The following is a 56605-nucleotide window of genomic DNA, read 5'->3' as shown; positions in this document are numbered from 1 at the left end:
GGAGCCGACGTGGGCCTGAAAGCCGTGGGCCTGCACCGCGCTTTTGCCGTTGTAGCTGATGGCGATGGGCAGAAAGTGATACTGCAGGTTGGGCCAGGCTTCGTCCTCGCTCGAGCGGATGAAGGCGCAGGCCTCGAACTGGTTGCTCGCGCCGATGCCGGTGCCGCCAAACAGCCACTGAGCGCCGATCTTGGGCTGGTTGTACCACTTGAGCGCGGGGTAGAGCGAAATCGGCTCCTTGCACTCGTACTGCAGGTACATTTCCAGATGGTCCTGGAGGTTTTCGCCTACGCCGGGCAGCGCCTTAACCGGCGTAATGCCGAAGCGCTCGAGCAGGGCCGGGTCGCCGACGCCCGAGCGCTGGAGAATCTGCGGCGAGGCAATCGCTCCGGCGCACAGCAGCACCTCGCGCCGGGCGTGAACCCGCTGCGGCTTGCCCTTGCGCGCGTAGCGCACGCCCAGGGCGCGCTTGCCGTCGAATTCGATGACGTCGGTCAGCGCGTGGGTTTCCACGGTCAGGTTATCGCGCTTTTTGGCGGTGTCGAGATACCCCCGGGCGGTGGAAGCGCGCCGGCCGTTGGGCGTGACGAAGCGGTCCATGGGGCCAAAGCCTTCCTGGCGATAGCCGTTGACGTCGTCGGTTTCGGCGTAGCCGGCCTGCACCCCGGCGTCGATAAAGGTGCGGTACAGCGGGTTGTTGCCCGGTTTGGGCGTGGCCACATCGATGGGCCCGTCGCCGCCGTGGTAGTCGTTGGCGCCGATGTCCCGGCGCTCGGACTTTCTGAAGTAGGGCAGGCAGCTGAGGTAATCCCAGTCCTCGAGCCCCGGGCGCTGCGCCCAGCTGTCATAGTCCAGGGCGTTGCCGCGGATGTAGCACATGCCGTTGATCAGTGAAGAGCCACCGAGGCCCTTGCCGCGCCCGCACTCCATGCGCCGGCCGCCCATGTGCGGCTCGGGCTCGGTATGAAAGGCCCAGTTGTTGCGCGTGCCCTGGAGCGGGTAGGCAAGCGCGGCGGGCATCTGGGTGCGGAAGTCCAGGCGGTAGTCGGGGCCGCCGGCCTCAAGCAGCAGCACGGTGGTGTCGCTGTCTTCGGTCAAGCGCGCGGCGAGCGCGTTGCCCGCCGAGCCGGCGCCGATGATGACGTAGTCGAATTCGCGTGTCCGGGACATGGCATTCTCCTTGAAGCGTATTAAAACGCCGACTCGAAGGGGCCCATTTCGACCTGGACCGACTTGGTCTGGGTGTAGTGGCCGAGGGTTTCGAGACCGTTCTCCCGGCCGATGCCGGACCGCTTGTAGCCGCCCACGGGCATTTCGGCGGGGGAGTCGCCCCAGGTGTTGATCCAGCAGATGCCGGCTTCGAGCTGGTGGATGACGCGGTGGGCGCGGTTGAGGCTCTCGCTGAACACGCCGGCGGCCAGCCCGTAGTCGGTGTCGTTGGCCCGACGAACGGCTTCGGCCTCGTCGTCAAAGGCGAGCAGCGACATCACCGGGCCGAAGATCTCCTCGCGCACGATGCGCATGTCGTCGCGGCAGTCGGTAAAGATAGTGGGCGCCGCCCAGGCGCCGCTGGCGAACGTGCCCTGAGTAAAGGCCGCGTCGTCGCCGGTCAGCACCCGCGCGCCTTCTGCGCGGCCCAGGGCGAGATAGGAAAGCACTTTTTCCTGATGCTCAAAGCTCACCAGCGGGCCGAAGTTGACCTCGGGGTCCAGCGGGTCGCCGGCGCGGATGCGCGCCACGCGCTCCAGCAGCTTTTCCTCGAAGGCGTCCTTGATCCCGCGCTCGACGAAGACCCGGGTGCCGTTGGTGCACACCTGGCCGCTGGAGTAGAAGTTGGCCATCATCGCGGCGTCGGCGGCGCGGTCCAGGTCGGCATCGGCAAACACCAGCAGCGGCGACTTGCCGCCAAGCTCCATGGTGACGTCCTTCAGCGTGGAGCCGCCGGCGTCGGCCATGACCTGACGGCCGGTGCCGGCTTCGCCGGTGAAGGTGATCTTGGCGATGTCCGGATGGCCGGTGAGCATTTTGCCCACGCGGCCGTCGCCCTGCACCACGTTGAACACGCCGTCGGGCAGGCCGGCGGCGGTGAGCGTCTCGGCCAGCTGCATTGCGGTGAGCGGGGTCACTTCGCTTGGCTTGAACACCACGGCGTTACCCGCGGCCAGCGCCGGGGCGGCCTTCCAGCAGGCGATCTGCAGCGGATAGTTCCACGCGCCGATGGCGCCGATCACGCCCAGCGGCTCCCGGCGGGTATAGACAAAGGAGCTTTCGCGCAGCGGAATCTGGCTGCCTTCCAGGGCAGGGGCCAGGCCGGCGTAGTACTCCAGGGCGTCGGCGCCGGTCTGAACGTCCACTTCGATGGTTTCGCTCAGCGGCTTGCCGGTGTTGCGGGTTTCAAGCTCGGCCAGGGCGTCGTTTTGCTCGCGCAGCATGGCAGCGGCGCGGTTGAGCACCCGGCCGCGCTCCATGCCGGTCATGGCGGCCCAGGTTTTCTGGCCCCGGACGGCGCTGGCGACTGCGGTATCGACGTCTTCCTCGCTTGCCTGGCCGACGCTTGCCAGCCGGGTGGCATCAAAGGGATTGGTCACGTCGAAGGTGTCGCCCGAGGTAGCGGCGACGGTGCGGCCGTCGATATAGAGCGGCTGGATGTCATTCATCATGGGTCTCTCCTATGGCGGCGGACGGCGATGCCGGCGCGCCGCCGTGTTGGGCCAAAAGCTGGTCAAGGCAAGCGAAGGCGAGGCGTCGGGCGCCTTCGGCGCCGAGCCCTTCGGGAGTGAGCGCGCCGCGCAGCCAGAGGCCGTCGATCATTGCCGCCAGGCCCCGGGCGGCGTCCTGCGCTTCGGCGCGGGGCATCACCCGGGAAAAATGGAAGCACAGATTGGCGTACAGCCGGCGATCGTTGACGTTTTGCAGCCGCGCCAGGTCGGGCTTATGCATGCTGCTCGTCCAGAACGCCAGCCAGGTCTTGGCGGCGGGCCCGGTGACCTGGGAGTCATCGAAGTTGCCCTCGATCACCGCGCCGAGGCAGGCCCGGGGCGAATCATCGTCAAGCGCGCGGCGGCGCTCGCCGACGGCGTTGCCAAGGTCGGTGAGGATCTGGCGCATGGTGGCTTCCAGAAGGCCGTCCTTGCCGCCGAAATAGTGGCTGATGATGCCTGCCGAGACGCCCGCCCGGCGGGCGATGCGCAAAATGGTCGCGTCGGCGAGCCCCGCCTCGTCAATGGCGTTCATGGTGGCGCTGATCAGCTGCCGGCGGCGCAGCGGCTCGTTTCCTACCTTGGGCACGGCGTACTCTCCCGAAACTCGTTGAACAAGACACGCTAAAACGGCCGATTATGCCATTGTCCGGCGGCGCTATGCGCCATGGCGTTGATGCCTTGCCCTTGAAACCAGCATGAAGGCGTGATTACCTGTGCAGGGTGACATTTTTTTATTGAACGTTCAATTAATAACGTATTCGGAGGAATCCCATGAGCTTCTCTGCTCCCTCACCCTTGCGCTGGGTGGCCGCGCTGACGCTCGCCGCCGGCGTGCCGGCGACCGCGATGGCCCAGCAGTGCGACACCGTGCGCTTCGCCGAAGTCGGCTGGACCGACATCACCGCCACCACCGCGCTCACCGCCGAAGTGCTGGAAGGCCTGGGCTATGACACTCGGGTGGACACCGTTTCCGTGCCGATTGCCTACTCGGGCATGAAGAACAACGACTTTGACGTCTTTCTCGGCAACTGGATGCCGACTATGGCCACCATCAGCGACAGGTACGTCGACGGCGGCAGCGTCGAGCGTCTGGAGGCCAACCTCGAAGGCGCCAAGTACACCCTGGCCGTTCCCCAGTACGTCCACGACGCCGGGGTGACCTCGGTGACCGATCTTGCCGACCACGCGGACAAGTTCGATTCGCGCATCCACGGCATCGAGGCCGGCAACGACGGCAACCAGATGATCCAGGACATGATCGACGACGGCGCCTACGGCCTGGACGGCTGGCAGCTGGTGGACTCAAGCGAAGCGGGCATGCTCTCAGAGCTCAAGGCCCGCACGCCCAAGGAGAAGTGGATGGTGTTTCTGGGCTGGGAGCCGCACCCGATGAACTCCAACTTCGACATGGCCTATCTGTCCGGCGCCGACGACTATTTCGGCCCTGACTTCGGCGGCGCCACGGTGTACACCAACGCCCGCGAAGGCTACGTGGACGAGTGCCCCAACGTCGGCGCGCTGCTGGACAACCTGACGTTTACCCTGGAAATGGAAAACCAGCTGATGGCAAGCATCATGGACGAGGGCGAAGATCCTCGGGATGCCGCCCGCGCCTACCTGACGGCCAACGACGAGCTGCTCGACGAATGGCTTGACGGCGTCACCACCGTTGACGGCGAGCCGGGCGCGCCTGCGGTGCGCTCCGCGCTTAACTGATTCGGATCGAATGACGTCATCGGCGGCAAGGGCAGGAAAAAAGGGCTTGCCTTTGCCGCTATCCGCGGGCATAATGCTGCCCCGCTGATGGCGAAAAGGCTACGTAGCTCAGTTGGTTAGAGCACATCACTCATAATGATGGGGTCCCCTGTTCGAATCAGGGCGTAGCCACCACAGCGAACAAGCGCAGGCCCAGCCTGCGGCGATGGTGGCCCCTCAGGTCCTCCCGCAACGCTAAACTGCAAACCCCGCCAGGCCCGGAAGGGAGCAACGGTAGTGGTGGACGCGTGTGCCGGGATGCGGCTTTTGGGGCCGCCTCCATTTTAGCTTCTCTATTATATCCTTTCTTATTCGTTCTCCGTCTCAGGCGCTTCCCTGCGCGCTATCCGAACGTTGTCCTCTGGCGTTGCCCATTGGCTTATTCCAGCGCGTCCTTTGCCACCGACTCGAAGTCGGCCTCGAGCGCTTCGGCAGCCTCGGCCAGGGCGTCGCCGCCTTCTTCCATATAGGGCTCATAAACGGACGTCGGAAGCTTATAGGATAGCGTGGCGGTGCCGTCGGGGGCTTCGGTGACGTACATGCGGATCGGCGCTTCGATCATCGCGGCGGTGGAGGCGTGCAGAACGGTCACGGCGTAGTCGTTATTGAACAGGCCAATGACGCGATTGCCGGGAATGTCGACGCCGCGATCGGCGGCCGCCTGGGTCGGGCCGGCTTCGGTGACGACGCCGAGGTCGCTCGCCTCGGCAGCGGCCTTGACGCTATCGACCAGCGATGGGTACGACATCTCGCTTTGGTGCACGGCCCAGCCGTCACGGTCTTCGACGGTGGGCAGGGTGTCCTGCGCCCAGGCAGAGGTGGTGGCGAGAAGGGCGCAGCCGAGAAGGCTGGAGTAGATCAGTTTATACATAGAATGCTCCGGGGTCGGGGTTGAAAACCGGGTTTGAAAGGAGGGTTTGAAAGGAGGGTTTGAAAACATGGAGAGAAGGCGCCGGGACTCAACGGCTTAGAGAATCTCTACACCTTCACATTTATAATGGCCGATCAGGGTGTCTTCCTGCAGGACGTTGCCCTCAAGGTCAAAGCAGAACAGGTAGGTTTCCGTGCGGTCATTGATTTCCACACTTTTCAGGCCAATACACTCGTCGGTACGGCCGGGAACCAGCTTGAAGGAAGACACGCCGCGCTCGGGTATTCGCTCACCGACCTCCAGCGTTTTGATGTCGCTGAAGTCGGCGCTGGCGATGATCAGCGTATTGCCGCCGCGCTCTCGCTCGTCTACGGCTTCCTCGAACGGCGTCGTGGAAATTTTCCGTGGGAAGAAAATCCAGCACTGGCGGTAGGGGTGCCATTCCGCTGCCTCATGGGTCACGTAGCCTTGTTCGCCCACCCCCAGGGCATCGCGGATGCGCTGGTAGTGACGATGCCAGTTTGCGCTTTCCAGACTGTAGTGGCGGTCCAAAATCTTGATCCATTCTTCCTGGGCGTTCTTGCCGTGGCTGCCGACGATCATCCGGTCGTCTTTCAGGGTGGCCCATTCGCTCTTGAAGCCCTTGAACTGTTCGTCGCCGCTGCCGGTCATGAGGATGTGGCGGGGCACCAGCTGGTGGTTGTGGCGGATTTCGCACACCAGGCCGGTACGATCATCGAAGGTGATCAGCCGCTCGCCGAACAGCACCAGCTCGGAGAATTCGGCGCCGCGGCCGCTCTCCGCGATCAGGCTGATCAGCCGATGTTCTCCGCCTTCCTTATGTGGACTTGCTGCCATGCGGTAGCGGGCGCTGCCGGTGGCCGGATCCAGGTGACGATAGAGCTTGTCGTAGCGCAGCGTGGACTGCCAGGCCGTTTGCCCGTCCTCAAGCTCTACCTGGGAGGCGTGATCTTCATCCGTGATGATGGCGAGGGTGTATTCGTCCGTCGTCTCGTCATAGCGCTCAAGACGCTGTCGATCCGGGTGCTGGGCGGGCATAAGGCGCCTCCTGTGATGGGTACAGCCAGGGCGGATCCTGGATGACTCGGCTTTAGTGGCCGCAAAGCCTGCCGGATCGACGCTAATCCAGCAGGCTTTGTCATTCAAGGCCGGGAGGCGCGAGGCCTCAGGCCGTGCCGTCGGCGAGGGCGGCGTACTCGTCCAGGCAGTCGGGGTTGCGCAGCGAGCCGCGGTTTTTCACCGGCTTGCCGGTGACCAGCTGCAGCACGGCTTTTTCCACCTTCTTGCCGTTGAAGGTGTAGGGGACCGCAGCTACCGGGAAAATGCGCTTGGGGACGTGGCGCGGCGACGCCTCGGCGCGTAGGCGCTTGCGGATGGTGTCGCGCAGGGCGTCGTCGAGCGAGCGGCCGCCCGCGGGCACGACGAACAGCCACAGGTCCATGTTGCCGTCGCCGGTGGGATAGCCGACCACCACCGAATCGTCGACCTCATCCAGCGCTTCGACGACGCGATAGATTTCCGACGGCCCCATGCGTACCCCGCCGGGCTTGAGCATGGTGTCGCTGCGCCCGGTGATCACTACGCCGCCGGTGGGCCGCATTTCGGCGACGTCGCCGTGGGTCCAGACGTCGTCGCGGTCGCTGAAGTAGGTGTCCAGGTACCGCTGGCGACCGTCTTCTCCCCAGAACGCCAGCGGCATGGAGGGGAAGGGCTCGGTGCAGACGACATCCCCCTCGCGGCCGAAGATGGGGATATCCCGCTCGTCGACCACGGCCATGGCCATGCCCATCCCGGGGCCCTGGATTTCGCCCCGGTACACGGGCTCCGCCGGGTTGCCCATAACAAAGCAGCCGAGAATCTCGGTACCGCCGGAGATGGAGGCCAGGCAAAGGTCGGACGCCACGGCGTCGTAGACCCAGTCGAAGAGGTTGGCCGTCAGCGGCGCGCCCGAGGTGAGGATCATGCGCAGCGCGGCCAGGTCGTGGGTATCCCCCGGGCGGTAGTCGCCGTCCATCATCAGCTTGAGATACTGCGGGCTGGTGCCGAAGTGGGTGGCGCCGGTCTCGGCGACCAGGCGCCAGAGCAGGTCGGTATCGGTGTTCCCTTCGGCGTCGATCTTGGGCACCGCGGCGCCGTCGTAAAGCACCAGCGTCGCCCCGCTGGCCAGGGTAGTGACCATCCAGTTGTACATCATCCAGGCGGTCGAGGTGTAATAGAGCACGCGATCGCCGGGGCCGATGTCGCAGTGCAGCATGTGCTCCTTGCGGTGCTCGATGAGCGTGCCGCCGGTGCTGTGGACGATGCACTTGGGAAGCCCGGTGGTGCCCGAGGTATAGATGATGTAGAGCGGGTGGTTGAAGTCGAAGCGCGGATAGTCCGGCACCTCGGCGCTGCCGGCGGCAAGCTCGCCCAGCCGGGAAACCCCTATCGGCGCGGCGTCGATCTCATCGTCATTGGTCAGCAGCACTTGCTCGACGCCAAGCGTTTTGGCTACGGTGCCGATGCGCTCGCCCAGCTCGTGGATCTTGCCGTTGTAGCGGTAGCGAGACACTGCCACGAGGACCTTTGGCTCGATCTGGCCGAAGCGGTCGAGTACGCCCGAGACGCCGAACTCCGGCGCGCATACCGACCAGATGGCGCCGATCGAGGCGGTGGCCAGCACCATGACCAAAGTGTCCAGGCTGTTGGGCATGAGTCCCGCGACTCGGTCGTTTTCTTCGACGCCGAGGCGTCGCAGCGCCTGCTGGGCGCCGGCGACCCGGGCGCGCAGCTCGGCCAGGGTGACTTCGTTGCCCAGGCCGCGCTCGTCGCTTTCGATGACGGCCACGCTTGCGGGGTCGCCGGCCAGCATGTTCTCGGCAAAGTTGATCGTCGCGCCGTCAAAAAAGCGCGCTTCCATCATGCGTTTGCCGCTTGGCGTGGTCAGCACTTGGTCGTAAGGGCTCGCCTTGAGCTGCGCAAAGTCCCAGAATTCGGCCCAGAAGTCTTCCAGGCAGGCCACCGAGTAGCGGTGCAGGTCCGCGTAGCCGGCATTTTCCAGGCCCACTTGCCTGGCAAAGCGCATCATCTGTGTTGCCTGGCGCTGGCGCTCGGAGGGCGCCCAGCAGCGGGTTGGGGCAATGTCTGTGTAGCTCATGGTTGTCCGTCGTGCAGGTGAATGGAGAAATTTGGCAGCGCCGGCAGCGACCGCGCGTTGCGCTGGTTACCGGGCTAAACGGGTGTGTTCCGGCAGGCCCGCGGCCAGCGGGACGCTGATCATCCCGCCGACCAGAGCGACCCACAGCGGCGCCTCCGGCCCCCAGTGAGCGGCCACCGGCCCCAGGATCATAATGCCCAGCGCCGCCAGGCCGTTGGAAAGGCCCAGCGCCAGCCCGGACCCCAGCGAACGGTTTTCGGGGAGGATATCCTGGGCGATGAGCACGCTCAGCGGCAGCGTGGCAAAGAGGCTGATCCCCAAAACGCCGAGCACCAGCCACAGCCAGCCGCCGCTTGCCAGCAGAAAAGCGGCGAGCATCAAAGTGGCCAGGCACATGGCGGCGATCAGCAGCGGCCGGCGGCCGATTTTATCGGACAGGTGGCCGCCGCCTACGTTGCCGATCACGCCGACCACCAGCATCACCGTGATAAAGCTGGCGCCGGTGGTCAGCGAGCCGCCGGTCTGCGCCCAGGCGACCGGGACAAAGGTGATGATCGAAAAAATCATCAGCGAACGCAGGGTGGAAAAGGCGGTGAGCCGGGTAATGGGGCCGGCGTGCTGGCGCCAGGCGATCGGCGTGGCTTGGGTCGTGCGCGCCGACAGCCGCGGGGCAAACCGCAAGAGCAGCGGCAGGGTAAAAAGCGCCGGCAGCGCGAGAATCCACAGGTAGCCAAGCCCCCACTGCACCACCACCCAGCTGGCGATGGCCGGCCATACCCCGCGGCCCACTTCGCCGCCGACCATGAAGATCGACATGGACATGCCCGGCCGGTTGCCGCCCAGCTGGCGGATGCCGGCCAGCGCCTGGGGGTGGAAAAACGAGTTGGCGATGCCGATCAGCGCCAGCACCCCAAGCAATGACCAAAAGTGGGTGACAAAGCCGACCAGCGCCCCGCCCAGAGACGAGCCGGCCAGCCCCAAAACGACCATGATGCGCCCGCCCACGCGGTCGGCCAGCAGGCCCACCAGCGGCTGCAGCGCCTGGCCCATCAGCAGCGCGGCCATGATGGTGCCCGCAAGCGCCACCGACAGATTCAGCGAAACAAGAATCGCCGGCAGTACGCCGGGCAAATAGTTGGCCGCACCGTCGTTGAGAAAGTGCGCCCAGCTCATGCCCGCCAGGCGACGGGGCTGGGGGGTAGCCGATTCAGGGGAGGGGGCAGGTGCCATGGGCTATCTCCAGAGGTTGCCGCCTAAGCGACTACAGCAGCTGTTCGCGCACCGCTTCCATGGCGGGGTCGCCGTCACGGGTGGTGACGCTGTCAAGCCACTCGGCCACGGTATCCTCGTGCGCGGTGATCCATTCGCCGGCGACGTCTTCGGCGTCGCGCTCTTCACGCGAGTAGGCGTTGACCCATTCGCTCTGGACATCGCTGCCCACCACGAACTGCTCAAAGAAACGCGCGACGTTGGGATCCAAGTCTTCAAGGTCGGAGCGCACCACCGTTGCCACATGGCCTTCCAGCTCGGCGGCGCCGGAGTTGTCGGCATCCTCGAGGTAGTGCATGTCGTAGGCGACGTTCATCCAGTGCGGCTGCCAGCCGATGAAGGCGACCCATTCGTCCTTCTCGACCTTCTGGCCTACCTGGGCGAGCATGGCCGAGGCGCTGGATTCCTGCAGCTGCCAGTCGCCGAGCCCGAAGCGCTCTTCGTCGATGACCTTGAGGACGGCGTCGTTGATGCCCGAGCCGGCTTCAATGCCGTAGATGCGGCTGCCGAAGCGATCCGCGTGCTCGTCAAGGTCGGTGATGCTGCGCACGCCCGCCTGCCAGGCGTTGTCGGTGACGGCGATACCGGTGATCGCCGACGGGATGTTGTCGACAATTTCGATGACCGAGCCGTCCTCGAGCAGCGGCGCGAGCATGTCCCGCTCCTGGGGGTACCAGCCGGCCAGGTAGGCTTCGAGATCGCCCTGGGAGAGCGCGTTGAGAATCACGCTGACGGCCAGCTGACGCTGCTGGGTATCATAGCCAAGCGCTTCCAGAAGCTGGCTGGCGACTTCGCTCTTGACCGTAATGCCCGGCCACGGAGGGACGCCGAAACGCACTTCATCCAGGGTGTGCTGCGCGGACGCTGCCTGGGCGACGGGCATCGCCAGCAGAGCGAGCAGGCCCGTCGAGAGTACGCCGTTCATCAAAGGGCGCCGTGGGGTGGGGGGTAGGGTCATAGCGATGCCTCGCGTCGTGAAAATGGACCCCCTAGCCTGCATGAAGCCGGCAAAAAATGCCATTGCCCCGCCGTATCGGCTGCGTTTCACCGCCGGGTGATGACGCCGGGCGGGGCGGTAAGCCGGGAGGCTTACAGGCTGGCCTCGACCGCCGGCCAGGCCGGATCGCCGTCGCGGGTCGTCACGCCTTCCAGCATGGCCTGAACGCGCTCGGGGTGGTCTTCCAGCCACTCCCGGGCGACGACGTCCGGAGCGCGCTCCTTTTGCCCGAACTCGTTGATCATCCAGCTCTGCTCTTCGGCGGAGAAGGTAAAGTTTTTAAAGAAGCCGACCAGGTTGGCGTGGCCGTCGGCATAGGGGGTGCGCATCAGCGTCAGCACCTGGCTTTCGCCGTTGTTCTCGCCGAACAGGTCCTTGGGGTCGTCGAGGTAGCGCATGTCGAACTCAAGGTTCATCCAGTGGGGGCGCCAGCCGACCCAGACAATGGGCTCTTCGCGCTCGATGGCGTTGCGCGCCGCGCCGAGCATGGCGACCACGCTGGTATCTGCCAGCTGCCAGTCGCCGAGCCCCCAGGCGTCGCTATCGATGGCCTTGTCGAGCACCTGGCTTGCCGCCGAGCCGGCGCCGAAGCTGTGGATCTTGCCGTCGAAGAGATCGCGGTTTTCGTCCAGATCGGCAAAGCTTTGGATGCCCTGCTCGTAGAGGTAGTCGGGGACGACCAGGGTCATTTGCGCGCCGTCGACGTTATTGACCACCGTGGTGATCGCGCCGCTTTCATCGAGCGGCGTATAAAGCGGCTCCTGGGCGGGAAGCCAGCCGCCCAGAAAGACGTCGAGGTCGCCGGTGTCGAGCCCCTGGTAGATGATCTGGATACCCACTTCCTGGGTATTGGCGGTGTAGCCCATCGGCGCGAGAAGCTGGCTGGCTATCTCCGTCTTGACGGTGATGCCGGGCCAGGCGGGTACGCCGATATTGACGGTGCCGTCATCGCTTTGGGCCGGGCCTGCCAGGCCAAGCGTCAGGGGGAGGGGTATTAGTGCAGCGGTCAGGGGAATACGCATTCACATACCTTTGTTGAATAGTGGCAGTTAAACATTAGCGGCTAAACGTTGGCGATAAAACAACGTTGGCAGTTAAACGCTGCCACGCTATAGATGGCGGCGTATGGGCGGGGCGAGCGCTGGCCTTACGCCCGGCGGGCCAGCACCCGCAAGCGCGACTCCAGCAGGTCAAGGTCCAGATAGGTGCCTTGCAGGTGCCGCCGGCCGCTTTCGGGGTTGAAGGCCTTGCGCCCGTGGAGCATGCGGCGGTTGTCGAAGGCGACCATTTGCCCGGGTGCCAGGGAAAACTCGAGCTGCTGGTTGGGCTCGTGCACCAGATGCCAGAACTCGCGGTAGGCCCGGTACCAGGCGTCGGCCTGCTCCGGGGGCAGGTGCAGGGTGTCGCGTATCCAGTTGTTGAAGCGCACTTCTAAAAGCTCGCCGTCGGCGCCCAGGGTGAGGATGGGCGCGCGCCAGGCAATGTCGTGGTGATCGTCCTGGAAGCGAAAGTCGATGGGCGTTTCGCTGAGCAGCCGGAACGCCTCCGGCGAGCGTTCGCGGAGCGCTGTGGCGGCGGCAAAGCCGTCGCTGAAGGTGGACTCGCCGCCGTCGGCGCCGTTTTCCAGGCAGTAGAGCAGCTGGATATCCGGCGGCTGGCGCCAGTTGGGCAGATCGGTATGCGGCGCCAGGCCGATCGCCGTGTAGGCGGCATTGTTGGGGTTGGGCTTGGAGCGCACGTCGAACCGCGCGCCGAAGTTGGTCGGGCGCAGCGGGCCGATGCGCTCGGCCAGGCGGCTAACCTCTTCGTCGGCCAACGGGCCGTTGTCCAACAGCACCAGACCGTCGCGCAGCAGGGCGTCAAGCCAGGCGCGCTCGCCCTCGGCGCTGCCGGTAAAGTCGGCGTGGTCGACGCTGACCGGCTGAAAGCCCTCGGCCCAGGGGCGGCGCGCGGGGATAGTGTCGCCTGGCGTTTGGCCGGGACGGCGCTGATGTAGCCAGCCGGCGTCGAAGCGGCTCTGGTGGTCGTCGGCCCAGACAAGCTCAAGGTTGCCTTCCATCAGCTGCGCCCCGGGGGCGCGCTCGGGAGGCTCGAGGGGAATCGTCAGGCGCTCCCGGGTTTTGGCGTGCCGGCACTCGGGGCAGGGGCAGTGATCGCGCAGCCAGGTCAGGGAAAAGGCCGACTGTTCGCCGCTTTCCCAGGTCAGGGTGAGGCGGTCGCTGGCGGTCTCGGCGCGCATCAGAGCGGGGCCTCCGGCGTAATCGCTTAGCTCGCCCATGGGCAAAACGGGGCGCTGTTCGGCGGCTGTGGTCATATTGACTCCTTGGTGACGTCTTGGCTGCGTGGCAAGGATGGAGCTTGCCCGGCACCGTCACAAACGATTAATCTGGCCGCTATGACCCGATATAACTTATGCCAGACTTTTTCATGAGCGCGCTGCCGCCGCTAATCTGGCTGCAGGCCTTCGAATCTGCCGCCCGAACATTGAGCTTTACCGCCGCCGGCCAGGAGCTGGGCGTGACCCAGGCGGCCATCAGCCAGCGCGTACGCCTGCTCGAAGACCGCCTGGGCCAGCGGCTTTTTGTCCGCCATCCGCGCAGCCTGAGCCTTACGCCGGCGGGGCAGGCGTGGCTGCCGAGCCTTCAGGACGGCTTCACCCGGCTGACCGAAGGCACTCGGGAAGTGTTCGGCGACGCCAGCGACGCGCCGGTCACCCTGCGCACCACGCCGGTGGTGCAGCAGAACTGGCTGGCACCGCGGCTACCCGCCTTCCGGCGGCAGCATTCCGGAGTGGCGCTGCGGCTCGTCAGCGCCATCTGGCCGGACGATTTCGGCCCCGAAGGCGCCGATCTGGAAATACGCTATGGTGAGGGTGCCTGGCCCGGCATGGAGGCGCTGCCGCTTGGCGGAGAGACTATGCTGCCGGTGTGCTCCCCGGCGCTGGCCGAAGCGATTGCCCGGCCGGAAGACCTGGCAGCGCATACCCTGCTGCACGCGGCGGGGTTTGCCGTCGGCTGGCCTACCTGGCTGGATGCCGTGGGAGTGCCGGCGCTTTCTTCGCGCTGCGCGCCGCTAATCTGCGATACCCAGACCATGACGCTCGCGCTTGCCGCCCAGGGCGAAGGCGTTGCCTTGACCCACCGCCGGCTGGTAGAGCACCGCCACGACCTCGTGGTCGCGCTTAACCGACCGGTAGAAAGCCACGAAGGGTTCTGGCTAGTGCGCCCGGCGCGGCCCCGGCCGCGGCCAGAGGCCGCACTGCTTTGGGATTGGCTGAAGGATCGGCTAGATTCAGCAAGCCTTGAGGAATAACCGCCCAGCAACCCGGGGGAAATAATGGCAGAGAAGCAACAACAGACGCAGCAGGGCGGTGCCGTACGGCCGGTGCCGGCCGTTATCTCGGTGGTGGTCAAGGGCGACTCCGCGCTGCTGGTGCAGCGTTCCAAATCGCCGAACAAGGGTTTCTGGGGCTTTCCCGGCGGCAGGATCGAGCCGGGGGAGACGGTACACGAGGCCGCCGTGCGCGAGCTTCGCGAAGAAACCGGGCTAAACGCCGCCGCCGAACGCGTGCTCACCGCCATTGACGTGCTCGACCGCGATGCCGGGGCCGCGCTTAAGCACCATTTCGTGCTCATCGCCGTGCTCTGCTGCGAGCCGAGCGGTACTCTCGCCGCCGCCAGCGATGCCCTTGACGCCCGCTGGTTCCGGCTCGACGAGATCGAAAACCCCGCCCTTGCCACCAGCGCCAGAGTGATCGACCTGGCCCGGGAGGCGATGGGGAGCTAGCGCAGCTGGCTGTCTTTACTGGCCCGCCGGTTGATGCCGCTTGAGGCGGCCTGATGCTTTTCCGCTTCGGCCTGGCAGTGAATACACAGCTGCACGCCGGGGATGGCTTCGCGACGCGCCTGAGGAATCGGCGCATCGCACTCTTCGCAAAACTCCGCCGAGTCGCCGGCGTGCAGACCGCTTCTGGCACGCTCTACGGCGTCTTCAACGCTTGCGTCAATCTGATCTTGTACGGCGCCGTCGCGCGCCCAGCCGCCTGCCATTGTGAGCACCTGAACGTTGTGAGCTTTACGTCGATGATACCCGTTACCGCACGGTTTGTGCACAACCCCAGTCGATGCCGACCGCCAAGAGCGCGGTGACCTGGATGCCCATGCCGTACTCGTTCATATAATAGCGGATGAGCCACAGTGACATGCTGGCAGAGCCATGACTACACTGAGGGGAGTCTTGTTTTCAGGAGCGCTGCCCGTGGATCATCACGCCTACCGCTATGCCTTGGCCGAGCGCCTGGCCGAGAGTGAGCTGCCCTTTGCCCCCGCCGAGCTCGCGGCGCGTCGCCGGCGAGTGCACGAAGCCATGCAGACTGCCGGGCTCGAGGCGCTGTTGCTCACCGATCCCGCCGATATTTTTTACCTAACGGGGTATCACACCTTTGAAGTCTCGGTGCACGTGTGCCTGGTGGTGTCGGCCGAGCGGCTGGTGCTACAGGTGCCCTCCATCGAGGTCGGCCCCGCCGTGGTCACCGCCGCGGTAGACGAGATACTGGACTACCGCTGGGAAGGCATCGGTGAAGTCATCGAGCCACTGATCGATATCCTGGCTCCGTACCAGTCCATCGGCCTGGACGCCTTCGGCGCTGGCCTGCGCTTTGGGGTCATTCGCGAACTGCAGGCGCGTCTCGGGGCCGGGCGTTTCCGTGATGATGGGGGCGAGCTGCTCGACCGCATCCGTATCGTCAAGACACCCGCGGAGCTCGACTGCCTGCGAGAGAGTGCACGAATTACCGCGGCGGGATTGCGCGCGGCCGAGGCGATTATTGTGCCGGGCGTCACCGACAACGCGGTGGCGGCGGAGGGCAGCCGGGCCATGCTGGCGGCGGGCAGCGAGTTCATGAGCCTGCAGCCCATCGTTACTGTCGGCCGACGTATCGGCACCATTCACGTCAACCATAAGCGTCAGGTCATTGAGCGCGACGACCCGGTGTTTCTGGAGTTCGGCTCCGCTTTCCAGCGCTATACCGCGCCGATGATGCGCACCGCCGTGGCGGGCCTGGCCAGCGCCGAAATGCAGGCGTTGCGCGATGTCTGCCGTGGGATGTTTGAGGCGCTGTGCGACGCCATGCGACCGGGTGCCTCCTTCGACGATGCGGCGCAGGCCGCCGAGGCGGTGTTGGCGCCCCACATCGAGCGCGTGTTCTTTTCGGGAGTGTTTGGCTATGCGGTGGGGGCCCAGTTTCCGCCCAGCTGGGTTGAGGGGACGGGCTATATCGCTCGCGGTCAGTACGCCGAATTTGCCACCGATATGGTCTTCCATCTGCCGCTTTGCCTGCGGCTGCCGGGCCAGTGGGGGGTTGGCATGAGCGACACCGTGCGGGTCACCCCCGAGGGTGGAGCGCCGCTCACCAATAATACTTATCAGCTGTGAAGACCCTTAAACAAGGAGTAGGCTATGTCAGCGAAATACAAGATTGGCGATCATGTAACCTGGAACTCGGAAGCGGGGTGGGTTAGCGGCCACATCATCAAGGTTCATACTCGGGATTTTACCTACAAAGGCCATCCGCGTCGCGCTTCGAAGGAAGAGCCGCAGTATGAGATTGAAAGCGACAAAACAGTTCATATTGCAGCGCATAAGGAAGGTACGCTGAAAAAGATAGACTAAGGCGTCAGGTTTATAGCCAGCAAGTGCCTATCACTCCTCCTGCCAGTAATCGTTGGCGGCGGCGACGGTCTGGAAGTGGGTAGCGATTACCTGGGAAGCAGCGATCAGACTATCGGGGTCGTTGGCATAGGTTTCCCGCAGCCCCTTGCGTACGCTGGTGTCCGGCTGAGTGGTCCCTACGCCTTTCTGGGAGAGCGTGACCGCTAGCGCAAAGCCTTCCTGGGGTGTCTCAGTGATCAGGCTTGGAAGCCATTGCTCAGAGGTGGTGGATTCCTGTTGGTCTTCGGCCAATGCCGTCCCCGTCAACCCGAAAGTCAGCATTCCACCCAATACCAGCGATGGCAGTGTTCTGAATGTCCTTGCCATGGTGCGTTTTGCGTTGCTCATTCTCTCATCTCCCGGCCGAACGTTTGCGGCTGTTGTTATTCTATAAATTCAGGATTTAATAGGAAAGCTATTACTGATGCAGGCGCCTCTGCTTTATTGAATGTGATCTTTTTACAACATTCAGCATAGCAGTAGATATCGTTCGCACAAGATCAGAGCTATCGCCGTTGAATATGCCCCGAGGAGCCGGGAACAGGTCGAAGGGGGCATAGCGGTCGGATAGCCAGCCGCCAGAAGCAGGAATGCCACCCGAAGGTGGCATTCGATGCTGTCGTCCTGCTGTCGTCAGGTGACGGTATCAGGCGCCGGGCTGGTTGCTCTGTTGCCGCTGGGCGTGAGCCTGCGCCGGCTCCTGGATCTCCGGCAGGTAGCGGTAGCGTTCCTCGCCCAGTTCCGGAACGCGCTGGCGCTCCATGCGGCGAATCGCCCCGTGCATCCAGATCAGCGATATTGCCACCAGCAGGAATAGCACCATGTAAGAGCTGGTCCAGATCCCGGTAAGGTCGAGCACTGCGCCGAACAGGATCGGCAGGAAAAAGCCGCCAAGCCCGCCAATCATGCCAACCAATCCGCCTACCGAGCCGACGTTGTGCGGGTAGTAGACCGGGATGTGCTTGTAGACCGCCGCCTTGCCCAGCGACATGAAAAAGCCCAGCAGCATGGTCAATATCACCACGCCCCACAGCGGCATCGCCAGGGAGAAGGCTAACTCGCCTTCCTTGCCCTGGACCACATAGCGAGTCTCGGGGTAGGCGAGCAGGAACAGGCAGATCAGCGAGGTAATGAAAGTCAGATACATGATGGCGCGCGCTCCGTAGCGGTCCGACAGCCAGCCGCCGAGAGCGCGAAAGACGCTCGCCGGCAGGGAGTAGAGGGCCGTTAGGGTACCCGCCACGGCGATACTCACGTCGTAGGCCCCGACGTAATAGCGCGGCAGGTAGGAAGCCAGCGCCACGAAGGCGCCAAAGACAAAGAAGTAGTACAGGGAAAAGCGCCACACCTGGATATCTTTGAGAGGCGCCAGCTGCTCCCGGGCGGAGGTTGCCTTGCCGCCCTGGCCGCGCCTTGTGCGAGTCAGCGGGTCTTCCTGGGTGAATACCCAGAAGACAACGGCCATCACCGCCAGGACGATGGCATAGACCACCGCGGTACGCTCCCAGCCCACTGCCAGCAGTAAGAAGGGGGCGGCGAAATTGGTCACCGCCGCGCCGGCATTGCCGGCACCGAAGATACCCAGCGCCGTGCCCTGCGCCTCCTTCTCGAACCAGTAGGAAGTGTAGGCAATACCGACGATGAAGGAGCCCCCGGCCAGGCCTACGCCGAGGGCGGCGACCAGGAACATGGCGTAGGATTCGACGTAGGAGAGTAAAAAGACGCAGGCCGCCGTGACCAGCATCAGCAGGCTGAATACGCGCCGTCCGCCCAGCTGTTCGGTCCAGATACCCAGGAAGATACGGCTCACGGAGCCGGTCAATACCGGCGTGGCCACCAGAATCCCGAACTGGGTCTCGCTGAGGCCCAGGTCCTGCTGGATCTTGACGCCGATGATGGAAAAGATGGTCCATACCGCAAAGCAGACCGTAAACGCCAGAGTACTGAACGACAGGGCTCGATACTGTTGGGGGCGGGTGACCCCCTCGAGATGTTTCATGATGTCTCTCCATGGGTGGCGACTGAGGTTGCCTGTTTCAGTCTGGCGCCCCGCCGTCGAACGTTCTTGATACACATCAAGCGTTTGCTGTGTCTACCTCTGAAAGACCGGCGAGCTATTACCTATGGGGTAGCGCTGCCTACCCCTTGTGGCCGGGCTCTCGGAAGGCGCCCGGCGCGGCAGGGTTATGGGTTTTTGACGTAGGCATTTTTGCGCAGGTAGAACCACCAGTTGATCACAAGGCAGGCGGCGTAGAAGGCGGCGAAGCCGTACATGGCGAGCTCCGGCGTGCCGGCCTTGATCTGGTCGCCGATGACCCGTGGGGCGATGAAGGCGCCGTAGGCGGCGATGGCCGAGGTCCAGCCGAGCACCGGGCCTTTCTGGGTGGCGTCAAAGATCACCCCGATACTGCGGAAGGTGGAGCCGTTGCCGATGCCGCTGGCGGCAAACAGCACGATGAACAGCGCAAGGAAGGCCCAGAAATACTGGTTGGGGTCGGTGGCGTTGTAGGCCAGCATCATCACGTAGCCGGTGGCAACGGATGCCAGCACCATCACTATCGAAATGATCTGGGTAACGATGGCGCCGCCAAACTTGTCGGCGATCCAGCCGCCCACCGGGCGGATCAATGCGCCGACGAAGGCGCCAATCCACGACCAGGTCAGGGCGCTGGGGGCGTCGGGGTTGGTAATGCGCGTGACGCTGCCGTCGGCGGCCACGTCCATCATGTTGCCGAAGATAATGTTGATCGACAGCGGCAGCGCGGCGGAAAAGCCGATAAAGGAGCCGAAGGTGGCGGTGTAGATAATCGTCATCGCCCAGGTGTGGGAGTTGCCGAATATCCGGTACTGGTTGCGGATGGCCGGCTTGAGGCTACCCGGCAGCAGCAGTAAAAGCCCCAGGGTGAGCAGAATGGTCAAGGGCAGCGCCAGCCACATGTTGATCCAGCCAAGCGCCAGCACGCCGGCAAGCGTGGCGACCATCCCCAGCGCGTAGAGACCCAGTATCTTGCCGAACGCCGTCGCGGGACTGCCGGTCTGGGGCGAGAGCGTCTTGAGGTTGTTCATGCCGAACCAGCCGGCAAAGGCCAGCGGAATCAAAAACAGCATCCAGACGAAGCCGGCGTTCTGGATCCAGGTGTCGGTGCCGGCGTCGATGCGGCCGATCAGCGTGCCGCTGGCGCTTTCCAGGGCCATGGGGCCGCCGGCCAGGGAGCCGAATAGCCCCACGGTCATCACCAGCGGCACCAGAATCTGCATGGTGGTAACGCCAAAGTTGCCCAGGCCCGCGTTCATGCCCAGCGCATAGCCCTGCTGTTTTTTGGGGAAGAAGCCGGAGATATTGCTCATGGAGCAGGCGAAGTTGCCGCCGCCTATTCCTGACAGCAGCGCCAATGCCTGAAATATCCAGAACGGCGTGGCCGGATTCATTAGCGCAATACCGGTCCCCAGTGCCGGTATCATCAGCAGCGCAGTGGTCAGAAAAATGGTGTTGCGCCCGCCGGCGACGCGGATCATGAAGGAGGCGGGAATGCGCAGCGTGGCGCCGGCAAGCCCGGCAATGGCGGTGAGCGAGAACAGCTGATCGACGCTGAAGTCAAACCCCAGGTTTTGCATCTGGGTGGTGATCATGCCCCACATCATCCATACCGCAAACCCGAGCAGCAGGCTGGGGATGGAAACCCAGAGATTGCGGGTGGCGACGGCTTTGCCTTCCTTTTCCCAGAAGTCGGAGTTTTCGATATCCCAGCGGTCAATATCGGCGTTTTTTCTGGTCATGGCGTATCCCCTTGGACGCAGTTACCGCAAAAAGCAGCGCTACGGGGAAGATACGCATTGCCGGGACGGGAATAAACGGGGGCATGGCGGGCGGCGTTCCCGTTGGCTACTCCTTTTGGGGTAGCTTTGTTTTTGGCTAATCATCTGTTTTTGCTGTTGTTTTCACGATACGTCGGCGCCGGATGCGCTTTTCCGGCTACCACCCGGTTCTTTGGAGGTAGCCGCCGGGAACGAGCGCTTTAATGATCTGGCGCAAGACCCTGCTGCACGGCCCAGACCGCGGCCTCGACCCGGGAGCGCAGGCGGAGCTTTTTCAGCAGGTGCTTGACGTGGACCTTGACCGTGCCTTCGGTGATCTCCAGCTTGCGGGCGATCAGCTTGTTGGACATGCCGGCGGCGAGCTCGTGGAGAATTTCGCGCTCGCGCCGGGTAAGCACGTCCAGCGTGGGGGCGGTCTCGGCGTGGCGCTGGCTGCGCAGGGCCCGGGCCAGCAGGTTGGTCAAGTCGTCGCTGATGGCCATGCGGCCCAGCGTGGCCTGGCGCAGCTGGTGGACGAGCTCTTCAGGCTCCATGTCCTTGAGCAGGTAGCCGTCAGCGCCGCTGCGCAGGGCATCGACTACGTTGTCTTCCTGGTCGGATACCGTGTACATGATGATGCGGCCGGCAAAGCCGCCGTCGCGCAGCCGCCTGAGCAGCTCCAGACCGTCAATCTCGGGCATGTTCAGGTCCAGCAGGAGCATGTCGGGCTCCTGGGCGAGGGCCTGTTCCAATCCCTCTCGGGGCGAGCCGGTGTCAAACACCAGCGTCAGGTCATCTTCGATTTCCAGCAGCTGGCGGACGCCGCGGCGCAGCAGGGGATGATCGTCAATCACCATGATGGTGGCGGGAGATTCGGTGTCGACAGTTGTCATGGTCACAAACTCTCTTCTTTAATCAGTCGGTCAGCCAGGGGGGTCATGTAAAGATGCACCCCGGTACCGCCCCCTGCGCGGTTGTGCAGGTCAAGCTGGGCATCGATATGCCGCGCCCGGTCGCGCATGATCACAAGCCCGTAGTGCATGGGCGGCGAGTCATCGTTTTCCAGCCCGATCCCGTCGTCCTCGATGGCCAGGTGCAGGCGTGCCTGGCGAAAGGTGAGGCTGACGCGGGCCCAGTGGGCGTGGGCGTGCTTGACGGTATTGGCCAGGGCCTCGCGGGTGATCTGCAGCAGGTGAACCTCTTCGTTGGCGCTGAGCAGGTGGGGAGGCACCTGGTAAATCAGCTCGATGTCGAATTCCAGCCGCTCGCTGAACTCCTGCACGGTCTGCTCGAGGGCAGGCTGCAGGCCGGACTTGTCCAGCGACAGGCGGAAGGTGGTCAACAGCTCGCGCAGCTGGCGGTAGGCGCTGTTGAGCCCTTCGCGCAGATCGCCGATCACCTCGGTCTGGCGCTCGGCGGGCAGCCCCTTGGTCTGCATGCGCTCAAGCCTTGCGACCTGCATCTTGAGATATGAAAGCGACTGGGCTAGCGAATCGTGCAGCTCCCGGGCAATGATCGTGCGCTCCTTGATCAGCGACAGCTGCTGCTGCTCTTCGATGCGCTGCTCTAAATAGATCGCGGTGGCCAGCTGGTCGGCCAGGGTGTTCAGCAGCCGGTGCGTGGACGCGCCGGGCGCTTTTAGGTAGCTCACCGTGAGGTAGCCCAGGGTCAGGCGGCCGGCCACCATGGGCAGCACCAGCGCCCGAGCGTTGGCGTCAACCAGGGGAATGTTGTTGGCGCCAGACGTGTCGTCGTCGGTGCCCAGGCAGGCAAAGCAGTCAAGATCCCGGCAGTAGAGCGGGCGCTCCGGCGAATGAGTGGCCAGAATCTCCATGTCGCTGCCGTCGTGCTCGTTGTGCAGCGACAGCACAATGGGGCCGATGTCGAGCACGTTTTCCAGCCGGCGCAGCAGCGGCGCGGCGCTGGCGCAGAGGTCGTTGCCGCCGCCGTACAGGGCGTGGCTGCTGTCGTGTATGATCTGCAGGGCGTGGTTGTGGCGCTCGAGCTCGGCGGTTTTCTGCGCCACTCGGTCTTCCAGCGCCTGGTAGCTGACATCCAGCTCGGCGGCCATGTGGTCAAGCGTACGTCCCAGTTTGCCCATCTCGTTGCGGCTGGCGAAATGGCTGCGGCCGTCAAAGCGGCGCTGGCTGAACTGGCGGCTGAGCTCCATCAGCCGGCGCACCGGGCGGGCCAGGCTGCGGCGCATGTCGACAAGGGCAACCAGCAGCAAAAGCGCCACTATGCCGAGAAACACCACCTGGGTCGTGCCCATCAGGCTGATCCGCGCTTCGGTGGTGCGGGCGCGCAGGGCGACGAAGCGGTCAACCTCGCGGATATAGGCGTTGAGTTGGGCGGTGGCTCGGGTCCGCTGCGCCCGGCCGCCGTTTTCCGCCGCGTCCACGGCGGGTACGACGTGGCGGTGAAAGCGATCGCGCAGCTGCTCAAGGGCGGCGTTGATATTATCGGCGGCCTGTCGGCCGATGACGTCGCAGTGCGAACGGGCCTCGAGGGTGGTGCTATCCAGCCGGTTTTCCAGCGCCAGCACCCGGTCGAGAGGTTCGGCGTCAGCCAGGCTCAGGGCATGGATGATGCGGGCGCCGGCCAGGCGTAGCGCGCCGGCTTCGTTGATCGCCGCGGCATTGCCCCGGGTGCTGTTCGCCATGACCACGGTCAGGCCGATGCTGGCGAGTGCCAGGCTGCTGATCAGCACCAGATAAGCGACAATGCGCGCAACAAGCGAATGCCGTAAAGCGTTCATGCAACTCCCGTGAGCGAATCAGTTCCAGGGTAAGGCGCGGCCTGTGGATCATCCCTGGGCACGGGCAGTGTATTACGTCTTTGGAGGTATAAGAAGTGGTCGCGCTACCTCTTTGGGCTGATGGCCGCGGTGGCGCGGCGGGCGTCAAGAGACGTTGGCGGCGGGAATTCTCAGCAGCCGGGCAAGCTCTGTGCTGCGGCCGTCGAGCATGTCGGCCAGGGTGTATTTGTCGAGCACGCCGAGAAAGGCGTTCAGCGCCTCGGCAAGAATCGGCTGCAATCGGCAGTGGGGGGTGATCACGCAGGCGTTGTCTTCGCGGAAGCATTCGACCAGCGCCATTTCCTGCTCGGTATCGCGGACCACGGCGCCGAGGTTGATGCTGGACGGCGGCCGGTTGAGCAAAAGCCCACCGTGCTTGCCGCGCATGGCTTTCAGGTAGCCTTTCTGGTTCAGCTCCTGGACGACCTTCATCAGATGGTTGCGCGAAATATCAAACGTCTTGGCGATTTCGCTGATGGTCGAGCGCTCTTCCCCTTTGGTGGCCAGATAAAGCAGCACGCGAACGGAATAGTCGGTAAATCGCGTTAAATGCATAAAATGTCGCCTGAAAAACCTTTCCTCTATTGTACGAGCTCTGCCGTATTTTGCTAACGCGGAAGGGCGCCAAAAGGCTCGGCTAGCGGCGGTCAATTGTCGCGGTTTAATTGCCGCGAGGGGGCATGCTTGGTATATTTAAGATGCATTTTATATACATCTTATGGCGTTCCCCCTCGCCTTGAGATGAGCCGGTAGCAACGTTTGATAGCAATACACGCTTGACACAAGAGGTAGCCATGCTTACGCAGGCCCAAGAACAGATCATCGATACCACCGCCCCCGTGGTCGCCGAACACCTCGACGCCATTACCCAGCGCTTTTACCCCCTGATGTTTGAACGCTACCCCGAGGTAGCCTCGCTGTTTAACCAGGCCCACCAGCAGGACGGCGGGCAGCCCCGGGCGCTGGCCAGCGCCATTCTGGCCTATGTGCAGCTGCGTCAGACCCCGGAAACCGCGCGCGCCACCCTGGAAACCGTGGTCAACAAACACGTTTCGCTGGATATCCAGCCCGAGCAGTACCCCATCGTTGGCGAGTGCCTGATGGCAGCCATCGCCGAGGTGCTGGGCGACGCCGTCACCCCCGAGGTAGCCGACGCCTGGACGGCGCTTTACAACGAGCTCGCCGGGCTTTTGATCGAGCTTGAAGAGCAGCGCTATCAGCAGTTTGAAAACAGCCCCGGCGGCTGGCGCGGCACCCGGCGGTTCCGCATTGCGGCGACCCACCAGGAAAGCCGGGTGATCCGCTCGTTTATCCTCGAGCCCGAAGACGGCGATCCGGTAGCCGAGCATGCGCCGGGCCAGTATATCGGCGTCAAGCTCGAGATCGACGGCAAGCCGGTATATCGCCATTACAGCCTGTCCGACGTGCCCAACGGGCAGAGCTATCGGCTGTCGATCAAGCGCGAGCCCGAAGGCCTTGCCAGCCGCCACTTCCACGACCGTCTGAATGTCGGCGACAGCATCGAGCTTTTGCCGCCCGCCGGCGAGCTGACCCTGGCCCAGGGCGACGAGCCGCTGCTGCTGATCAGCGGCGGGGTGGGGCAGACGCCGCTTCTGCCCATGGCGCGCCAGGCGCTTGCCGAAGGCCGCCGGGTCACCTACGTGCACGCCGCAATAGATGCCGAGCACCACGCCTTTGCCGATGCGCTGGCAAGCCTTGCGCGCCAGCACCCGCAGACGCTGAAAGCCGTCACCGTGCATGAGCAGGGCGATGCGGCGGACTACCAGGGCCGAGTGAACCAGGCGCTGCTGGAAGCCTGCCTGCCCGACAGCGCGCGCTGCTACTTTGTCGGCCCCCACGGCTTCATGGACGCGGTGAATCAGGGGCTTGCGCACCTGGGCGTGCCTCAAACCCACCGCCACTATGAATACTTCGGCCCGGCCAAGGCGCTAAGCGCCGCCTAAGCCGCCCGCGCGGCACGCCGCGCCTCAGCCGATCGCGAAGGTTTGACCTCACCCCCTATCCCCTTAGTGGTAGGGGGTGAGTTTATAGAGGTAACCGGGCAGAAATCGGCCGTTCAATCCGTCAAAATCGATCTCAAGATACCTGCTACCAGGTAAGTGCTTTAGACCATCGCGTTTTATGAAAGCCTTTTTTTGAAGCGTTTTTGTAAAAGCCAGGGAGATCGACCATGAGTCACTTCATTGACCGGCTGAATTTTTTCCGCAAGCCTCGCGAGCCGTTTGCCGACGGCCACGGCGAGCGGCGCCAGGAGTCTCGCCAGTGGGAAGACAGCTACCGCCGCCGCTGGCAGCACGACAAGATCGTGCGCTCCACCCACGGCGTCAACTGCACCGGCTCGTGCAGCTGGAAAATCTACGTCAAGAACGGCCTGGTCACCTGGGAAACCCAGCAGACCGACTATCCGCGTACCCGCCCGGACCTGCCCAACCACGAGCCCCGCGGCTGCCCCCGGGGCGCCAGCTACTCCTGGTACATGTACAGCGCCAACCGGCTCAAGTATCCGCTGATCAGAAAGCCGCTGCTGGCGCTGTGGCGCAAGGTGCTCGCGGACAAGAAAGACCCGGTTGAGGCCTGGGCGGCGATTGTCGAAGACCCGGCCCATACCAAGCAGTACAAGCGCGCCCGGGGCATGGGCGGCTTCGTCCGCGCTGACTGGGACGAGCTCAACGAGATCATCGCCGCCTCCAACGTCTACACCGCCAAGCAGTACGGGCCGGACCGCATTATCGGCTTCTCGCCGATTCCCGCCATGTCGATGATTTCCTACGCCTCCGGGGCGCGCTATCTGTCGCTGATCGGCGGCGTCTGCCTGTCGTTCTACGACTGGTACTGCGACCTGCCGCCGGCCAGCCCCCAGACCTGGGGCGAGCAGACCGACGTGCCCGAATCCGCCGACTGGTACAATTCCGGCTATATCATCGCCTGGGGCTCCAACGTGCCCCAGACGCGCACGCCCGACGCCCACTTCTTCACCGAAGTCCGCTACAAGGGCACCAAGACCGTCTCGATCACCCCGGACTATTCCGAAGTCTCCAAGCTCACCGACGAGTGGCTGTCCGCCAAGCAGGGCACCGACGCCGCGCTGGCGCTGGCCATGGGGCACGTGATCCTCAAGGAATTCCACCTCGACAACCCCAGCGCCTACTTCACCGACTACGTGCGCCGCTACACCGACATGCCGTGCCTGGTCGAGCTCGAGCCGCGCGAAGACGGCAGCTACGCGCCGGGCCGGCAGATGCGCGCCAGCGACTTCGAGGCGAGCCTTGGCCAGGGCAACAACCCCGAATGGAAAACCGTGGTCTGGGACGAAGCCCGGGACCAGCTGGTGGTGCCGCGCGGCTCCATCGGCTTTCGCTGGGACGAGGACGAGGTCAACCGCGGCAAGTGGAACCTGGAGTCCCTGGACGCCGACGGCGCCGAGCTTGCGCCGCTTTTGAGCCTCGACAAACGTCGTGACGAAGTGGCTCGGGTGGCGTTTCCGTACTTTGGCGGCATCGAGCACAAGCACTTCGAAAGCGTCAAGAACGAAGGCGTCCACGACGAGATCCTCTACCACAGCCTGCCGGTCAAGCGGGTCACCAAAGCCGACGGCACGGAAGTGCTGATGGTCACCGTCTTTGACCTGATGTGCGCCAACTACGGCATCGACCGCGGCTTTGGCGCCGAAGGCGAAGACGACGGCGCTACCGACTACGGTCAGCTGCGCCCCTACACCCCCGCGTGGCAGGAGAAGATCACCGGCGTGCCCGCCGAACAGGCGACCCGCATTGCCCGGGAGTTCGCCGACAACGCCCACAAGACCAGCGGCCGTTCCATGATCATCGTCGGTGCCGGGATGAACCACTGGTACCACATGGACATGAACTACCGCGGCCTGATCAACATGCTGATCATGTGCGGCTGTATCGGCCAAACCGGCGGCGGCTGGTCGCACTACGTGGGCCAGGAAAAGCTGCGCCCGCAAACCGGCTGGACGCCGCTGGCCTTCGGCCTGGACTGGCAGCGCCCGCCGCGCCACATGAACGGCACCTCGTTTTTCTACAACCACTCAAGCCAGTGGCGCTACGAGAAACTCGAGATCAAGGAGCTGCTCTCGCCGCTGGCCCAGGCCAAGGACTACTCCGGCAACCTCATCGACTACAACGTGCGCGCCGAGCGCATGGGCTGGCTACCGTCCGCGCCCCAGCTCAACACCAACCCGCTGCACCTGGCAGGCGCGGCGGAAAAGGCCGGCATGGGCACCGCCGACTACGTGGTCGACCAGCTCAAGAGCGGCAAGCTAAGCTTTGCCTCGGAAGACCCGGACAACCCGCAGAACTTCCCGCGCAACATGTTCATCTGGCGCTCCAATCTGCTGGGCAGCTCGGGCAAGGGCCACGAGTACATGCTCAAGTACCTGCTGGGCACCCGCCACGGCATCCAGGGCAAGAACCTGGGCGAGGCCGGCGCGCACAAGCCCGAAGAGGTCAAGTGGCACGACGAGGCCCCGGAAGGCAAGGTCGACCTGCTGGTGACCCTGGACTTTCGCATGTCCACCACCTGCCTGTATTCCGACATCGTGCTGCCCACGGCCACCTGGTACGAGAAAAACGACCTCAACACCTCGGACATGCACCCCTTCATCCACCCGCTGACCGCGGCCACCGACCCGGCGTGGGAGTCGCGCAGCGACTGGGACATCTACAAGGGCATTGCCAAGGCGTTCTCCAAGGCCTGCGTAGGCCACCTGGGCGAGGAGACCGACCTGGTCACCCTGCCCATGCAGCACGACTCCCCCGGGGAGCTTGCGCAAACCGCGGTGCTCGACTGGAAGAAGGGCGAGTGCGAGCCGCTTCCGGGCAAGACCATGCCGAGCCTGGTCGAGGTCAAACGCAACTACCCGGAAACCTACGAGCGCTTTACCTCGGTGGGCCCGATGCTTGAGAGCGTCGGCAACGGCGGCAAGGGCATCAACTGGCAAACCGAAAGTGAAGTCGAGCTGCTGCGCAACCTCAACCACCGCAAACTCGACGGCCCGGCGAAAGGCCAGCCGCTGCTCGACAGCGCCATTGACGCCGCCGAGATGATTCTCACCCTGGCGCCGGAAACCAACGGCCAGGTAGCGGTAAAAGCCTGGGGGGCGCTGTCGAAAATCACCGGTCGCGACCACACCCACTTGGCGAAGCCCAAGGAAGACGAAAAGATTCGCTTCCGCGACGTGGTGGCCCAGCCGCGCAAGATTATCTCAAGTCCCACCTGGTCGGGCCTGGAAGACGAGCACGTGTCCTACAACGCCGGCTACACCAACGTTCACGAGATGATTCCGTGGCGCACGGTGAGCGGCCGCCAGCAGCTGTATCAGGATCACCCCTGGATGCGCGCCTTCGGCGAGAGCCTGCTGGTGTATCGTCCGCCCATCGACACCAAGGCGGCGGCCAGCGTGTCCGAGCCCCAGGGCAACGGCAACCCGGAAATCGCGCTCAACTTCCTCACCCCGCACCAGAAGTGGGGGATCCACTCGACCTACTCGGACAACCTGCTGATGCAGACGCTGTCCCGGGGCGGGCCGATCATCTGGATGTCCGAAGACGACGCCCAGTCCATCGGCGTGGAAGACAACGACTGGATCGAAGCCTACAACGCCAACGGCGCCATTGCCGCCCGGGCGGTGGTCAGCCAGCGGGTCAAGAACGGCATGGCGATGATGTACCACGCCCAGGAGCGCATCGTGAACATCCCCGGCTCCGAGATCACCGGCACCCGGGGCGGCATTCACAACTCGGTCACTCGGGTATGCCCCAAGCCGACTCACATGATCGGCGGCTACGCGCAGCTTTCCTACAGCTTTAACTACTACGGCACCGTGGGCTCCAACCGCGATGAGTTTGTGCTGGTGCGCAAGATGCACAACATCGACTGGCTCGACGGCGAAAACAACGACTACGTTCAGGAGGCCGTTAAATGAAAATTCGCTCCCAGGTCGGCATGGTCTTGAACCTCGACAAGTGCATCGGCTGTCACACCTGCTCGGTGACGTGCAAGAACGTCTGGACCAGCCGCGAAGGCGTGGAATACGCCTGGTTCAACAACGTCGAGACCAAGCCCGGCATCGGCTACCCCAAGGAATGGGAAAACCAGGCCAAGTGGCGCGGCGGCTGGATGCGCGGCAAGAACGGCAAGATCACCCCGCGCATCGGCGGCAAGTGGCGGGTGCTGGCAAATATTTTCGCCAACCCCGACCTGCCCGAAATCGACGACTACTACGAGCCGTTCACCTTCGACTACGAGCACCTGCACAATGCCAAGCAGGGCGAGCACCAGCCCACCGCGCGGCCGCGCTCGCTGATTTCCGGCCAGCGCATGACCAAGGTGGAGTGGGGCCCCAACTGGGAAGAGATACTTGGCACCGAGTTTGCCAAGCGGCGCAAGGACATCAACTTCGAAAAGGTGCAGGCCGACATCTACGGCCAGTTTGAAAACACCTTCATGATGTATCTGCCGAGGCTCTGCGAGCACTGCCTGAACCCCACCTGCGTGGCGGCGTGCCCGTCCGGCGCGATCTACAAGCGTGAGGAAGACGGCATCGTGCTGATCGACCAGGACAAGTGCCGCGGCTGGCGGATGTGCATTTCCGGCTGCCCGTACAAGAAAATCTACTACAACTGGAAGTCGGGCAAGTCCGAGAAGTGCACCTTCTGCTATCCGCGCATCGAGGTCGGCCAGCCCACGGTGTGCTCGGAAACCTGCGTGGGTCGCATCCGCTATCTGGGCGTGCTGCTCTACGACGCTGACCGCATCGAAGAGGTCGCCAGCACCCCGGACGAGCAGGATCTCTATCACCGCCAGCGCGAGATTTTCCTCGACCCGCACGATCCCGAGGTCATCGCCCAGGCGAAGAAGGACGGGGTGCAGGACAACGTCATCAAGGCGGCCCAGGAATCGCCGGTGTACAAGCTGGCCATGGACTGGGGCCTGGCGCTGCCGCTGCACCCGGAATACCGCACTCTGCCCATGGTCTGGTACGTGCCGCCGCTGTCGCCGATCCAGTCGGCAGCCGAGGCCGGCGACGTCGAGTTCGACGGCATCATGCCGAAGATCGAATCGCTGCGCATTCCGGTGAAGTACCTGGCCAACATGCTCACCGCGGGCGAAGAGGCGCCCATTGTGCTGGCGCTCAAGCGGCTGATGGCGATGCGCCTGTACATGCGCGGCAAGCACGTGGAGGGCAAGCTTGATGCCAGCGTGCTCGAAGAGGTCGGCCTGACCGAAGCTCAGGTCGAGGATATGTATCGCTACCTGGCGATTGCCAACTACGAAGACCGCTTCGTGATTCCGACCAGCCACCGGGAACTGGCCACCGACGCCTTCCCCGAGCGCGGCGGCTGCGGCTTCAGCTTCGGCGACGGCTGCCACGGCGAAAGCTCGCCAAGCCTGTTCAACGGCCATCCCACTACCGCCACCATGGTAAAGCCGGTGGACGTCTATGAGCCCGAGAAAAATGCCCCGTCGGAGACCAAGATGGAGGTGACCCATGAGTAACGCGGCCGAAGCGTACACCCCGGACGCGCAAGGGCCCGGCGCGCAGGCGCCGGGGTCGGACGTGGAAATGCTCAGCCTGCGGGTGCTGGCGAGACTTCTGGACTATCCCACCGCCGAGCTGCAGGAGGCCGCCGGCGAGATGATCGAAATCATCGACGCCGAGCGCCGCTGGACGACCTCGCGCCGGCGCACCCTGATGAACTGGTGCCAGCGCATTGCCGATGCCGAGCTTTTGGAGCTTCAGGCCGAGTACGTAGCGCTTTTTGACAAGGGCAAGGCGACCTCGCTTTTGCTGTTCGAGCACGTCCACGGCGAGTCCCGGGATCGCGGCCAGGCCATGGTCGACCTGATGAACGAGTACGAGAACGCCGGCTTTGAACTCGATGCCCGGGAGCTTCCGGACTACCTGCCGCTGTTTCTGGAGTACCTGTCGACCCGGGGCGAGGCGGATATTGCCCGCTGGCTGGGCGAAATCCGCCATATTCTGGCGCTGCTCGCCGCGCGCATGGAAGAGCGCGACGCCGAACACGCCCTGGTGCCCGTGGCGCTGCTGGCGCTGATCGGCGCCGAAGGCGAGGTCGAGGCCCACCGCGAAGCCGCGCGCACCGAGGAGCGCGACGATACGCCGGAAGCCCTGGACGCCGTCTGGGAAGAAGAGGCGGTAAGCTTCACCGCCGAATCGGATCAGGACTGCGCGATGCAGTCGGCAGAAGGACGCCGGCTCGCCGAGCGCAAGAACACGGTACCCAGTGACCCCGTGAAAATCATGCCGTCCGGCCCGTCCGCTGGCTAAAGGAGAAACGCCATGTTTATCGAATACCTGCAGCACCTGATCTATGGCTACTATCCGTATCTGGCCGGTACGGTGTTTCTGGTGGGCAGCCTGTTGCGCTTCGACTACGGCCAGTACACCTGGAAGACCGGCTCCAGCCAGATGCTCTCGTCAAAGAACATGCGCCTGGCGAGCAACGTCTTCCACATCGGCATCCTGGTGATCTTTTTCGGCCACCTGTTCGGCATGCTCACCCCGCACTGGATCTATGCGCCGTTCATCAGCGCCGGCGCCAAGCAGATCGTGGCCATTGTCATCGGCGGCATCGCCGGGGTGATGGTGCTGATCGGCGGCGGCATGCTGCTTTATCGGCGCCTGTATAACCCTCGGGTCAAGGCGTCTTCGAGCACCATGGATACCCTGATCCTGGCGATTCTGGTACTGCAGGCTGCCCTCGGCGTGACCACCGTGTTCTTCTCCCTTGGCCACCTGGACGGCGCGATGATGCTGACCCTGGCGTCCTGGGCCCAGGCCATCGTGTTCTTCAGCGGCGGCGCGGCGGACTACATGGCCGACGTGGCCTGGATCTACAAGATCCACGTCTTCCTCGGCCTGACCATCATCCTGCTGTTCCCGTTTTCCCGCCTGGTGCACGTCTGGAGCATACCCTTTGGCTACGTCACTCGGCGCTACCAGCTGGTGCGCAAGCGGGGGTAAAAGTCAGCGGAATCATTCGACAGTGACAAAGGTATCGCCATGCAGATGATTGATGTGGAACAGCTGCCAGGGACGCAAACCCCGCCGCCGGTGAGCGTTGGCGGCCGCGAGATCAGCGAGGCGGACATTGCCGCCGAGATGCAGTACCACCCGGCGGACAGCGCCGGCAGTGCCCAGCTAAAGGCCGCCCGGGCGCTGGTGGTGCGCGAGCTTTTGCACCAGCGAGCCCAGATGCTGGGGCTGGCGGCGCAAGACAGCGAAGCACAAGCGTCGGGTGACGCCATCGCCGCGCTGCTGGAAGCCGAGCTTGCCGTGCCCGAGCCCTCGGAAGACGACTGCAAGCGTTTTTACGAGACCCACCCCGAGCGCTTCAGCCAGCCGGTGCTGATCGAGGTGCGCCACATTTTGCTGGCCGCGCCGCCGGACGACGCCGAAGCCAGGGATGCCCAGTATCACAAGGGAGTGGCGCTGCTTTCCGAGCTCGCCGAACACCCCGAGCGTATGACCGAGCTTGCCCAGCGTCATTCGGACTGCCCGTCCAAGGACGACGGCGGGAGCCTGGGCCGGCTCATGCCGGGCCAAACCGTTGCCGAGCTTGACCGGGCGCTTAAGCATCTGCCGGTGGGCCTGCACGACCGGCCCCTGGCCTCGCGCTACGGCTGGCATCTGGTGATAGTGGATCACCGCGAAGAAAGCCGCCAGCTGCCCTACGACGAAGTGACCGACCAGGTGCGGCGCAGCCTGCACGAGCAGGCCACAAGGCGCGGCCTGCGCCACTACCTGCTGGCGCTGGAGTCCGACATCGGCGTGGAAGGCGTGGCGCTGGATGACGACAGCGGCGCAAGCCTGATGCGCTAGGCCTGAGCCTTGAGGCACTCGCAGGTTTTTTCGGCAATGCCGATGCCCGCACCGGACATCAGCAGATAGGTATGGTCGACGCCCGCGGCCTGGAGGGTGCTGGCTTCGTCCTGAAAGTGCAGGCCGGCGATAATATTGCCGTGAAAGCCGCCTTTTCTCAGCTGCCGGGTGGCCATCAGCTTGCTTTCGACGGTGGGCATGGCAAGCGTAACGGCTTTCAGCTGCGTCATGTCCAGGTGATGCCAGAAGCCGGCGTCTTCGACGTCGGCGTAGAGAACGTGGCGCCCTTTCTGTTCGGCTTTGTTGGGGTCCGAGTCGAGGCCGATGACGCTCACCCCCTGCTCGACAAAAAAGTCGTAGGCCGCACTGCCGGTTCGCCCCATGCCCAGCACCAGCACGTTAGCCTGGCCAAGGTCGGCGGGCTGTTCGTCGGGGTGGCGGGTGTTGGTTTCAAAGCGCACCAGGTATTTTTCCAGGCGGTCGAACAGCGGGTGGGCAAAGCGGTTGAGCGGGGCGGCGATGACAAAAGACAGCGCCACGGTCACCGCCAGCGGCACCAGCCATTCCTCCATGATGCTGGCGGCGACGATCAGGCCGAACTCGCTGTACGCCGACAGGCTCAGCCCGCCGAGAAAGGCGTTGCGCGCCCGTACCCGGAAGGCGATGAGCAGGGCGGAGAACAGCACGCCCTTGAGCGGCAGCAGCAGGGCAAAAATCGCGGCGAAGGTGAGCGCCTCGGTATCCGGCAGCCCGGACATGCCGATCTGCAGGAAAAAGCTGATCAAAAACACTTCCTTGATCCCCCACAGCGCCTGGGACAGCTCCTGGGCGCGGGGGTGGCGCGAGAGCGTAAGCCCCATGGCCAGCGCCCCCACCTCCGAGCTCAGCCCCACCGCCTGAAACCCCATGCCGCCGGCGGCGACGGCCAGCACCACGCCCATCAGCACCAGCAGCTCGTCGTGGGCGGCCACCCGCATCAGCCAGTAGAACAGCGGACGCAGCAGCGGCAGGGCGAGCACCCAAAGCGCCCAGATGGACGGGGTCTGCCCGCTGTAGACGCTGAGCACGGCAAGCGCGATCAAATCCTGCATCACCAGAATGCCGATGGCGATGCGCCCGTGAAAGGCGCGCAGCTCGCCCTTGCCCTCAAGCACCTTGGCCGCGAGCACCGTGCTTGAAAACGACAGCGCAATAGAGAGAAGAATGGCGGTTTCCAAGGGCAGGCCGGCCAGCCAGATAAACCCGGCGGTAAATATCGCGCCGCTGATCAGCAGGTGAGCAAAGGCGCTGCCCAGCACCACCGGCTCAATCAGGTTCTTGACGTTGAGCTTGAGCCCGATGGTGAAAAGCAGCAGCAGCACGCCCAGGTGCGCGGTATGCTCAAGGATCGGCCCGGCATCGGTGGGCAGCCCCACGGCGGGGCCGAAGGCGTTGAGCGCAAACCCCGCCCCGAGAAACCCGACCAGCGGCGGCAGCCCGATCTGGCGCACCAGGATGCCGAACACGAAGGCAAACGACAGCGTGACGACTTCAAGCATGAGGGTAAGGCGTGGCGTTGGCGCCCGGGCAGCGCCCGGCGGGCATGTTGGCGTAAGGCATAGCGGCGTTGGCCTCCCTGGGAACGGCGCGGCGACCCCCGGCGAAGGGGTCGGATCGCGTCGGCATTTTACCGTTTCTCGGCGTCAACACCAGCGGCGAGCGGCATCTTATCTGCTAAAATCGGGCGCTTTTCTGACTTTCTCTCACTCCTGACGTTTCTGGATATTGCCGATGAACGCAGTCATTCTCGCCGTCCTGGTGATGGTCGCTCTCGCGCTGGCGCGGGTTTCCGTGGTGTTTGCCCTGGTGCTGGGGGCGCTGGTGGGCGGGATCGCCGGTGGGCTGACGCTTGAACAAACCCTTGATGCTTTTAATGAGGGCGTGGGAGGCGGCGCGCAGGTGGCGCTTGCCTACGCCACGCTGGGTGCATTTGCCGTGGCTATTTCGCGCTCGGGCCTGCCGGACATGCTGGCTCGTCGGCTGATCAGCATGTTGGGCCAGGAAGCCGACGCCGCCCGCCAGGCCCGGGTCAAGTACCTGCTGCTGGGGGCCGTGCTGCTGGTGGCCATCTCGTCCCAGAACCTGATCCCCGTGCATATCGCCTTTATCCCTATCCTGATTCCGCCGCTTTTGAAGGTGATGAACCAGCTGCACCTGGACCGCCGGGCCATTGCCTGCGCGCTGACGTTTGGCCTGACTGCCCCTTACATGCTGCTGCCGGTGGGCTTCGGCTCGATTTTTCTCAACGACATACTGCTTGCCAACATCAACAGTGCCGGCGCGCCGCTGGGCCTTGAGATCACCCGAGGCATGCTGCCGCTTGCCATGGCGGTGCCCGTGGGCGGCATGGCCGTGGGGCTCGCCGTGGCGGTGTTTATAAGCTACCGCCGGCCGCGCACCTACGAAACTCGGGAAGTGGCCGGCATCGGTGCCGGCGACGGCCATACTGTCCCCGCGCCCCACGCGCTGGGGCTGGTGATGTCCGGGCTTGCCATTGTGGCCGCCCTTGGCCTGCAGCTTTACAGCGGCTCGATGATTCTCGGCGGCCTGGTGGGCATTGCGCTTTTATCCCTGGGCGGCATCTTCAAATGGCGCGAGGCCGACGACCTTTTCACCAGCGGCATGCGCATGATGGCGCTGATCGGCTTTATCATGATCTCTGCCGCCGGCTTTGCCGAGGTGATGAAAACCACCGGTGAGATCGACGCCCTGGTTCAGGGGGCCTTTGCCCTGTTTGGCGATAACCGCGGCCTGGCCGCCATTGCCATGCTGCTGGTGGGGCTGTTCATTACCCTGGGGATCGGCTCGTCGTTTTCTACCATTCCCATCATCGCCGCTATTTTCGTGCCGCTGGCGGTGCAGTTCGGCTTCTCGCCGCTGGCCACCACGGTGCTGGTGGGCACGGCGGCGGCGTTGGGGGATGCCGGCTCGCCGGCGTCGGACTCCACCCTGGGGCCGACCTCGGGGCTCAACATCGACGGCCAGCACGACCACATCATGGGCAGCGTGGTGCCGACGTTTTTGCACTATAACCTGCCGATGATTGCCTTTGGCTGGGCGGCGGCGATGCTACTCTAACCGTCCCCCTCGTTGGCTCTCTCGGGATCGTCTGGGCTTTCGGGTTCCAGAGCGCTGAGCAGGCCCCTGAGTAGCGAAAGCTCGCGGCGCGAGGGCTCGGCCCGGGCAAACAGCGCCTGCAGCTGCTCTTCGGTGCGGGCGTGGGGCTGGGTCAAAAAGCCGCTTTTCTCCATCACCTCGTGCAGGTGGCGCTGAAAGTGGCCGAACTGCTCCCGGGTGGGCGGCGTGGCTTGGGTCGGCGTCTGGTAAATAAAGCCGCTGTCTTCCCGAGTGCGCCAGGCCCGGTGAAGCTCGTAGGCGAGTATCTGCACCGCTTGGGAGAGGTTGAGGATGCCGTAGTCGGGATTGGCGGGGATGCTGACCTGATGGGTGCAGCAGCGGATCTCGGCGGTGGTCAGCCCCGAGCGCTCGCGGCCAAATACCAGCGCCACCGGGGCGCTTTGGGCGTTATGTAACGCGCTTTGCGCCATGGCGTCGGGCTCGTCGAAGTGGGGAAGCGGCAGGCTGCGCAGCCGGGCGCTGGCGCCGATGACCTGCACGCAGTCGGCCACGGCCTCATCAAGCGACTCGACCACTCGGGCATTGTCCACTACGTCGGCGGCGCCGGCGGCAAGCCGGGTGGCCTCGTCGTCGGGAAACGCCCGGGGGTTGACCAGCACAAGCTCGGCAAGCCCCATGGTCTTCATCGCCCGGGCGGCGGCGCCGATATTGCCAGGGTGGAAGGTCTGCACCAGCACGATGCGGAGTCGGGATAGCACAACAGCGCCTCCTGAGTGATGGAAACGAGGGCCGGAAAGGCCATGAAAACAGAAAAACCCCGCCGCAGCGGGGTTTTTTTTACGGGCGAGCCTTTCAGGAAGACTCGCGGGTCAGGCGTGGGCTTGACGGCTTACATCATGCCGCCCATTCCGCCCATGCCACCCATACCGCCCATGTCCGGCGCGGCTTCCTGCTCGTCCGGATCGTCGGCGATCATGCACTCGGTGGTGATCATCAGGCCGGCGACGGAGCCCGCTGACTGCAGCGCGCTGCGGGTCACCTTGGCCGGGTCGATCACGCCCATTTCGAACAGGTCGCCAAACTCGCTGGTCTGGGCGTTGTAGCCGAAGTTGCCTTCGCCGTCCTTGATGCGGTTGATGATGACCGCGGGCTCTTCGCCGGCGTTGATGACGATCTGGCGCAGCGGCGCTTCCATGGCGCGCAGGGCCATGTTGATGCCGTGGTTCTGGTCTTCGTTGTCGCCGGTCAGGCCCTTGACCTTGGTCAGCACGCGCACCAGGGCGGTACCGCCGCCGGGCACGACGCCTTCCTCGACCGCGGCGCGGGTAGAGTGCAGGGCGTCTTCCACCCGGGCTTTCTTCTCTTTCATCTCGACTTCGGAAGCGGCACCCACGCGGATGACGGCGACGCCGCCGGCCAGCTTGGCCACGCGCTCCTGGAGCTTTTCCTTGTCGTAGTCGGAGGAGGTTTCCTCGATCTGGGCGCGGATCTGGCTGACGCGCGCTTCGATGTCCGCCTCGGCACCGTTACCGTCGATGATGGTGGTGTTTTCCTTGGACATGGTCATGCGCCGAGCAGTGCCCAGGTGGTCAAGGGTCACCTGCTCGAGGGTCAGACCGACTTCTTCGGAAATCACCGTGCCGCCGGAAAGAATCGCGATGTCCTGAAGCATGGACTTGCGACGGTCGCCGAAGCCGGGCGCCTTGGCGGCGGCGACCTTGACGATGCCGCGCATGTTGTTGACCACCAGAGTGGCCAGCGCTTCGCCTTCGATGTCTTCGGCGATGATGGCGAGCGGCTTGCTGGACTTGGCGACGGCTTCCAGAGTCGGCAGCAGTTCGCGGATGTTGGAGATCTTCTTGTCGACCAGCAGGATATAGGGGTCTTCAAGCTCAACCGCCATGGTTTCCTGGTTGGTGACGAAGTAGGGCGAGAGGTAGCCGCGATCGAACTGCATGCCTTCGACCACTTCCAGCTCGTTGTCAAAGCCGCGACCTTCGTCGACGGTGATGACGCCTTCCTGGCCGACTTTCTGCATGGCGTCAGCGATGATCGCGCCGATGTCCTTGTCGCCGTTGGCGGAAATGGTGCCCACCTGGGCGATGGAGCTGGTCTCGGTGCAGGGCACGGACAGCGCCTGGATTTCCTTGACCGCGGCGGTGACGGCGTGGTCAATGCCGCGCTTGAGGTCCATGGGGTTCATGCCGGCGGTGACGCCTTTGAGGCCTTCGGCAACGATGGCCTGGGCCAGAACGGTGGCGGTGGTGGTGCCGTCACCGGCGGCGTCGGACGTCTGGGAAGCCACTTCCTTGACCATCTGCGCGCCCATGTTCTCGAACTTGTCCTTGAGCTCGATTTCCTTGGCCACGGAAACGCCGTCCTTGGTCACGGTCGGCGCGCCAAAGGATTTGTCCAGCACGACGTTGCGGCCCTTGGGGCCAAGCGTGGCCTTCACCGCGTTGGCGAGGACGTCAACGCCACGAGTCATGCGTTTGCGAGCATCATCGGAGAACTTGACTTGTTTAGCTGCCATGTTGATTTTTCCTGAATGGTGAAACGGTCAACGGGAAACGTAAAAGCGCGGGGCGGTTAGCCTTCCACAACGGCCAGGACGTCGGCTTCGCTCATGATCAGGACTTCTTCGCCGTCGATTTCTTCCTTTTCGACGCCAAAGCCGTCCTTGAAGATCACGGTGTCGCCGACTTTCACGTCCAGCGGGCGCACATCGCCGCTGTCGAGAATCCGGCCGTTACCCACTGCCAGCACTTCGCCGCGGGTGGGTTTTTCCTGGGCGTTGCCCGGAAGCACGATGCCGCCAGCGGTGGTCTGTTCTTCTTCGACGCGACGGATAACGACGCGGTCGTGCAAGGGACGGATATTCATTCACGCTCTCCTGGTATTGACGATAAGTCTCGACAAAATGCCTTTACAGGCGATTTTCATGGCGCTCTTGCCGGGCAGGCCGGCAGGAGCCGAAGGCACAACGTACCCTCTTTGTTACTGACGGAGCCCTGCAGGCTCCGTCGATTCCGTGTGCTGGCTAAAAAATGGGGGCTGGCAGCTTCCTTTCAAGGGGCGTAAATGAAAAAAAGCGACTTTTTTCATGACGCTAGCGCCTAAGCCCGCTAACGCCGCCGCGACGCCTCGTCCCGGGCGATGAATTCGCCTTCCAGCGCATCGTCTTCCTGCTGATGGCGGCCGCCGGTGGGCGAGTCTTTTTGGCGATGCCGCGGACGGGCGTTGTTCCAGTCGCTGGGGTCCCCGGCCTGGCGGTGAGCGTGGGAGGACGGCCCTTCTTGCCGGTAGCCGGCCATGCTTGCGCGAAAACCAAGCCAGGTGAGCAGTTTGAACAGCAGGCGTCGGGCGTTGGGAATCAAACAGGCAAGGCCCAGGGCGTCGGACAAAAATCCCGGTGCCATGAGCAGGGCACCGCCGAAAATGAGCGCGGCGCCGGTCGCAAGCTCGTTTGAGGGCAGCTCGCCGGCGTTGAGGCGCGCCCGCGCCCGGGCAAACGTATAGGCGCCTTCGCGGCGGATCAGATGCAGGCCGCCGATGCCGGTGATCAGCACCAGCGCCAGGGTGGCCAACAGCCCGATCTGGCCGCCGATGCTGAACAGCACGACAAAATCGAGCAGGGTAAACAGGGTGATGAAAAGCAATATCGGCATGGGCTGGCTCCGGCTCGCTCAAGCTGTATTCCAAAGGCGCGACAAGGTGAGTAGGGTTGAGTGGCGCTGTTTTAAAAATCGTTTTCACGATCGCTTCGAGGTCGTTTTCCGTCACGTTGTTGAGATCGTTGCCCAGAATATGGTGGCAGCATGCGGGTAAAACAAGCGCTCGACCGGCCGTACAGGCGGGTCAGTTGAAGTAATTCCGGGAAAGCCGGCGCTGAAAGTACATTTCCAGGCGCAGGGTCATGGCCCAGCGCGATTCGTAGCTGGCGTCGCGTGGGAAGTGTAGCTCGGGGATGACATCGGCAAACAGCACGCCCTTGTGCAGATCGCGCCGGTAGCGGGTCTGTAGATAGTAGTCGGTCATGCGCGGGTTAGACGCGCTTGAGCCGATGGCAATGGCGGAGTAGCGCAGCGCGCTGCGGCGGTTGATCCGATGGTTGAGCTCGGCGCTTTCGCCGTACTCTAGGGTGTCTTCCTCTTCGCGCCACTGCACGTTGGTGATAAAGCGCAGGTGACGGGAGGCGGACAGCGGGCGGCCGACGTCCCAGCGGGTACGCGCCGAGTAGCCGTTGTGGTTGAACCAGGAAAGACGGTTGTCGGACTCCAGCTGCCAGGGGCCGTCGCTTAGCTGCCACAGGCGTTTGCTGGTGAAGCGCACGTAAGGGTCCAGCGGCAGGCGCAGGCGTACGCCGGCGCTTACGCGGTTACTCCAGCTCTTGCGTTTGTCGCTGCTTTCAAGCCAACCCAGGCCCAGCGTTGAGGTACGCCGGTCGCGCTGGTCGTTGGCCAGCCTTCCTGACCCCTGCTCGGCAAGCGTCCCCTGGGTTTCCTCGGGGTCGCTTTCAATGATCAGCCGCAGGCGCTCTTCCGCGGTGGGCAAGTCGACCCGGTAGCGCAGATTGAAATCGTTATCTACGCCGTCGCCTTCCATCCAGTCGACCTCGTGGCCGATGCGAAGGTAGGACTCGTTGTCGACGTCGTGGCTTTCCGGGGTGCCAAAAAAACCGTCGAGGCTGCGCGAAGTATTGTCGACCCAGGTGCCCAGGCTGTTGCGCAGCGGCTCGACTTGCTCGATGGCCCAGTCGGGCAGGTCGCTATCGGTCGGCGCGGCGGAGTCGCCGGATTCGGCGCCGGCATGGCCGGATAAGGCGCAAGCCAGCGGCGTCAATAACAGGTAGGTAAAGCGTAATCTCATGCCGCGTTATCCAGGCATCGGGTGCGGCACGATACCGGCGCCGTAACGACGCCGGCAGGCCATCCCTGAGTTGTGGTGATGACTTCCGGGGTCAGTATACCTTGTGTATTTCGATATCTTTCACCCATTCCAGTACGCGCTTGCGCTGACGCTTGCTGCTCATGCGGTGGGTGTCGATGGTGCTGGGAGTTAATTGGCGCTCAGGGGGTTGAGAAAGGTCCATTTCGAAAGTACGCCAGGCACCGGTGGGCATGTCTTCGGAGCCGTAGATAGCAACGACGCGTATGCCAAGGCAGAGGCCTTCCTGGTCCAGGATGTCGTTGTCGAGCTCCCAGTAGCGAAGAATCTGGTGCAAAATCGAGTTGAACGTCTCGACGTGCAGATGGTTGCCGGAAGCCAGCGGTCCCTGGTGAGTGCGATAGCCACCTTTTACCTCCTCATCGCCTTCCTGCTGGTATTCGACCACGTCCAGGCTGTAACTTTTATCCCGGGTGTGCAGCACGGCGATCAGGTGCTGTACGTAAATGGCTTCGACACTCATGTTGCTGATCAGGCACAGGGCTTCCATGCCGACGCCCTTGCCGCGGTTGATGATGATCCGCGGACGCCGTTGGCGCGCGTAGCCGTCGTACAGCAGCTGGGCATAAAATATCCACACGAACACCGTCACGACACTGGTAACAGCCGAGATGGCCTGACTGTTTTCGTTGAGCCAATCCATTGGTTTTCCTTATTTTAAGCCTGGATAATTGAAACCGATTGTAGTCAGAAAGGCAGGCAAGAAACAGAGCAATACGCCCGAAATAGACAACGTTTTTGCCCGAGTTCAGGTAAGCAGCGGCGTTTGGAATCGGCAAGTAAGGGCGGGGGGAACGCCCGATATTTGGCTACTGGCTGTCTGATTTTGGGCAGGGAGGCTTATGAAAAGCAGTAAAATCAGTGGGTTACATTATAAGCTGGTGCGGATGGGGAGACTTGAACTCCCACGCCTTGCGGCACTAGAACCTAAATCTAGCGTGTCTACCAATTCCACCACATCCGCAGATCGAATGCGGATTTTACTGACCATGAGCGTAAAGTCAACGCTGGCGGGGAGCGTCGAATAGCCCGCGAGAGTTCGGGACAGCGAAGGGGGGACGGAGGTGCGCCCACTCATTGACAAAAAACGTGTGGCGAACGGCCGGGCGGCGGGTAACAGGGTGGCCGGTGCGCTGGCGACGCTGGAAAAGCACCTGCGCCGCGCCATGCCCGGGCACTGCGCGTTCTGCCTGGGCGAGCCGGCGCCGGAGCAAAGCTGGTGTATGCCTTGCTATCGGGAGCTTGCCTGGAACCGCAACGGCTGTTGCCTGTGTGCCGAGCCGCTGAGCCGGGCGCAGGCGCTGTGCCGCCGCTGCCGCGCGGCGTCGCCGGCATTTGCGCGCGCCCGGGTGCCGCTAGTGTATCAGGGGGCGGTGCGCGAGCTGGTGCAGGACTTCAAGTTTCATGCCTCGCCGCGCGCCGGCACGCTGCTGGTGGAGCTGTTTGTCTCGGCGCTGGATGAGACGCCAGCGGAGGCGCTGGTGCCGGTGCCGCTGCACCCGGCGAGGGCGCGGCAGCGCGGCTTTAACCAGGCCCGGTGGCTTGCCGGCCAGCTGGGCACGCGCCTGGGCCTTCCCGTGATTGAGGCGAGCCGCCGGGTCGATACGCCCAGCCAGCGCCCGCTCTCTCGCGGCGAGCGTTTTGCCAACCTGGCGGAGGCTTTCGCGGTGGCAACGCCGTTACCCGAGCGGGTGGCTCTGGTCGACGACGTCATGACCACCGGCGCTACGGTCAACGCCCTGGCGCTGGCCGCTCGCCGGGCCGGCGCCCGGGAAGTGGTGGTCTACGCGCTGGCGCGTACATCGCTGGGCGCGTCCTGATACCATGGCGTTTTGCCCGGCGGAGACTTCCATGAATCACGCGTTTAGCGCCTTATCGCCGTCTGTTGTTATGGCGGCCATCGAGTCGGTCGGCGTGTATCCGGCCGGCGAGCCCTTTGCGCTGAACAGCTACGAAAATCGCGTGCTGATGTTTCGCGATGACGACGGCGGGCGCTGGGTGGTCAAGTTCTACCGCCCCGAGCGCTGGACGGCGGCCGCTATTCAGGAAGAGCACGACTACCTGCTCGAACTTCACGCCGCCGGGGTCAGCGTGGCACCGCCGGTGCGCCTGGACGGCGGAAACACGCTGCATCGGTTCGACGGCTTTATCTTTACGCTGTTTCCCCAGCGGCCGGGCCAGGCGCCGGAGCTTGACAACCCCGCCCACCTGTTTGCGCTGGGCGGGCTGCTCGGGCGGCTGCACAACGTCGCCGGTCGACGCGCCTTTACCCATCGGCCGCGACTGTCACCGGCGGCGGACACCGCCCGGGCAAGCGCCGACGTGCTCGCCAGCGGCTGGCTGGGCAAGCAGCAGCGGCGCGCCTACGAAGCGGTGACGCATCGCCTGGTGAAGGCGCTGGAAGGCTACGCCATGCCGGCACTGACGCGCTGCCACGGCGACTGCCACCTGGGCAACATCCTGGGGCGCGACGAGGCCTTTACCCTGGTGGACTTCGATGACTGCCTGATGGCGCCGGCCGTCCACGATATCTGGATGCTGCTGCCCACGGGCGAGCCCGACGCCTGGCGCGCCCAGCTCAGCGAAATCAGCGAAGGCTACGAAGAAGAGCGGGCGTTTCCCCAGGAGCAGCTTGAGCTGATCGAGCCGCTGCGCAGCCACCGCATGGTGCGCCACAGCGCCTGGCTGGCGGCGCGCTGGGAAGACCCCGCTTTCCCCCGGGCGTTTCCCTGGCTTGGCGAAAGCGGCTACTGGGACGCGCATATTCGCCAGCTGGAGCAGCAGCGGGTGCGGCTGGAAACAACGCGCTGGCTCGCCTGAAGGCAGGCGAGCCCGAGAGATAGAGGCTATCCGGCTTTAGAGCAGTGCCACGACTGTAATCAGTCCCCGGCGCTCTGGCTATCTTCGGGGTCGGGCCGCTCTGAGGGAATCGGGTTGGCCACGCCTGCACCGCTGGCTTCGCGACGCTGCTTGTTGATTTCTTCCGAGGGGTTGGCCTGCTCGGTGATCTCAAGCGGCGCGCCCAGGGTCAGGGTAAAGGCGTGCCCGGCGGGCAGGCGGCAGTCGTCGCCCTCACACTGAATGCCGTACTGGCCGTCGCTATCGTAGGCCGCGGCGTCTATTTCGCCGGAAAAAATCGAGCTGGTGGCACTGTCAGTTTCGATGCAGGTGACGTCGTGTGTGGTGATGCGCATGCGGTCATCGTCACGCTGGGCGTCGCCGACGATGACGCAGTACTCGGGCAGGGTGGCTGAGGCCTGGCTAATATCAGCCGGTCTTAATAAAATGCCTTCCTGGCGAGACTCGCCCCCGGCAAAGCTGATGGTATCGACGACTTCCACGTCCACGGTAGCATCGCTTGGCAGGCTGAGCGTGGCGGCAAAGGCGCCGGCCGGGGCGGCCAGCAGCGCCGCTAACAGGGCGCCAGCGCCCGTGCGGGCAGACATGCAGGCGGAGAAGAGAGGCATGTTGATGGAAGGCATAGCGGAGTCTCGCGTGTTGGGTAGCTACGGATTAACGGGTCAATAATGCCGGCGATTATATCACAGCATGAGGTTTTGCCGATGACCCGCCAACGCCAGCCGCCCGAGCGCCACGCGCCAGACAACATTGCCGGCTGCCTGCTGTATAGTCTTGCCCGTTCTCGGGGTGTTCGCCAGGCCAACGCCCCGGGATGACTCACAAGAATGACCAACGAGACCCTATTGATGACTAATGAGACCGATGCAATAGCCCAGCATTACCGCCAGATCATGGAGCAGCTGGGGGAGGACCCCGATCGTGAAGGGCTCAAGGACACCCCCAAACGCACGGCCAAGGCCATGCAGTTCTTGACCGCGGGTTACCACCAGACGCTTGACGAAGTCGTCAACGGCGCGGTGTTCGACTCCCATACAGACGAGATGGTGCTGGTCAAGGATATTGAGCTATATTCCATCTGCGAGCACCATCTGCTGCCCTTTATCGGCAAGTGCCACGTGGCCTATATGCCCAACGGCAAGGTGCTGGGGCTGTCCAAGTTTGCCCGGATCACCGACATGTTCGCCCGCCGCCTGCAGATCCAGGAAAATCTGACGCTGCAGATCGCCGAGGCGGTTCAGAGCGTGACTCAGGCTCGCGGCGTAGCGGTGGTGATCGAAGCCCAGCATCTGTGCATGATGATGCGCGGCGTAGAAAAGCAGAACTCGAGCATGTCGTCCTCGGTAATGCTCGGGACCTTCCGCAGTAATCAGTCCACTCGCCAGGAATTCTTGACGCTGATCAGCTAAGCACCGGCAAGCTTTGTTTTCTTGGTCATGAAGAGTATTTCGTCCTAGCATGAAGGCGACGGTCTTTCATGCTTAACGCCACGAACTGGTCTGGAGCACTCATGGAATCGCTAAAAGAGACCCAGCTTTACTGTCCGTTTGCCTACATTGACGGCAGCTGGGTGGCCGCTGACAGCGGCGAGCAAATCAGCGTCTACAACCCGGCGACCGGGGATCTCATCGGTAACGTGCCGCGCCTTGGCGGAGACGAAACCCGGCGCGCCATTGACGCCGCCGATGCCGCCTTGCCCGCCTGGCGCGGGATGACCGCCCTGGAGCGCGGCGACCTGCTGCTCAAGTGGTACGGGCTGATGCTCGAGCACCAGCAGGACCTGGCCATGCTGATGACCCACGAGCAGGGCAAACCGCTCAAGGAAGCCGAGGGCGAGATTGCCTACGCCGCCAGCTTTCTGCGCTGGTTCGCCGAAGAGGGGCGGCGCGCCTACGGCGAAACCGTGCCCGCGGCCAAGGTCAACCAGCGTATCGTGGTGACCAAGCAGCCGGTGGGCGTAGTGGGCGCCATCACCCCGTGGAATTTTCCTGCGGCAATGATCACGCGCAAGGCCGGGGCGGCGCTTGCCGCCGGCTGTACCATCGTGGTCAAGCCCGCCAGCCAGACGCCGTTTTCGGCCACGGCCCTGGCACTGCTGGCCGAGCGGGCGGGTATCCCCCGCGGCGTATTCAACGTGGTGCCCGGCAGCGCCAGGGACATCGGCCAGGCCATGACCCACTCGCCCAAGGTGCGCAAGATTACCTTTACCGGCTCCACTGAGGTCGGCAGCCAGCTGATGTCCCAGGCCGCCGAGCACGTGCAGAAAATCTCCCTGGAGCTTGGCGGCAACGCGCCCTTCATTGTCTTTGAAGACGCCGACCTGGACGCCGCGGTGGAAGGCGCCATGGCCGCCAAGTTCCGCAACACCGGGCAAACCTGCATCTGCACCAACCGCTTTCTGGTACAGACAAGCGTGGTCAATGCCTTCTGCGAAAAGCTCGCGGTGGCCATGCACAGCGAACTCCACGTGGGCGACGGCGAGGAAGCCAGCAACAATATTGGTCCGCTGATCGACGAGGATGCCGTCAACAAAGTCAACGAGCACGTCAAGGACGCCGTGGATAAAGGTGCCGAGCTATTGCTGGGCGGCCATCCGCACCCGCTGGGCGGCAACTTCTTCTCGCCGACGCTGATCAGCGCGGCGACCGCGGACATGCGCGTGGCCCAGGAAGAGACCTTCGGCCCGCTGGCGGCGGTTTTCCCCTTCGATGACGAAGAAACCGCCGTGGCCATGGCCAACGACACCCGCTACGGCCTGGCCTCGTATTTCTATTCCCGGGATTTGGCGCGCACCTGGCGCGTTGCCGATGCGCTGGAGTACGGCATGGTAGGGATCAATACCGGAGCGATCTCCAACGCCGCGGCGCCGTTTGGCGGTATGAAAGCCTCGGGGCTGGGGCGCGAGGGCGGCCACCAGGGGCTGGATGAATACCTCGAGACCAAGTACCTGTGCATGGATATCAGCTAGGCCGGGCGATGCCCCGCAGATAAAAAAAACCGGCGACCCCTTTTACCCGGGGCCGCCGGTTTTTTTGTGCCTGGCGCCTAGGGCCTGTTGACGTTTCACATTGGTAGCCATAAAAAGCCGCATGCCAAGGCCACCATGCTTTCGTAATTTCGTTTGAGCTTATCGTAGCGCGTCGCAATGGCGCGATACGGTTTCAATCGAGCAAAGGCATTCTCAACCAGATGCCGGTAGCGATATAACCCTCTGTCCAGATTGGCATTTCCTTTTTTCGAGTTACGCCTGCGTGGAATGACGGCAGCCATTCCTTTGGCTTCGACCTGCTCACGGATACGTTCACTGTCATAGCCTTTGTCAGCCACCAGCGCGTCACCTGCCGGCAAACCGTCAATCAATGCCTGGGCTTCCGTGCTGTCGTGCACTTCACCCCCGGTTATTCTGAAGGCGATCGGCAACCCATAAGCATCCACGGCCAAGTGGATCTTGCTGGTATTGCCTGCACGACTTTTGCCAATGGCTTCTGCGTCTTCCGTGGCAGCTCCAGTGCTGTCTTGGTGAGCCTTGACGTAGGAGCCATCAATGAACAGCCACTCAACATCAGGATCTTCCACCAGAGAGCTGAAAATCCTCATCAGCTTTCCACTCGCTGACCAGGCGTTGAAACGCTTGTAGACCGTGTTCCAAAGGCCAAACACCTCTGGTAGGTCTCGCCACGGGCAGCCAGTGCGCATCCGATAAAGGATGCCTTCCACCGTGGTACGCAAGTCGGCCTTGTCATAAATACCTTGTTGAAGCAGGATAAGTTTCAGCTTCGACCAGTGTTCATCCGTGAGCATTTGTCGGGGCATGGCAGGCTTGCAGTTTGTTGGCGTAGGAACCTTTATTCTGCGAGCTTGCCCCTATCCTGCCAATACCCCTGCCATGAAACGTCAACAGACCCTAGTGGCGGAAGTGGCGCATGCCGGTAAACACCATGGCGATGCCGGCCTCGTTGGCAGCGTCGATGACTTCCTGGTCGCGCACGGAGCCGCCGGGCTGAATGACCGCGGTAATGCCGGCCTGGGCGGCGGCGTCGATGCCGTCGCGGAAGGGGAAGAAGGCGTCCGAGGCCATCACCGAGCCGGGCACCGGCAGGTTTTCGTCGGCGGCCTTGAGGCCGGCGATTTTGGCCGAATAGACGCGGCTCATCTGCCCCGCGCCCACGCCCACGGTCTGCCCTTCCCTGGCGTAGACGATGGCGTTGGACTTGACGAACTTGGCCACCCGCCAGGCGAAGATCAGGTCATTGAGCTCCTGCTCCGAGGGCGCGCGCTCGCTGACCACCCTGAGCGCGTCCCGGCCCACCGTGCCCCGGTCGCGCTCCTGCACCAAGAGCCCGCCGTTGACGCGCTTGTAGTCCAGTGCCGCTTCGGCCTGACTGCCCGGCCAGCCGGCGCTGGCGTCAAGCAGGCGCACGTTGGGCTTTTTCGCGACGATGGCCGCGGCGTCCTCGTTGATCCCCGGGGCGATGATCACCTCGACGAACTGGCGGTCGATGATGCGCTGCGCGGTCTCGGCGTCGAGCGCCACGTTGAAGGCGATAATGCCGCCGAAGGCGCTGGTGGGGTCGGTCTGAAAGGCCCGGTCGTAGGCATCAACGGCGCTTTGGCCCACGGCCGCGCCGCAGGGGTTGGCGTGCTTGACGATCACGCAGGCGGTGTCGTCAAAGGCCTTTACGCACTCGAAGGCGGCGTCGGTGTCGGCGATGTTATTAAACGAAAGCGGTTTGCCCTGGCGGGTTTGCGCAGTGGCGACGCCGGGCTCCGAGGCGTCGGGCTCGACGTAGAAGGCGGCGTTCTGGTGGGGGTTTTCACCGTAGCGCATGTCCTGCTTTTTGGCCAGCTGCAGGTTGAAGGTGCGCGGAAAGTCGGCGTCGTCGGCGCTCACCCGGCGGCCCAGATAGTCGGCAATGGCGCCGTCGTAGCCGGCGGTGTGCTCGAACGCCTTGACCGCCAGATTAAAGCGCGCGGTGGCGCCGATGCTGCCCGCCCGGGCGGCCAGCTCGTCCAGCACCCGAGCGTAGTCACAGGCGTTGACCACCACGGTGGTGTGGGCGTGGTTCTTGGCGCAGGCGCGCAGCATGGCCGGCCCGCCGATGTCGATGTTCTCGACGGCGTCTTCAAGCGTGCAGTCGGGGTTGGCTACGGTGTCGGCAAAGGGGTAAAGGTTGACCACCACCATGTCGATGGGCGCGATGTCGTTTTCCGCCATGACCGCGTCGTCCTGCCCCCGCCGGGCGAGAATGCCGCCGTGGATTTTGGGGTGCAGGGTCTTGACCCGCCCGTCCATGATTTCCGGGAAGCCGGTGTGCTCGGAGACTTCTCTGACCGGGAGGTCGTTTTTCGCGAGCAGTCGGAAGGTGCCGCCGGTGGACAAAAGCTCGACGCCGTGCTCGTGCAGCCCGCGAGCAAAGTCGACGATGCCGGTTTTATCGGAAACGCTCAGCAGAGCGCGGCGAACGGGGGACGCGGTAGTAGCCATCAAACTCTCTCATCAAACTTTCGTAGGCAGTGGGTCAGATAGAAAACAGCGGCGCCTAGGGGGCGCTGTCGATAAGTCCGTAATGCTTGAGCTTCTTGCGCAGGGTGCCGCGGTTCAACCCCAGCACCTGGGCGGCGCGGGTCTGGTTGCCGTGAGTATACTCCAGCACGGCGGCCAGCAGCGGCGTTTCCACCTCGGCCATGACCATGGCGTAAAGGTCGCTGGTTTCACCGCCGTCAAGGTGTTCAAAGTAGCGCCGCATGGAAGCCTCCACGGCGTCGCGCAGCGGCTTGGGCGGCGCCTCTGGCGGCGTGCTGCCGAGCGCAGCGGCGTCCGGGTGAGCGGGCATCGGGTTGCGATCCGTCATGCGGCGTGGCCTCCTTTGGCTGACAGGCGCGCGGCGGCATCCGGCACCGTGAAAGTGTCCATCCAGTCAAACTGCGTCGCCGGGGTCTCCAGGGCGTTGAACTGCTTTTTCAGGGCGCGCTGCTGCTCCGGCGTAAAGCGCGTATCGGCGGCGAGGTACCAGCCCAGGTGCTTGCGCGCGATGCGCACGCCCATATAGTCGCCGTAAAATTCGTGCAGCGCGGCCAGGTGTTCGCCCAGCACCCGGGCGCGTTCGCCGAGCGTGGGGGCGGCCATCGGCGTGCCGTGATCAAGATAGCGGTTGATCTGCTGGAATATCCACGGGTTGCCCTGGGCGCCGCGGCCGATCATCAGCGCGTCGGCCCGAGTATACGCCAGCACCCGGGCGGCTTTTTCGGGGGTGTCGATATCGCCGTTGGCAAATACCGGCAGCCCCACCCGGGACTTCACCGCGGCGATGGTGTCGTATTCGGCCTCTCCGGCGTAGCGCTGCTGGCGGTGGCGGCCGTGTACGGCAAGCGCCTGGATGCCGGCGTCTTCGGCGATGCCGGCCACGCGCACGGCGTTGTTGCTGTCGGCGCACCAGCCGGTGCGGATTTTCAGCGTCACCGGGATGTCGACCGCAGCGACCACGGCGTTGACGATCTCCGCCACCAGCCGCTCGTCGCGCATCAGAGCCGAGCCCGCGGCCTTGTTGCAGACTTTTTTCGCCGGGCAGCCCATGTTGATGTCGATGACTTCGGCGCCCAGCTCGGCGTTCAGGCGGGCGGCCTCGGCGAGCATGTCGGCGTCGCCGCCGGCAATCTGCACTACCCGAGGCGCGGGCTCGCCGCGGTGATCCATGCGCTGGCGGGATTTGCGCGTGTTCCAAAGCGATGGATCGGAGGTGACCATTTCCCCAACCACCCAGCCGGCGCCCAGCCGCCGGCACAGCTGGCGGAAGGGGCGGTCGGTAACGCCGGCCATGGGCGCCAGTATCGCGCGGTTGGGCAGCGTATAGGGGCCAATGGCAACGGCGGAAGTGGGTGATGTCATAGCGTCAGTCCGGGCGTTAATGCGGGCGCGTGCCGGTCAGGCGCACCCAGCCTTCGCGGTGCGCCGGCTCGTCCATGATAAGCCCACGGGCCCGGTAGGCGTCGAGCACTTCGTCGGCCTGGTGCTCAAGGATCCCGGAAAGCGCGAGCCGCCCGCCGGGGGCCACGCGCCCGGCAATGGCCGGGGCCAGCTCCACCAGCGGGCCGGCAAGGATATTGGCCACCACCAGGGGGTAGCCGGCCTCGGGGTGCTGACGGTCGAGCTCTTCGGGGTAGTAAAGCGCCAGGTCGTCGTGGCTGACGGCGTTGCGTTCGGCGTTGTCACGGCTGGCCTGGAGCGCCTGGGGATCGATATCGGTGCCCGTCGCGTGACGCGCGCCGAGCCTGAGCGCGGCGATGGCCAGAATCCCCGAGCCGCAGCCCACGTCCAGCACCTGGGTGCCGGCAAGCTCGCCGTTGACGGCCAGCTCATCCAGCCAGGCCAGGCACAGCGCCGTGGTGGGGTGAGTGCCGGTGCCGAAGGCAAGGCCGGGGTCGAGGACCAGGTTGATCGCATCCGGCGCCGGCGGTTCGTGCCAGCTGGGCACGATCCACAGCCGCTCGCCCATCTTGAGCGGCTCGAAGGCGTCCATCCATTCGCGCTCCCAGTCGCGGTCGGCCACCAGCTCGTAGTCGATCGCGGGGCAGGGCTCGCCGGGCAGCCGTTCGGCCCAGGCGGCGTGAATGCGCTCGAGCATCTCGCCGACGCCTTCCAGGTCGTCATAAAGGCCGATGAGCACGGTGTCCTGCCATAGCGGCGTGGTGCCGCGCTCGGGTTCGAAGACCGGGTCGTCGTCGGCGTCCTGCAGGCTGATGGCGGTAGCGCCCTCGTCGAGCAGCAGGTCTTCGAGCTGTTCGGCGTGTTCCGGGGGGACGTGGGCTTTGAGCTGTAGCCAGGGCATGGGGTCTGTCTCCGCACGGCGGGGAAAAACGCGGGGCAGCCGGCAGCTGCCCCGCGGCGTGTGCTACCCGGCCGGGCGTCAGGATTCCAGCTTTTTTTCCAGGTAGTGGATGGTCACTTCGCCCTGGCGGAAGTAGCTGTCGCGCACCAGATCCTTGTGCAGGTCGATATTGGTCTTGATGCCTTCCACCAGCAGCTCGTCCAGGCCGTTGCGCATCCGCGTCAGGGCAATGTCGCGATCTTCGCCCCAGGTGATCAGCTTGCCGATCAGCGAGTCGTAGTGGGGCGGAACGGTGTAGCCGGTGTACATGTGCGAATCCATGCGCACGCCAAGGCCGCCCGGCGGGTGATAAAGCGTGACCCGGCCCGGCGAGGGCATGAAGGTGCGGGCGTCTTCGGCGTTGATGCGGCACTCGAAGGCGTGGCCGCTGAGCTTGACGTCGTCCTGGGTGATGGAGAGCGGCCAGCCCGAGGCGATGCGCAGCTGCTCCTTGACGATATCCACCCCGGTGACCATTTCCGTGACCGGATGCTCGACCTGTACTCGGGTGTTCATCTCGATAAAGAAGAACTCGCCGTCTTCGTAGAGAAACTCGAAGGTGCCGGCGCCGCGGTAGTTGATGTCGATACAGGCGTCGCGGCAGGCGTTGAGCACTTTTTCCCGGGCCGCGGGGTCGATGCCCGGCGCCGGGGCCTCTTCGAGCACCTTCTGGTGGCGGCGCTGCAGCGAGCAGTCGCGGTCATAGAGGTGGATGGCGTTGCCCTGGCCGTCGGCCAGCACCTGCACTTCGACGTGGCGCGGCTTCTCGAGGAATTTCTCCATGTACACCGTGCCGTCGCCGAACGCCGAGTGCGCCTCGGTGCGGGTGATGCTGATGGCCGAGAGCAGGTAGCCTTCGGTGTGCACCACGCGCATGCCGCGCCCGCCGCCGCCGGAGGAGGCCTTGATGATGACCGGATAGCCGATGCGCCGGGCGGCGGCCAGGTTGGCATCGTCGTCGTCGTCAAGCGGCCCGTTGGAGCCGGGCACGGTGGGCACGCCGGCTGCCTTCATCGCCTTGATGGCGCTGACCTTGTCGCCCATCAGGCGGATGGTCTCCGCCCGCGGGCCGATGAACCGGAAGCCCGAGCGCTCGACCTGCTCGGCAAAGTCGGCGTTTTCCGAAAGAAAGCCGTAGCCGGGATGAATGGCGCTTGCGTCGGTGACTTCGGCGGCGCTGATAAGCGCGGGAATATGCAGATACGACTGGGCCGACGGCGCCGGGCCAATGCAGACGACCTCGTCGGCCAGGCGCACGTGCATGAGCTCGCGGTCGGCCTGGGAGTGCACCGCGACCGTCTTGATGCCCAGCTCCTTGCACGCGCGCAGGATGCGCAGGGCGATTTCGCCGCGGTTGGCGATCAGTACCTTGTCCAGCATGGGAGGATCCACCCGTGTCAAAAATGAAAGATCAGGCGATGACGACCATGGGCTGATCGAACTCTACCGGCTCGCCGTCTTCCACCAGAACGGCTTCGACCACGCCGTCACGGTCGGCTTCGATCTGGTTCATCATCTTCATGGCTTCGACGATGCACACGGTTTCACCTTTCTTCACGCTGGCGCCGACTTCGACAAAGGGCGTGGCACCCGGGGCCGGGCTGCGGTAGAAGGTGCCGACCATGGGCGAGCTTACTGCCTCACCGCGATAGGCCGGCGCCGCCGGGGCTTCTTCCGGTGCCGGCGTGGCGGTGCCGGGAGCGGCGGGGTCGGGTGCCTGGGTCGGGTACGGGTGGGGCGCAAACTGAGCCATGGGCTGGGGCGCGCAGGGGGTGCCGTTGGGGTGGCGGCTGATGCGTACCGACTCTTCGCCTTCCTGAATCTCGATCTCGCTGATGTTGGACTCTTCCAGCAGCTCGATCAGTTTTTTGACTTTACGAATATCCATGAGGGGGTCCCATACTCATTGAAAGTGAAAACGACAAAAGGCATAAGCGACACAGCGTCCGGACAGTGCCGGCGCGCGAAAGTGCAGCGCCCAGGCAAACGGACATGACGGACGGCGGCGTTTAAGTAGCGCCTTCAGGGCGCGCTCAAACGGCGCAGCACGCACGCCTGGCGGGCGTTTCATGCCGCAGTAAACCTGAAAGAAAAATCCCGAGAACGCGGCACGTTAGTGAACGTTGCGGCTCTATTGGCGCCCCGAACCGTGCACCGGGCTCGCGTGCAGGCGAAGTTTGCCGAAAAAAAGGCAGCCTGTCTAGCGCTGCCTGGGTGCCGCCAGGGCTATCGCCATTGGATATGTCCGAGGAGCCGGGGACAGGTCGAAGAGGGGGTTCTACGCCAGGGGTGGCGTAGGTAGCGTCCAGGGATGGATTCACAGCGCCCCCTCGCAGACCTGTTGACGGCTCAATCCGGCGATTGAGCTAACAGCGATAGCATAGGCCTGCAGGAGGGCAGGCTTAGCTGGCTCGGCTATCGAGCCACTGGCCGAGCTTTTCCAGGTGTCCGCTGAACTCGTCGGCGTTCACCTCGCCCTGGATGCGCGCCTGGGTAATTTCCTCGCCGTCGGCAAAGAACAGAAGGCTCGGCGGGCCGAAGAGGTCAAAGGCTTCCAGCAGCTCCCGGGTGCTGTCGTCGGTTTCAGTGACGTCGGCCTGGATCAGCGTGTAGTCGGCAAGCGCGCCTGCGACCCTGGGGTCGGGGTACACCTCGCGCTCCATAACCTTGCACGAGATGCACCACTCGGCGGTGAAGTCGACAAACGCTGGCTCTCCCTTGGCCGCGGCGTCGTCAAGCGCGTCGTCGAGCCCCGCGAGAGTATCCACCCGGGTGAACTGGGGCTCGGCTGCCGTCGCCGGCGCACCGCCGCCAGCACTCATCTGTTGGGTGCCCTGCAGCGGACGCAGCGGGTTTTTATTGCCCTGGGCGGCGCCCAGCAGCAGCGCGATGCCCCAGGCCAGCAGCAGAATGCCCAGGGCCTGGCGCGCCCGGCCCCAGCCTTGGGGCTGGTTGAACTGCAGCGCCCCCAGCGCCAGCGCCGAGCCCACGGCCAGCGCCGCCCACAGCATCAGCGCAATGGGCGCTGCCACCAGCCGTTCGATCATCCACACGGCGACCCCCAGCAGCAGCAGGCCGAAGGCAATCTTGACGCCGTTCATCCAGGCGCCGGAGCGCGGCAGCAGCGTGGCGCCAAAGGTGCCCGCGAGCAGCAGCGGCAGGCCCATGCCGAGCCCCAGGGCAAACAGCACCATCCCGCCGAGCACGCCGTCGCCGGTGGACGAAATGAATACCATGGCGCCGGCCAGCGGGGCGGTCACGCAGGGCGAGACCACCAGCACCGAGAGCGCCCCGGCCACGGCAATCCCCAGCGGGCCGCTCTGCTGGGCGCGGTTTTGCCAGGCGTCCACCTTGCCGGCAATGCGCGGTGACATGCGCAGCTCAAAGGCGCCGAACATGGCCAGCGCAAAGAGCGTGAACAGCACCGCAAAGGTGATCAGCACCGGCGCCGACTGCAGGTGCGCCTGGAGGTTGAGTCCGGCGCCGAATAGCCCCATCAGCACGCCGACCAGCGCATAGGTCAGCGCCATGCCCAGCACGTAGCTTGCCGAGAGCACGAAGGCCCGGGGGCGGGTGGGGTTCTGGCCGACGATGATCGACGACATGATCGGCAGCATGGGCAGCACGCAGGGCGTGAACGTAAGCCCCAGCCCGGCGAGGAAGAAAAGGCCCAGCGCCAGCGGCAGGCTAGCCTCGTCGAGCAGGGTGGCAAAGCGGCGGTCTTCGCTTTGCGGGCCGCTGAACCCGGCATCCGCGGCGTCGTCTTTGGCAATATCGGACGCCGGGGTCTCTTCACTATCCGCGGCTTCGTTAGCCGGCGCTTCGCTATCCGGGAAAGAAGCGGCGTCACTGGCTACCGGTGACGCTTCGCCGCCAGGGGAAGCCTCATCGATGGGCGAGGCCTGGTCGCTGGCAGCGGCTTCGCCGGCATCGACAAAGGCTGCCGGGGTCGCGGTCTCGGCGGCTTCGAGGGTCATGCGCTCGGGCGGGTAGCAAAGCCCGGCGTCGGCGCAGCCCTGAAACGTCAGCTCGACGTCAAAGGGGCCGTTATACGCCTCTTCCAGGGGCGCCTCGAATACCACGGTGTCGCGGAAGGTGTAGACATCGCCGAGGTATTCGTCGGTGATGAAGGTGCCCGGCGGAAGCTCGGGCTCGCCGAGGCTGACGTCCAGGGACTGGCTCTCGACGGCGAACTGGTGGCGGTAGAGGTAGTAGTCTTCGGCGGCTTCGACGCCGATATACAGGGTGTCGCCGTCGTGCCAGGCGCTGGGCTGAAAGGCCTCGCGCACGGGCAGGAAATCACTCTGGTCATCGCCGGAGAGCCACTGGGCCTGGGCGAGCCCCGGGGGTAGCAAGACGAGCAGCGCAGCAGCCAGAAGCCAGAGGGCTTGGCAGCGCCGCAGCGCGGCGGGCAGGCGGAAATGGAATAGCACGGAATTGTCCTTAGTGGCTGAAAATAGTGGCTGAGAATTCAAAAGCGTTAATGCGCGATCGGCCTTGCCGTCTTCATAACGCGTTAACCTTCGCCGTAAACGCAAACGGGCCGCCCGAAGGCGACCCGTTTGCTGATGAGGCACAAGCGACCGTCAGGCTGTCTGATACGCATCGGCGGCTTTTTCGATGGCCTTGCGTGCGGCGTCGGCGTTGTCCCAGGACTCGACCTTGACCCACTTGCCCTTTTCCAGGTCCTTGTAGTTTTCAAAGAAATGGGCGATTTGCTGGCGCAGAAGCTCGGGTAGATCGGTAACTTCGTTGACATCGTTGTAAAGCACGCACAGTTTGGCGTGGGGCACGCACACGAGCTTGGCGTCCTCACCGGCTTCGTCGGTCATGTTGAGCACGCCCACCGGCCGGGCGCGGATGATGCTGCCGGGAG

50 protein-coding genes, 2 tRNA genes and 1 other RNA gene (2 of these 53 cut by a window edge) are annotated in these 56605 nt (G+C 64.2%); 18 read left to right on the top strand and 35 right to left on the bottom strand.

The window, feature by feature from the left end; genetic code table 11:
• The 3 genes in view from betA to betI are tightly spaced (at most 20 nt apart) and all read right to left on the bottom strand, a layout consistent with a single transcriptional unit that may run on beyond the window.
• Window positions 1-1170: the 5' portion of a choline dehydrogenase gene (gene betA / locus ACZ46Y_RS08780; RefSeq protein WP_311953242.1), read on the bottom strand. Its footprint begins 531 nt before the window's first position; 1170 of the gene's 1701 nt are visible here — the first part of the coding sequence; the start codon lies at window positions 1168-1170; the stop codon falls past the left edge of the window.
• A 20-nt stretch (window positions 1171-1190) separates the two neighbouring features.
• Entirely contained in the window at window positions 1191-2660 is a 1470-nt protein-coding gene (gene betB, locus ACZ46Y_RS08775) for a betaine-aldehyde dehydrogenase (protein ID WP_311953240.1), read from the bottom strand.
• Window positions 2650-3288, bottom strand: coding sequence for a transcriptional regulator BetI (gene betI, locus ACZ46Y_RS08770; protein ID WP_311953237.1), 639 nt, complete (start codon window positions 3286-3288; stop codon window positions 2650-2652). Before betI ends, betB begins: the two co-directional genes overlap by 11 nt.
• 185 nt (window positions 3289-3473) lie before the next feature.
• On the opposite strand from betI, the gene ACZ46Y_RS08765 reads away from it, so the two are divergent.
• The 3 genes from ACZ46Y_RS08765 to ffs all read left to right on the top strand — a co-directional run bounded on the left by ACZ46Y_RS08765 (window position 3474) and on the right by ffs (window position 4730).
• A complete protein-coding gene (locus ACZ46Y_RS08765; protein ID WP_311953234.1) occupies window positions 3474-4418 on the top strand; it encodes a choline ABC transporter substrate-binding protein in 945 nt (314 codons plus the stop codon).
• Between the two features lie 97 nt (window positions 4419-4515).
• Window positions 4516-4592: transfer RNA gene (locus ACZ46Y_RS08760), tRNA-Met, on the top strand.
• A 41-nt stretch (window positions 4593-4633) separates the two neighbouring features.
• Window positions 4634-4730: signal recognition particle sRNA small type (gene ffs / locus ACZ46Y_RS08755), an RNA gene on the top strand.
• Window positions 4731-4836: 106 nt separating this feature from the next.
• Here ffs and ACZ46Y_RS08750 read toward each other — a convergent pair.
• The 7 genes from ACZ46Y_RS08750 to ACZ46Y_RS08720 form a co-directional block, all read right to left on the bottom strand.
• Complete coding sequence (locus ACZ46Y_RS08750; RefSeq protein WP_311953231.1) at window positions 4837-5328, bottom strand: DUF302 domain-containing protein; 492 nt, start codon at window positions 5326-5328, stop codon at window positions 4837-4839.
• Window positions 5329-5424: 96 nt separating this feature from the next.
• Window positions 5425-6387 carry a hypothetical protein gene (locus ACZ46Y_RS08745; RefSeq protein ID WP_311953227.1) on the bottom strand — a complete coding sequence of 321 codons (963 nt, stop codon included), beginning with the start codon at window positions 6385-6387 and terminating at the stop codon, window positions 5425-5427.
• Between the two features lie 127 nt (window positions 6388-6514).
• On the bottom strand, window positions 6515-8485 hold the full coding sequence (locus ACZ46Y_RS08740; RefSeq protein WP_311953215.1) for an acetoacetate--CoA ligase: 1971 nt from the start codon (window positions 8483-8485) through the stop codon (window positions 6515-6517).
• A gap of 66 nt (window positions 8486-8551) precedes the next feature.
• On the bottom strand, window positions 8552-9715 hold the full coding sequence (locus ACZ46Y_RS08735) for an MFS transporter (protein WP_311953209.1): 1164 nt from the start codon (window positions 9713-9715) through the stop codon (window positions 8552-8554).
• Window positions 9716-9746: 31 nt separating this feature from the next.
• Entirely contained in the window at window positions 9747-10712 is a 966-nt protein-coding gene (locus ACZ46Y_RS08730; RefSeq protein WP_460541103.1) for an ABC transporter substrate-binding protein, read from the bottom strand.
• Window positions 10713-10843: 131 nt separating this feature from the next.
• A complete protein-coding gene (locus ACZ46Y_RS08725) occupies window positions 10844-11773 on the bottom strand; it encodes an ABC transporter substrate-binding protein (protein WP_311953200.1) in 930 nt (309 codons plus the stop codon).
• A 125-nt stretch (window positions 11774-11898) separates the two neighbouring features.
• A complete protein-coding gene (locus ACZ46Y_RS08720; RefSeq protein WP_311953194.1) occupies window positions 11899-13065 on the bottom strand; it encodes a TauD/TfdA family dioxygenase in 1167 nt (388 codons plus the stop codon).
• Between the two features lie 113 nt (window positions 13066-13178).
• Here ACZ46Y_RS08720 and ACZ46Y_RS08715 point away from each other — a divergent pair, with 113 nt between their 5' ends.
• On the top strand, window positions 13179-14063 hold the full coding sequence (locus tag ACZ46Y_RS08715) for a LysR substrate-binding domain-containing protein (protein WP_311953521.1): 885 nt from the start codon (window positions 13179-13181) through the stop codon (window positions 14061-14063).
• Window positions 14064-14087: 24 nt separating this feature from the next.
• Entirely contained in the window at window positions 14088-14537 is a 450-nt protein-coding gene (locus tag ACZ46Y_RS08710; RefSeq protein ID WP_311953189.1) for an NUDIX hydrolase, read from the top strand.
• Here the strand turns inward: ACZ46Y_RS08710 and ACZ46Y_RS08705 are convergent.
• Window positions 14534-14800, bottom strand: a complete 267-nt coding sequence (locus ACZ46Y_RS08705; RefSeq protein ID WP_311953182.1) for a DksA/TraR family C4-type zinc finger protein — start codon at window positions 14798-14800, stop codon at window positions 14534-14536. The two genes, ACZ46Y_RS08710 and ACZ46Y_RS08705, sit on opposite strands and share 4 nt — an antisense overlap.
• 208 nt (window positions 14801-15008) lie before the next feature.
• Between ACZ46Y_RS08705 and ACZ46Y_RS08700 the strand changes: the two genes are divergently transcribed.
• Both ACZ46Y_RS08700 and ACZ46Y_RS08695 read left to right on the top strand, forming a co-directional pair.
• Complete coding sequence (locus tag ACZ46Y_RS08700; protein WP_311953178.1) at window positions 15009-16184, top strand: M24 family metallopeptidase; 1176 nt, start codon at window positions 15009-15011, stop codon at window positions 16182-16184.
• Window positions 16185-16208: 24 nt separating this feature from the next.
• Window positions 16209-16421, top strand: a complete 213-nt coding sequence (locus ACZ46Y_RS08695; protein WP_311953174.1) for a hypervirulence associated TUDOR domain-containing protein — start codon at window positions 16209-16211, stop codon at window positions 16419-16421.
• A gap of 30 nt (window positions 16422-16451) precedes the next feature.
• On the opposite strand, the gene ACZ46Y_RS08690 is transcribed toward ACZ46Y_RS08695, so the two are convergent.
• The 6 genes from ACZ46Y_RS08690 to ACZ46Y_RS08665 form a co-directional block, all read right to left on the bottom strand.
• Entirely contained in the window at window positions 16452-16808 is a 357-nt protein-coding gene (locus ACZ46Y_RS08690) for a hexameric tyrosine-coordinated heme protein (protein ID WP_464380034.1), read from the bottom strand.
• Between the two features lie 298 nt (window positions 16809-17106).
• A complete protein-coding gene (locus tag ACZ46Y_RS08685; RefSeq protein ID WP_311953162.1) occupies window positions 17107-18459 on the bottom strand; it encodes an MFS transporter in 1353 nt (450 codons plus the stop codon).
• 185 nt (window positions 18460-18644) lie between these two features.
• Window positions 18645-20237, bottom strand: a complete 1593-nt coding sequence (locus tag ACZ46Y_RS08680) for an MFS transporter (protein ID WP_311953157.1) — start codon at window positions 20235-20237, stop codon at window positions 18645-18647.
• A gap of 239 nt (window positions 20238-20476) precedes the next feature.
• Window positions 20477-21154 (bottom strand): two-component system response regulator NarL, encoded by a 678-nt coding sequence (gene narL / locus ACZ46Y_RS08675; protein WP_311953152.1) that lies wholly within the window; start codon window positions 21152-21154, stop codon window positions 20477-20479.
• Complete coding sequence (locus ACZ46Y_RS08670) at window positions 21151-23013, bottom strand: histidine kinase (RefSeq protein ID WP_311953148.1); 1863 nt, start codon at window positions 23011-23013, stop codon at window positions 21151-21153. The genes narL and ACZ46Y_RS08670 overlap by 4 nt, the downstream gene beginning before the upstream one ends.
• Before the next feature lie 144 nt (window positions 23014-23157).
• The gene (locus ACZ46Y_RS08665; RefSeq protein ID WP_311953144.1) at window positions 23158-23607 is read right to left on the bottom strand and encodes an Rrf2 family transcriptional regulator; all 450 of its coding nucleotides are present in this window, start codon (window positions 23605-23607) and stop codon (window positions 23158-23160) included.
• A 239-nt stretch (window positions 23608-23846) separates the two neighbouring features.
• Here ACZ46Y_RS08665 and hmpA point away from each other — a divergent pair, with 239 nt between their 5' ends.
• The 6 genes from hmpA to ACZ46Y_RS08635 all read left to right on the top strand — a co-directional run bounded on the left by hmpA (window position 23847) and on the right by ACZ46Y_RS08635 (window position 32941).
• On the top strand, window positions 23847-25016 hold the full coding sequence (gene hmpA / locus ACZ46Y_RS08660; protein ID WP_311953141.1) for an NO-inducible flavohemoprotein: 1170 nt from the start codon (window positions 23847-23849) through the stop codon (window positions 25014-25016).
• Window positions 25017-25243: 227 nt separating this feature from the next.
• Complete coding sequence (locus ACZ46Y_RS08655) at window positions 25244-29020, top strand: nitrate reductase subunit alpha (protein ID WP_311953137.1); 3777 nt, start codon at window positions 25244-25246, stop codon at window positions 29018-29020.
• Entirely contained in the window at window positions 29017-30594 is a 1578-nt protein-coding gene (narH, locus tag ACZ46Y_RS08650) for a nitrate reductase subunit beta (protein ID WP_311953134.1), read from the top strand. Before ACZ46Y_RS08655 ends, narH begins: the two co-directional genes overlap by 4 nt.
• Window positions 30595-30661: 67 nt before the next feature.
• A complete protein-coding gene (narJ, locus tag ACZ46Y_RS08645; protein ID WP_376717570.1) occupies window positions 30662-31387 on the top strand; it encodes a nitrate reductase molybdenum cofactor assembly chaperone in 726 nt (241 codons plus the stop codon).
• 12 nt (window positions 31388-31399) lie between these two features.
• Window positions 31400-32083, top strand: a complete 684-nt coding sequence (narI, locus tag ACZ46Y_RS08640; protein ID WP_311953127.1) for a respiratory nitrate reductase subunit gamma — start codon at window positions 31400-31402, stop codon at window positions 32081-32083.
• Between the two features lie 39 nt (window positions 32084-32122).
• Window positions 32123-32941, top strand: a complete 819-nt coding sequence (locus ACZ46Y_RS08635; protein WP_311953124.1) for a peptidylprolyl isomerase — start codon at window positions 32123-32125, stop codon at window positions 32939-32941.
• Here the strand turns inward: ACZ46Y_RS08635 and ACZ46Y_RS08630 are convergent.
• Window positions 32938-34479 (bottom strand): cation:proton antiporter domain-containing protein, encoded by a 1542-nt coding sequence (locus ACZ46Y_RS08630; RefSeq protein WP_311953120.1) that lies wholly within the window; start codon window positions 34477-34479, stop codon window positions 32938-32940. The genes ACZ46Y_RS08635 and ACZ46Y_RS08630 overlap by 4 nt on opposite strands.
• A 232-nt stretch (window positions 34480-34711) precedes the next feature.
• Here ACZ46Y_RS08630 and ACZ46Y_RS08625 point away from each other — a divergent pair, with 232 nt between their 5' ends.
• Window positions 34712-36058: a Na+/H+ antiporter family protein gene (locus ACZ46Y_RS08625; protein ID WP_311953117.1), complete on the top strand. Its 1347-nt coding sequence runs from the start codon at window positions 34712-34714 to the stop codon at window positions 36056-36058.
• Here the strand turns inward: ACZ46Y_RS08625 and ACZ46Y_RS08620 are convergent.
• The 7 genes from ACZ46Y_RS08620 to ACZ46Y_RS08590 form a co-directional block, all read right to left on the bottom strand.
• Window positions 36055-36816 (bottom strand): RNA methyltransferase, encoded by a 762-nt coding sequence (locus tag ACZ46Y_RS08620; protein ID WP_311953114.1) that lies wholly within the window; start codon window positions 36814-36816, stop codon window positions 36055-36057. The genes ACZ46Y_RS08625 and ACZ46Y_RS08620 overlap by 4 nt on opposite strands.
• Before the next feature lie 131 nt (window positions 36817-36947).
• Window positions 36948-38591: a chaperonin GroEL gene (groL, locus tag ACZ46Y_RS08615; RefSeq protein ID WP_311953111.1), complete on the bottom strand. Its 1644-nt coding sequence runs from the start codon at window positions 38589-38591 to the stop codon at window positions 36948-36950.
• Between the two features lie 56 nt (window positions 38592-38647).
• Window positions 38648-38941 carry a co-chaperone GroES gene (locus ACZ46Y_RS08610; RefSeq protein WP_311882108.1) on the bottom strand — a complete coding sequence of 98 codons (294 nt, stop codon included), beginning with the start codon at window positions 38939-38941 and terminating at the stop codon, window positions 38648-38650.
• A gap of 242 nt (window positions 38942-39183) precedes the next feature.
• The gene (locus ACZ46Y_RS08605; RefSeq protein ID WP_311953109.1) at window positions 39184-39726 is read right to left on the bottom strand and encodes an FxsA family protein; all 543 of its coding nucleotides are present in this window, start codon (window positions 39724-39726) and stop codon (window positions 39184-39186) included.
• 190 nt (window positions 39727-39916) lie between these two features.
• Window positions 39917-40927, bottom strand: a complete 1011-nt coding sequence (locus ACZ46Y_RS08600; RefSeq protein ID WP_311953107.1) for a hypothetical protein — start codon at window positions 40925-40927, stop codon at window positions 39917-39919.
• Between the two features lie 91 nt (window positions 40928-41018).
• Window positions 41019-41648, bottom strand: a complete 630-nt coding sequence (locus ACZ46Y_RS08595) for a hypothetical protein (protein ID WP_311953105.1) — start codon at window positions 41646-41648, stop codon at window positions 41019-41021.
• A gap of 236 nt (window positions 41649-41884) precedes the next feature.
• Window positions 41885-41969 (bottom strand) — tRNA-Leu (locus tag ACZ46Y_RS08590).
• 100 nt (window positions 41970-42069) lie between these two features.
• Between ACZ46Y_RS08590 and ACZ46Y_RS08585 the strand changes: the two genes are divergently transcribed.
• The gene (locus ACZ46Y_RS08585) at window positions 42070-42825 is read left to right on the top strand and encodes a ComF family protein (RefSeq protein WP_311953104.1); all 756 of its coding nucleotides are present in this window, start codon (window positions 42070-42072) and stop codon (window positions 42823-42825) included.
• 31 nt (window positions 42826-42856) lie between these two features.
• Window positions 42857-43825 (top strand): serine/threonine protein kinase, encoded by a 969-nt coding sequence (locus ACZ46Y_RS08580; RefSeq protein WP_311953102.1) that lies wholly within the window; start codon window positions 42857-42859, stop codon window positions 43823-43825.
• Window positions 43826-43884: 59 nt separating this feature from the next.
• On the opposite strand, the gene ACZ46Y_RS08575 is transcribed toward ACZ46Y_RS08580, so the two are convergent.
• Window positions 43885-44487 carry a hypothetical protein gene (locus tag ACZ46Y_RS08575; protein WP_311953099.1) on the bottom strand — a complete coding sequence of 201 codons (603 nt, stop codon included), beginning with the start codon at window positions 44485-44487 and terminating at the stop codon, window positions 43885-43887.
• Between the two features lie 225 nt (window positions 44488-44712).
• On the opposite strand from ACZ46Y_RS08575, the gene folE reads away from it, so the two are divergent.
• Window positions 44713-45273, top strand: a complete 561-nt coding sequence (folE, locus tag ACZ46Y_RS08570; RefSeq protein ID WP_311953097.1) for a GTP cyclohydrolase I FolE — start codon at window positions 44713-44715, stop codon at window positions 45271-45273.
• Between the two features lie 101 nt (window positions 45274-45374).
• Entirely contained in the window at window positions 45375-46832 is a 1458-nt protein-coding gene (locus tag ACZ46Y_RS08565; RefSeq protein WP_311953094.1) for an NAD-dependent succinate-semialdehyde dehydrogenase, read from the top strand.
• Window positions 46833-46927: 95 nt separating this feature from the next.
• Here the strand turns inward: ACZ46Y_RS08565 and ACZ46Y_RS08560 are convergent, their stop codons facing one another.
• The 9 genes from ACZ46Y_RS08560 to ppa all read right to left on the bottom strand — a co-directional run.
• Window positions 46928-47677 (bottom strand): IS5 family transposase, encoded by a 750-nt coding sequence (locus tag ACZ46Y_RS08560; RefSeq protein WP_464380033.1) that lies wholly within the window; start codon window positions 47675-47677, stop codon window positions 46928-46930.
• A 91-nt stretch (window positions 47678-47768) separates the two neighbouring features.
• Window positions 47769-49349: a bifunctional phosphoribosylaminoimidazolecarboxamide formyltransferase/IMP cyclohydrolase gene (purH, locus tag ACZ46Y_RS08555; RefSeq protein WP_311956344.1), complete on the bottom strand. Its 1581-nt coding sequence runs from the start codon at window positions 49347-49349 to the stop codon at window positions 47769-47771.
• 55 nt (window positions 49350-49404) lie between these two features.
• Window positions 49405-49698, bottom strand: a complete 294-nt coding sequence (fis, locus tag ACZ46Y_RS08550; protein ID WP_311956385.1) for a DNA-binding transcriptional regulator Fis — start codon at window positions 49696-49698, stop codon at window positions 49405-49407.
• 14 nt (window positions 49699-49712) lie between these two features.
• Window positions 49713-50750 (bottom strand): tRNA dihydrouridine synthase DusB, encoded by a 1038-nt coding sequence (dusB, locus tag ACZ46Y_RS08545; protein WP_311956345.1) that lies wholly within the window; start codon window positions 50748-50750, stop codon window positions 49713-49715.
• A 16-nt stretch (window positions 50751-50766) separates the two neighbouring features.
• Window positions 50767-51690 carry a 50S ribosomal protein L11 methyltransferase gene (prmA, locus tag ACZ46Y_RS08540; RefSeq protein WP_311956346.1) on the bottom strand — a complete coding sequence of 308 codons (924 nt, stop codon included), beginning with the start codon at window positions 51688-51690 and terminating at the stop codon, window positions 50767-50769.
• 78 nt (window positions 51691-51768) lie between these two features.
• The gene (accC, locus tag ACZ46Y_RS08535; RefSeq protein ID WP_311956347.1) at window positions 51769-53109 is read right to left on the bottom strand and encodes an acetyl-CoA carboxylase biotin carboxylase subunit; all 1341 of its coding nucleotides are present in this window, start codon (window positions 53107-53109) and stop codon (window positions 51769-51771) included.
• Window positions 53110-53140: 31 nt separating this feature from the next.
• Window positions 53141-53617: an acetyl-CoA carboxylase biotin carboxyl carrier protein gene (accB, locus tag ACZ46Y_RS08530; RefSeq protein WP_311956348.1), complete on the bottom strand. Its 477-nt coding sequence runs from the start codon at window positions 53615-53617 to the stop codon at window positions 53141-53143.
• 514 nt (window positions 53618-54131) lie between these two features.
• On the bottom strand, window positions 54132-56105 hold the full coding sequence (dsbD, locus tag ACZ46Y_RS08525; RefSeq protein WP_376717592.1) for a protein-disulfide reductase DsbD: 1974 nt from the start codon (window positions 56103-56105) through the stop codon (window positions 54132-54134).
• A 210-nt stretch (window positions 56106-56315) separates the two neighbouring features.
• A protein-coding gene (gene ppa, locus ACZ46Y_RS08520; RefSeq protein ID WP_311956350.1) for an inorganic diphosphatase crosses the window boundary here: on the bottom strand, window positions 56316-56605 show its 3' portion. The gene runs 241 nt beyond the window's last position; the window shows 290 of its 531 coding nt (coding positions 242-531); its start codon lies off the right edge, out of view — the gene reads right to left on this strand; its stop codon occupies window positions 56316-56318.

This window comes from Halomonas garicola, from assembly GCF_055382465.1.
Note: the sequence above shows the minus strand (reverse complement) of the source record. Positions and strands in the feature narration are given on the sequence as shown.

Bases quoted from the DNA above. Each gene is read 5' to 3' on its own strand.
- dusB (WP_311956345.1), bottom strand. From the start codon at position 50,750: ATGACATCACCCACTTCCGCCGTTGCCATTGGCCCCTATACGCTGCCC.
- ACZ46Y_RS08720 (WP_311953194.1), bottom strand. From the start codon at position 13,065: ATGACCACAGCCGCCGAACAGCGCCCCGTTTTGCCCATGGGCGAGCTA.
- ACZ46Y_RS08710 (WP_311953189.1), top strand. From the start codon at position 14,088: ATGGCAGAGAAGCAACAACAGACGCAGCAGGGCGGTGCCGTACGGCCG.
- ACZ46Y_RS08745 (WP_311953227.1), bottom strand. From the start codon at position 6,387: ATGCCCGCCCAGCACCCGGATCGACAGCGTCTTGAGCGCTATGACGAG.
- narJ (WP_376717570.1), top strand. From the start codon at position 30,662: ATGCTCAGCCTGCGGGTGCTGGCGAGACTTCTGGACTATCCCACCGCC.
- ACZ46Y_RS08725 (WP_311953200.1), bottom strand. From the start codon at position 11,773: ATGCGTATTCCCCTGACCGCTGCACTAATACCCCTCCCCCTGACGCTT.
- betB (WP_311953240.1), bottom strand. From the start codon at position 2,660: ATGATGAATGACATCCAGCCGCTCTATATCGACGGCCGCACCGTCGCC.
- ACZ46Y_RS08580 (WP_311953102.1), top strand. From the start codon at position 42,857: ATGAATCACGCGTTTAGCGCCTTATCGCCGTCTGTTGTTATGGCGGCC.
- hmpA (WP_311953141.1), top strand. From the start codon at position 23,847: ATGCTTACGCAGGCCCAAGAACAGATCATCGATACCACCGCCCCCGTG.
- accB (WP_311956348.1), bottom strand. From the start codon at position 53,617: ATGGATATTCGTAAAGTCAAAAAACTGATCGAGCTGCTGGAAGAGTCC.
- purH (WP_311956344.1), bottom strand. From the start codon at position 49,349: ATGGCTACTACCGCGTCCCCCGTTCGCCGCGCTCTGCTGAGCGTTTCC.
- ACZ46Y_RS08685 (WP_311953162.1), bottom strand. From the start codon at position 18,459: ATGAAACATCTCGAGGGGGTCACCCGCCCCCAACAGTATCGAGCCCTG.
- ACZ46Y_RS08695 (WP_311953174.1), top strand. From the start codon at position 16,209: ATGTCAGCGAAATACAAGATTGGCGATCATGTAACCTGGAACTCGGAA.
- narH (WP_311953134.1), top strand. From the start codon at position 29,017: ATGAAAATTCGCTCCCAGGTCGGCATGGTCTTGAACCTCGACAAGTGC.
- ACZ46Y_RS08595 (WP_311953105.1), bottom strand. From the start codon at position 41,648: ATGGATTGGCTCAACGAAAACAGTCAGGCCATCTCGGCTGTTACCAGT.
- ACZ46Y_RS08600 (WP_311953107.1), bottom strand. From the start codon at position 40,927: ATGAGATTACGCTTTACCTACCTGTTATTGACGCCGCTGGCTTGCGCC.
- ACZ46Y_RS08605 (WP_311953109.1), bottom strand. From the start codon at position 39,726: ATGCCGATATTGCTTTTCATCACCCTGTTTACCCTGCTCGATTTTGTC.
- ACZ46Y_RS08565 (WP_311953094.1), top strand. From the start codon at position 45,375: ATGGAATCGCTAAAAGAGACCCAGCTTTACTGTCCGTTTGCCTACATT.
- ACZ46Y_RS08750 (WP_311953231.1), bottom strand. From the start codon at position 5,328: ATGTATAAACTGATCTACTCCAGCCTTCTCGGCTGCGCCCTTCTCGCC.
- narI (WP_311953127.1), top strand. From the start codon at position 31,400: ATGTTTATCGAATACCTGCAGCACCTGATCTATGGCTACTATCCGTAT.
- ACZ46Y_RS08575 (WP_311953099.1), bottom strand. From the start codon at position 44,487: ATGCCTTCCATCAACATGCCTCTCTTCTCCGCCTGCATGTCTGCCCGC.
- ACZ46Y_RS08740 (WP_311953215.1), bottom strand. From the start codon at position 8,485: ATGAGCTACACAGACATTGCCCCAACCCGCTGCTGGGCGCCCTCCGAG.
- groL (WP_311953111.1), bottom strand. From the start codon at position 38,591: ATGGCAGCTAAACAAGTCAAGTTCTCCGATGATGCTCGCAAACGCATG.
- ACZ46Y_RS08730 (WP_460541103.1), bottom strand. From the start codon at position 10,712: ATGACCCTACCCCCCACCCCACGGCGCCCTTTGATGAACGGCGTACTC.
- ACZ46Y_RS08610 (WP_311882108.1), bottom strand. From the start codon at position 38,941: ATGAATATCCGTCCCTTGCACGACCGCGTCGTTATCCGTCGCGTCGAA.
- ACZ46Y_RS08670 (WP_311953148.1), bottom strand. From the start codon at position 23,013: ATGAACGCTTTACGGCATTCGCTTGTTGCGCGCATTGTCGCTTATCTG.
- prmA (WP_311956346.1), bottom strand. From the start codon at position 51,690: ATGCCCTGGCTACAGCTCAAAGCCCACGTCCCCCCGGAACACGCCGAA.
- fis (WP_311956385.1), bottom strand. From the start codon at position 49,698: ATGCCCGCTCACCCGGACGCCGCTGCGCTCGGCAGCACGCCGCCAGAG.
- ACZ46Y_RS08735 (WP_311953209.1), bottom strand. From the start codon at position 9,715: ATGGCACCTGCCCCCTCCCCTGAATCGGCTACCCCCCAGCCCCGTCGC.
- ACZ46Y_RS08560 (WP_464380033.1), bottom strand. From the start codon at position 47,677: ATGCCCCGACAAATGCTCACGGATGAACACTGGTCGAAGCTGAAACTT.
- ACZ46Y_RS08680 (WP_311953157.1), bottom strand. From the start codon at position 20,237: ATGACCAGAAAAAACGCCGATATTGACCGCTGGGATATCGAAAACTCC.
- ACZ46Y_RS08705 (WP_311953182.1), bottom strand. From the start codon at position 14,800: ATGGCAGGCGGCTGGGCGCGCGACGGCGCCGTACAAGATCAGATTGAC.
- ACZ46Y_RS08630 (WP_311953120.1), bottom strand. From the start codon at position 34,479: ATGCTTGAAGTCGTCACGCTGTCGTTTGCCTTCGTGTTCGGCATCCTG.
- ACZ46Y_RS08715 (WP_311953521.1), top strand. From the start codon at position 13,179: ATGAGCGCGCTGCCGCCGCTAATCTGGCTGCAGGCCTTCGAATCTGCC.
- ACZ46Y_RS08625 (WP_311953117.1), top strand. From the start codon at position 34,712: ATGAACGCAGTCATTCTCGCCGTCCTGGTGATGGTCGCTCTCGCGCTG.
- folE (WP_311953097.1), top strand. From the start codon at position 44,713: ATGACTAATGAGACCGATGCAATAGCCCAGCATTACCGCCAGATCATG.
- ACZ46Y_RS08765 (WP_311953234.1), top strand. From the start codon at position 3,474: ATGAGCTTCTCTGCTCCCTCACCCTTGCGCTGGGTGGCCGCGCTGACG.
- ACZ46Y_RS08690 (WP_464380034.1), bottom strand. From the start codon at position 16,808: ATGAGCAACGCAAAACGCACCATGGCAAGGACATTCAGAACACTGCCA.
- ACZ46Y_RS08635 (WP_311953124.1), top strand. From the start codon at position 32,123: ATGCAGATGATTGATGTGGAACAGCTGCCAGGGACGCAAACCCCGCCG.
- ACZ46Y_RS08655 (WP_311953137.1), top strand. From the start codon at position 25,244: ATGAGTCACTTCATTGACCGGCTGAATTTTTTCCGCAAGCCTCGCGAG.
- accC (WP_311956347.1), bottom strand. From the start codon at position 53,109: ATGCTGGACAAGGTACTGATCGCCAACCGCGGCGAAATCGCCCTGCGC.
- ACZ46Y_RS08665 (WP_311953144.1), bottom strand. From the start codon at position 23,607: ATGCATTTAACGCGATTTACCGACTATTCCGTTCGCGTGCTGCTTTAT.